This window comes from Rhizobium sp. SL86 (assembly GCF_026672545.1).
In the GTDB taxonomy this organism is placed as follows: domain Bacteria; phylum Pseudomonadota; class Alphaproteobacteria; order Rhizobiales; family Rhizobiaceae; genus Neorhizobium.
Genome location: NZ_JAPPRJ010000002.1, coordinates 173,015 through 229,600 on the forward strand (window position 1 = coordinate 173,015; position 56,586 = coordinate 229,600).

The 56,586-nt window shown below is 61.4% G+C and carries 54 protein-coding genes (2 of these 54 only partly in view); 22 read left to right on the top strand and 32 right to left on the bottom strand.

Features of this window, described 5'->3' with window-relative positions:
- The 5 genes from phnN to OU993_RS13060 form a co-directional block, all read left to right on the top strand.
- A protein-coding gene (gene phnN / locus OU993_RS13040; protein ID WP_268158023.1) for a phosphonate metabolism protein/1,5-bisphosphokinase (PRPP-forming) PhnN crosses the window boundary here: on the top strand, positions 1-381 show its 3' portion. It extends 222 nt beyond the left edge of the window; 381 of the gene's 603 nt are visible here — the last part of the coding sequence; its start codon lies beyond the left edge, outside the window; its stop codon occupies positions 379-381.
- Between the two features lie 361 nt (positions 382-742).
- The gene (gene repA / locus OU993_RS13045; RefSeq protein WP_268158025.1) at positions 743-1,930 is read left to right on the top strand and encodes a plasmid partitioning protein RepA; all 1,188 of its coding nucleotides are present in this window, start codon (positions 743-745) and stop codon (positions 1,928-1,930) included.
- A gap of 26 nt (positions 1,931-1,956) precedes the next feature.
- Positions 1,957-2,967 (top strand): plasmid partitioning protein RepB, encoded by a 1,011-nt coding sequence (repB, locus tag OU993_RS13050; protein ID WP_268158027.1) that lies wholly within the window; start codon positions 1,957-1,959, stop codon positions 2,965-2,967.
- Positions 2,968-3,192: 225 nt separating this feature from the next.
- A complete protein-coding gene (gene repC, locus OU993_RS13055) occupies positions 3,193-4,461 on the top strand; it encodes a plasmid replication protein RepC (RefSeq protein WP_268158029.1) in 1,269 nt (422 codons plus the stop codon).
- A gap of 418 nt (positions 4,462-4,879) precedes the next feature.
- Positions 4,880-6,007: an RHE_PE00001 family protein gene (locus tag OU993_RS13060; RefSeq protein WP_268158031.1), complete on the top strand. Its 1,128-nt coding sequence runs from the start codon at positions 4,880-4,882 to the stop codon at positions 6,005-6,007.
- On the opposite strand, the gene OU993_RS13065 is transcribed toward OU993_RS13060, so the two are convergent.
- Entirely contained in the window at positions 6,004-6,450 is a 447-nt protein-coding gene (locus OU993_RS13065; protein ID WP_268158033.1) for an Lrp/AsnC family transcriptional regulator, read from the bottom strand. The genes OU993_RS13060 and OU993_RS13065 overlap by 4 nt on opposite strands.
- A gap of 126 nt (positions 6,451-6,576) precedes the next feature.
- Between OU993_RS13065 and OU993_RS13070 the strand changes: the two genes are divergently transcribed.
- On the top strand, positions 6,577-7,626 hold the full coding sequence (locus OU993_RS13070; RefSeq protein WP_268158036.1) for an ornithine cyclodeaminase: 1,050 nt from the start codon (positions 6,577-6,579) through the stop codon (positions 7,624-7,626).
- A 38-nt stretch (positions 7,627-7,664) separates the two neighbouring features.
- On the opposite strand, the gene OU993_RS13075 is transcribed toward OU993_RS13070, so the two are convergent.
- The 6 genes from OU993_RS13075 to pcaD form a co-directional block, all read right to left on the bottom strand.
- Positions 7,665-8,735: a glycoside hydrolase family 25 protein gene (locus tag OU993_RS13075; RefSeq protein WP_268158038.1), complete on the bottom strand. Its 1,071-nt coding sequence runs from the start codon at positions 8,733-8,735 to the stop codon at positions 7,665-7,667.
- Positions 8,736-8,919: 184 nt separating this feature from the next.
- Positions 8,920-9,981 carry a 3-carboxy-cis,cis-muconate cycloisomerase gene (locus OU993_RS13080; protein WP_268158040.1) on the bottom strand — a complete coding sequence of 354 codons (1,062 nt, stop codon included), beginning with the start codon at positions 9,979-9,981 and terminating at the stop codon, positions 8,920-8,922.
- A gap of 6 nt (positions 9,982-9,987) precedes the next feature.
- A complete protein-coding gene (gene pcaG / locus OU993_RS13085) occupies positions 9,988-10,602 on the bottom strand; it encodes a protocatechuate 3,4-dioxygenase subunit alpha (RefSeq protein ID WP_268158042.1) in 615 nt (204 codons plus the stop codon).
- A 2-nt stretch (positions 10,603-10,604) separates the two neighbouring features.
- Complete coding sequence (gene pcaH / locus OU993_RS13090; protein ID WP_326493841.1) at positions 10,605-11,345, bottom strand: protocatechuate 3,4-dioxygenase subunit beta; 741 nt, start codon at positions 11,343-11,345, stop codon at positions 10,605-10,607.
- The gene (pcaC, locus tag OU993_RS13095) at positions 11,342-11,761 is read right to left on the bottom strand and encodes a 4-carboxymuconolactone decarboxylase (RefSeq protein WP_268158044.1); all 420 of its coding nucleotides are present in this window, start codon (positions 11,759-11,761) and stop codon (positions 11,342-11,344) included. Before pcaC ends, pcaH begins: the two co-directional genes overlap by 4 nt.
- A gap of 2 nt (positions 11,762-11,763) precedes the next feature.
- Entirely contained in the window at positions 11,764-12,561 is a 798-nt protein-coding gene (gene pcaD, locus OU993_RS13100; protein ID WP_268158046.1) for a 3-oxoadipate enol-lactonase, read from the bottom strand.
- Positions 12,562-12,653: 92 nt separating this feature from the next.
- On the opposite strand from pcaD, the gene pcaQ reads away from it, so the two are divergent.
- The gene (gene pcaQ, locus OU993_RS13105; protein ID WP_268158048.1) at positions 12,654-13,577 is read left to right on the top strand and encodes a pca operon transcription factor PcaQ; all 924 of its coding nucleotides are present in this window, start codon (positions 12,654-12,656) and stop codon (positions 13,575-13,577) included.
- 9 nt (positions 13,578-13,586) lie between these two features.
- Here the strand turns inward: pcaQ and OU993_RS13110 are convergent, their stop codons facing one another.
- The 3 genes from OU993_RS13110 to pobA form a co-directional block, all read right to left on the bottom strand.
- On the bottom strand, positions 13,587-14,786 hold the full coding sequence (locus OU993_RS13110) for an MFS transporter (RefSeq protein ID WP_268158049.1): 1,200 nt from the start codon (positions 14,784-14,786) through the stop codon (positions 13,587-13,589).
- A 5-nt stretch (positions 14,787-14,791) separates the two neighbouring features.
- Positions 14,792-15,841, bottom strand: a complete 1,050-nt coding sequence (locus OU993_RS13115; RefSeq protein WP_268158051.1) for an NAD(P)-dependent alcohol dehydrogenase — start codon at positions 15,839-15,841, stop codon at positions 14,792-14,794.
- Between the two features lie 148 nt (positions 15,842-15,989).
- Positions 15,990-17,159: a 4-hydroxybenzoate 3-monooxygenase gene (gene pobA, locus OU993_RS13120; protein WP_268158053.1), complete on the bottom strand. Its 1,170-nt coding sequence runs from the start codon at positions 17,157-17,159 to the stop codon at positions 15,990-15,992.
- A gap of 120 nt (positions 17,160-17,279) precedes the next feature.
- Here pobA and OU993_RS13125 point away from each other — a divergent pair, with 120 nt between their 5' ends.
- Positions 17,280-18,182: a helix-turn-helix domain-containing protein gene (locus OU993_RS13125; RefSeq protein ID WP_268158055.1), complete on the top strand. Its 903-nt coding sequence runs from the start codon at positions 17,280-17,282 to the stop codon at positions 18,180-18,182.
- A gap of 24 nt (positions 18,183-18,206) precedes the next feature.
- The gene (locus OU993_RS13130; protein ID WP_268158057.1) at positions 18,207-18,545 is read left to right on the top strand and encodes a hypothetical protein; all 339 of its coding nucleotides are present in this window, start codon (positions 18,207-18,209) and stop codon (positions 18,543-18,545) included.
- 13 nt (positions 18,546-18,558) lie between these two features.
- Here the strand turns inward: OU993_RS13130 and OU993_RS13135 are convergent, their stop codons facing one another.
- The 10 genes from OU993_RS13135 to OU993_RS13180 are packed head-to-tail and all read right to left on the bottom strand — an operon-like array spanning position 18,559 to position 29,250.
- A complete protein-coding gene (locus OU993_RS13135; protein WP_268158058.1) occupies positions 18,559-18,981 on the bottom strand; it encodes a hypothetical protein in 423 nt (140 codons plus the stop codon).
- 25 nt (positions 18,982-19,006) lie between these two features.
- The gene (locus OU993_RS13140; protein WP_268158060.1) at positions 19,007-19,849 is read right to left on the bottom strand and encodes a TIGR02587 family membrane protein; all 843 of its coding nucleotides are present in this window, start codon (positions 19,847-19,849) and stop codon (positions 19,007-19,009) included.
- Positions 19,850-19,863: 14 nt separating this feature from the next.
- Complete coding sequence (locus tag OU993_RS13145; RefSeq protein ID WP_268158061.1) at positions 19,864-20,616, bottom strand: TIGR04290 family methyltransferase; 753 nt, start codon at positions 20,614-20,616, stop codon at positions 19,864-19,866.
- Positions 20,617-20,619: 3 nt separating this feature from the next.
- A complete protein-coding gene (locus OU993_RS13150; RefSeq protein WP_268158063.1) occupies positions 20,620-21,663 on the bottom strand; it encodes a UDP-glucuronic acid decarboxylase family protein in 1,044 nt (347 codons plus the stop codon).
- A 17-nt stretch (positions 21,664-21,680) separates the two neighbouring features.
- Positions 21,681-22,802 carry a CgeB family protein gene (locus tag OU993_RS13155; RefSeq protein ID WP_268158065.1) on the bottom strand — a complete coding sequence of 374 codons (1,122 nt, stop codon included), beginning with the start codon at positions 22,800-22,802 and terminating at the stop codon, positions 21,681-21,683.
- Positions 22,799-23,887: a CgeB family protein gene (locus OU993_RS13160; protein WP_268158067.1), complete on the bottom strand. Its 1,089-nt coding sequence runs from the start codon at positions 23,885-23,887 to the stop codon at positions 22,799-22,801. Before OU993_RS13160 ends, OU993_RS13155 begins: the two co-directional genes overlap by 4 nt.
- Complete coding sequence (locus OU993_RS13165) at positions 23,884-25,011, bottom strand: CgeB family protein (protein ID WP_268158068.1); 1,128 nt, start codon at positions 25,009-25,011, stop codon at positions 23,884-23,886. The genes OU993_RS13160 and OU993_RS13165 overlap by 4 nt, the downstream gene beginning before the upstream one ends.
- 2 nt (positions 25,012-25,013) lie before the next feature.
- On the bottom strand, positions 25,014-26,117 hold the full coding sequence (locus OU993_RS13170) for a glycosyltransferase family 4 protein (protein ID WP_268158070.1): 1,104 nt from the start codon (positions 26,115-26,117) through the stop codon (positions 25,014-25,016).
- Entirely contained in the window at positions 26,114-28,144 is a 2,031-nt protein-coding gene (locus OU993_RS13175) for an NAD-dependent epimerase/dehydratase family protein (protein ID WP_268158072.1), read from the bottom strand. The genes OU993_RS13170 and OU993_RS13175 overlap by 4 nt, the downstream gene beginning before the upstream one ends.
- Positions 28,141-29,250 (bottom strand): NAD-dependent epimerase/dehydratase family protein, encoded by a 1,110-nt coding sequence (locus OU993_RS13180; protein WP_268158074.1) that lies wholly within the window; start codon positions 29,248-29,250, stop codon positions 28,141-28,143. The genes OU993_RS13175 and OU993_RS13180 overlap by 4 nt, the downstream gene beginning before the upstream one ends.
- Positions 29,251-29,514: 264 nt before the next feature.
- On the opposite strand from OU993_RS13180, the gene OU993_RS13185 reads away from it, so the two are divergent.
- From OU993_RS13185 to OU993_RS13200, 4 genes are all read left to right on the top strand, one after another.
- Positions 29,515-30,501 (top strand): MDR/zinc-dependent alcohol dehydrogenase-like family protein, encoded by a 987-nt coding sequence (locus tag OU993_RS13185; protein WP_268158076.1) that lies wholly within the window; start codon positions 29,515-29,517, stop codon positions 30,499-30,501.
- On the top strand, positions 30,498-31,532 hold the full coding sequence (locus OU993_RS13190) for a Gfo/Idh/MocA family protein (RefSeq protein WP_268158077.1): 1,035 nt from the start codon (positions 30,498-30,500) through the stop codon (positions 31,530-31,532). The genes OU993_RS13185 and OU993_RS13190 overlap by 4 nt, the downstream gene beginning before the upstream one ends.
- Before the next feature lie 135 nt (positions 31,533-31,667).
- Positions 31,668-32,180 carry a DUF1003 domain-containing protein gene (locus OU993_RS13195; RefSeq protein WP_268158078.1) on the top strand — a complete coding sequence of 171 codons (513 nt, stop codon included), beginning with the start codon at positions 31,668-31,670 and terminating at the stop codon, positions 32,178-32,180.
- Between the two features lie 129 nt (positions 32,181-32,309).
- A complete protein-coding gene (locus OU993_RS13200; RefSeq protein ID WP_268158080.1) occupies positions 32,310-32,468 on the top strand; it encodes a YqaE/Pmp3 family membrane protein in 159 nt (52 codons plus the stop codon).
- A 52-nt stretch (positions 32,469-32,520) separates the two neighbouring features.
- Here the strand turns inward: OU993_RS13200 and rhaI are convergent, their stop codons facing one another.
- Both rhaI and OU993_RS13210 read right to left on the bottom strand, forming a co-directional pair.
- Positions 32,521-33,813, bottom strand: coding sequence for an L-rhamnose catabolism isomerase (gene rhaI, locus OU993_RS13205; RefSeq protein WP_268158081.1), 1,293 nt, complete (start codon positions 33,811-33,813; stop codon positions 32,521-32,523).
- 177 nt (positions 33,814-33,990) lie between these two features.
- Positions 33,991-36,087 carry a bifunctional rhamnulose-1-phosphate aldolase/short-chain dehydrogenase gene (locus OU993_RS13210; RefSeq protein WP_268158083.1) on the bottom strand — a complete coding sequence of 699 codons (2,097 nt, stop codon included), beginning with the start codon at positions 36,085-36,087 and terminating at the stop codon, positions 33,991-33,993.
- 200 nt (positions 36,088-36,287) lie between these two features.
- Between OU993_RS13210 and OU993_RS13215 the strand changes: the two genes are divergently transcribed.
- The 7 genes from OU993_RS13215 (at position 36,288) to OU993_RS13245 (ending at position 43,641) form a co-directional block, all read left to right on the top strand.
- Entirely contained in the window at positions 36,288-37,100 is an 813-nt protein-coding gene (locus tag OU993_RS13215; protein ID WP_268158085.1) for a DeoR/GlpR family DNA-binding transcription regulator, read from the top strand.
- Positions 37,101-37,154: 54 nt separating this feature from the next.
- On the top strand, positions 37,155-38,159 hold the full coding sequence (gene rhaS / locus OU993_RS13220) for a rhamnose ABC transporter substrate-binding protein (protein WP_442792958.1): 1,005 nt from the start codon (positions 37,155-37,157) through the stop codon (positions 38,157-38,159).
- A gap of 256 nt (positions 38,160-38,415) precedes the next feature.
- Positions 38,416-39,948: a sugar ABC transporter ATP-binding protein gene (locus OU993_RS13225; RefSeq protein WP_268158086.1), complete on the top strand. Its 1,533-nt coding sequence runs from the start codon at positions 38,416-38,418 to the stop codon at positions 39,946-39,948.
- A gap of 9 nt (positions 39,949-39,957) precedes the next feature.
- Complete coding sequence (locus OU993_RS13230) at positions 39,958-40,947, top strand: ABC transporter permease (protein ID WP_268158089.1); 990 nt, start codon at positions 39,958-39,960, stop codon at positions 40,945-40,947.
- Positions 40,944-41,948, top strand: coding sequence for an ABC transporter permease (locus OU993_RS13235; protein ID WP_268158090.1), 1,005 nt, complete (start codon positions 40,944-40,946; stop codon positions 41,946-41,948). Before OU993_RS13230 ends, OU993_RS13235 begins: the two co-directional genes overlap by 4 nt.
- On the top strand, positions 41,945-42,265 hold the full coding sequence (rhaM, locus tag OU993_RS13240; protein ID WP_268158092.1) for an L-rhamnose mutarotase: 321 nt from the start codon (positions 41,945-41,947) through the stop codon (positions 42,263-42,265). The genes OU993_RS13235 and rhaM overlap by 4 nt, the downstream gene beginning before the upstream one ends.
- Positions 42,262-43,641, top strand: coding sequence for an FGGY-family carbohydrate kinase (locus tag OU993_RS13245; protein ID WP_268158093.1), 1,380 nt, complete (start codon positions 42,262-42,264; stop codon positions 43,639-43,641). The genes rhaM and OU993_RS13245 overlap by 4 nt, the downstream gene beginning before the upstream one ends.
- A gap of 5 nt (positions 43,642-43,646) precedes the next feature.
- Here the strand turns inward: OU993_RS13245 and OU993_RS13250 are convergent, their stop codons facing one another.
- The 8 genes from OU993_RS13250 to bglB form a co-directional block, all read right to left on the bottom strand.
- Positions 43,647-44,726: a Gfo/Idh/MocA family protein gene (locus OU993_RS13250; RefSeq protein ID WP_268158095.1), complete on the bottom strand. Its 1,080-nt coding sequence runs from the start codon at positions 44,724-44,726 to the stop codon at positions 43,647-43,649.
- The gene (locus OU993_RS13255; RefSeq protein ID WP_268158097.1) at positions 44,719-45,744 is read right to left on the bottom strand and encodes a Gfo/Idh/MocA family protein; all 1,026 of its coding nucleotides are present in this window, start codon (positions 45,742-45,744) and stop codon (positions 44,719-44,721) included. Before OU993_RS13255 ends, OU993_RS13250 begins: the two co-directional genes overlap by 8 nt.
- A gap of 10 nt (positions 45,745-45,754) precedes the next feature.
- A complete protein-coding gene (locus tag OU993_RS13260) occupies positions 45,755-47,005 on the bottom strand; it encodes a Gfo/Idh/MocA family protein (RefSeq protein WP_268158099.1) in 1,251 nt (416 codons plus the stop codon).
- Positions 47,006-47,040: 35 nt separating this feature from the next.
- Positions 47,041-48,135 (bottom strand): ABC transporter ATP-binding protein, encoded by a 1,095-nt coding sequence (locus OU993_RS13265; protein ID WP_268158101.1) that lies wholly within the window; start codon positions 48,133-48,135, stop codon positions 47,041-47,043.
- 13 nt (positions 48,136-48,148) lie between these two features.
- Positions 48,149-49,009 carry a carbohydrate ABC transporter permease gene (locus tag OU993_RS13270; protein WP_442792959.1) on the bottom strand — a complete coding sequence of 287 codons (861 nt, stop codon included), beginning with the start codon at positions 49,007-49,009 and terminating at the stop codon, positions 48,149-48,151.
- A gap of 95 nt (positions 49,010-49,104) precedes the next feature.
- Positions 49,105-49,998, bottom strand: coding sequence for a carbohydrate ABC transporter permease (locus OU993_RS13275; protein WP_268159656.1), 894 nt, complete (start codon positions 49,996-49,998; stop codon positions 49,105-49,107).
- Positions 49,999-50,075: 77 nt separating this feature from the next.
- The gene (locus OU993_RS13280) at positions 50,076-51,359 is read right to left on the bottom strand and encodes an ABC transporter substrate-binding protein (protein WP_268158103.1); all 1,284 of its coding nucleotides are present in this window, start codon (positions 51,357-51,359) and stop codon (positions 50,076-50,078) included.
- Between the two features lie 120 nt (positions 51,360-51,479).
- A complete protein-coding gene (gene bglB, locus OU993_RS13285) occupies positions 51,480-52,598 on the bottom strand; it encodes a beta-galactosidase BglB (RefSeq protein WP_268158106.1) in 1,119 nt (372 codons plus the stop codon).
- Between the two features lie 210 nt (positions 52,599-52,808).
- Here bglB and kdgR point away from each other — a divergent pair, with 210 nt between their 5' ends.
- Positions 52,809-53,624, top strand: a complete 816-nt coding sequence (gene kdgR, locus OU993_RS13290) for a DNA-binding transcriptional regulator KdgR (RefSeq protein ID WP_268158108.1) — start codon at positions 52,809-52,811, stop codon at positions 53,622-53,624.
- Between the two features lie 25 nt (positions 53,625-53,649).
- Here the strand turns inward: kdgR and OU993_RS13295 are convergent, their stop codons facing one another.
- A complete protein-coding gene (locus OU993_RS13295) occupies positions 53,650-54,180 on the bottom strand; it encodes an MgtC/SapB family protein (RefSeq protein WP_268158110.1) in 531 nt (176 codons plus the stop codon).
- A 145-nt stretch (positions 54,181-54,325) separates the two neighbouring features.
- A complete protein-coding gene (locus OU993_RS13300) occupies positions 54,326-55,327 on the bottom strand; it encodes a PRC-barrel domain-containing protein (RefSeq protein ID WP_268158112.1) in 1,002 nt (333 codons plus the stop codon).
- Between the two features lie 537 nt (positions 55,328-55,864).
- On the opposite strand from OU993_RS13300, the gene OU993_RS13305 reads away from it, so the two are divergent.
- Positions 55,865-56,586: the 5' portion of a membrane-bound PQQ-dependent dehydrogenase, glucose/quinate/shikimate family gene (locus tag OU993_RS13305; protein ID WP_268158114.1), read on the top strand. It continues 1,690 nt past the right edge of the window; the window shows 722 of its 2,412 coding nt (coding positions 1-722); it begins with the start codon at positions 55,865-55,867; its stop codon lies beyond the right edge, outside the window.

Below are 56,586 nucleotides of genomic sequence, written 5' to 3' on the forward strand. Positions count from 1 at the left end.
GCCGCGGGCAGCTTTTGTGTCGACTGGCAGGCCCATGGATTACACTACGGCATCCCGTCTGCTGTCTGCGACGTGCTTCGAGGCGGCGGCCTTGCCATTGCCAATGGATCCCGCTCCGCGCTGCCGCATTTTTCCGCGGCCTTCCCGAACCTTCTTGTCGTTAATATCGTCGCCAAACCCGAGGTGCTGGCCGAGCGCCTGAAGACCCGCGGGCGGGAAAGTGAGAACGACATCGCAGCCCGATTGCGCCGGAGCGAGGAATTCACCATTCCGCCGGGCTACCGGTGTGTGACCATCGATAACAGCGGAGATCTGAAGGACGCGGGAGAGGCATTTTTATCGGTGCTGACGGCTATGTCCCTTGAGACCAGCACCAACTGAAACACAGATCTCGTCTGCGCAGCCTGGCGAGAATCGGCGCCCCACGGAGACGCTCGATTCGGGCATGAGGCTGTCGATTGTGTCTGTCGGCGCGGATTCTGCAGCACGCGGCTCCGCCAGTCTGCACGATTCACATGCCGTTCCAGTGTCTTCTTGATCTTCTTTTGCGCGCGCAAGGCTCTGAAAAGGAAGCATAAAGCCGTAAAAGTGGGCAAGGGCGCGCGCCTGTCGTTAACCATGGGTTAACCAACAAGCGTTTGACGGAACAACGGAATCGGGTAATTTTGCGCCGACGGTAATTTGACAATCCTCTTCGAAAAACCGTCGCGAAAGAAACCCGATGAACGTGCGGTCAAATCCGATGAGCGAATCTTCCGCTGCCAAGATTGGCAGGCAATCACAGTTGCTGTCTGCCCAGCTTCAGTCTCTGCGCGAGCGGCTCTACGAACCGGACGCGCGAAAGACACTGAAGACCTTTACATCGCGCGAGGCCGCCGGGCTTCTCGGCATTGCCGAGTCCACTTTACGGCAAATGTCGCTTGATGGCGAAGGCGTCATTCCGGACCGGCAGGACAACGGCCGGCGCATTTATACGCTCGACCAGATCAACGAGATCCGCCACCATCTGGCGAAGAAACGTCCGGCCGAAGCGCTGGATTTTCTGCCGCGTCGCCGTGAAGGCGATAAGCTCCAGGTGATCGCGGTCGCAAACTTCAAGGGCGGTTCCGCCAAGACCACCACCACCATTCATCTCGCGCATTATCTCGCGATTTCAGGCTTGCGCGTGCTCGCGCTCGATCTCGATCCGCAGGCTTCTCTGTCGGCCATGTTCGGCTACCAGCCTGAGTTTGACGTGGACGAGAACGAGACGGTTTATGCGGCAATCCGCTATGATGATCGGCGGCGTCCCATTCGCGAGGTGATCCGGCAGACCTATTTCGCCGGCATCGACCTCATTCCCGCCAATCTGGAATTGATGGAATACGAACATGAGACCCCGCAGGCGATAGCCGAGGGTCATGGCCGCGGCGACGAGATCTTCTTCCGGCGCCTCGCTTCCGTCATTAATGAAGTCGAAGCGGATTACGACGTCGTTCTGATCGATGCTCCGCCGCAGCTTGGTTATCTCACGCTCGGTGCCCTTTGCGCGGCGACAGGGCTACTGATCACCATACATCCGGCGATGATCGACGTTGCCAGCATGAACCAGTTCCTCGCCATGATGAGCGATCTGATGCATGTGATCGAGGAACGCGGCGGTGTTCTCCAACACGACTTCATCCGATACGTGATCACCCGTCACAACCCGAATGACGGGCCCCAAGTCAACGTGGTCACCCTTCTGCGCTCTTTGTTCAAGGATGACGTGCTCGCACCGGCCGTGGTCGAAACGACCGCCATTGCAAGCGCCGGCCTGGAGAAAAAAAGCCTTTATGAAATGAGCCGCGGCAGCGTCGGGCGCGATACGCTCAACCGGGCGCTGGAATCGGTCGACGCCGTCAACAATGACATTCTTCAACTGATGAAACAGTGCTGGGGTCGCAAATGACCAATCCTCGCGACAGAAATCAACGGATGAGAAGCCTGTTTGCCAACGTCAATCCGGACGATCTGGCAAAACAAGCAACGCCGCTTCCGAGCGACCTCGAAAAACGTCGGGTCGGTTCCGTGGCGGTCAAATCCATGGACCGCGCCTTCGTCTCCATTGAAGAGGAGAACAGGCGCCTCCACGAACAATTGATGGGCGCAGAAGCGATCATCGAACTCGACCCGGACAAGATCGAGCCATCCTTCGTGCGCGATCGCCTGGAGATCGAGGAAAACGAGACATTTGCCGCCTTCGTCGACGGCATTCGTGAGAACGGCCAAAGGCTGCCCATTCTCGTGCGTCCCCTCGCCCACCGTCCCGGCCACTATCAGGTCGCTTACGGCCATCGCCGTCTGCGCGCCTGCCAGATCCTCCGGCGTCCCGTCAAGGCGCTTGTCCGCGAGTTGACGGATGAAGAACTCGTCATCTCGCAAGGGATAGAGAACGCCGAACGGCTGAACCTGAGCTTTATCGAGCAGGCCTTCTTCGCCCTCACCCTGAAGGATCAGGGTTATTCCCGCGAGACGATTTCGGAAGCCCTGGGACGTAAGGAAAAGAAGGGCATTGCCTATATTTCCCATCTGACGAATGTCGCTTCGGCCGTGCCGGAGGATCTCGTGCGCGCGATCGGCCCGGCTCCGGCTGTCGGTCGCCCCAAATGGGAAAAGCTTGGACTTCTGATCGCCGATCGGCGGCTGAGTAAAAATCAGCAGGACCGCATCAACGGGGTGAAATCGGGTTCGGCCTGGCAGAACGCCAATAGCGACCAGCGCTTCGATCTCGTTCTGAAGGTGCTTCAGACGCCGGATGCACCGAAGACCGAGGCAACGGAAGTCGCCCTTGGACACGGTGCGGTGGCAACCGTTCAGTTTTCGGCCAGAGCCACGAAGCTCACCATTCCCGAATCCGCCATTCCCGGTTTGTCCGAATGGCTTGTTGCGCGTCTACCGGAACTCGCGGCGGAATTCCGTCGCCAGCGACATGAGGCAGATCCATGAGCTAACACATCCATGAAAAAGGGCCTGCCGACGGCAATCGACAGACCCTGATCCATTGTCAACGGAACGAACCGTCAACGTCATTTGTAGCAATCTGATTCTAGGACGGTCGGGGTTCACAATCAAGTCTCTGATTCTTCAGAGAGCGTTTTTTTGTGCCCATCTGCTGGCTTCCCGATAGATATTTCATTGGGGAACGTGGTCTTTCGACTGCGTCGATGTCCTATGACTTCTCGAACCACGGTGTCGTCCTTCCGACGCATCACACCGGCAATTGTCGCGAGTGCCCGGCTGGCGCTCAGTGATGAACTGCCGGATACCACAAAGGCGGAAGTCGCTCTTCTTCTGAAGAAGGCTGCACCTTCACTCGGCATCCATGGCACAGCTTATCACGTCATGGACATTCTGCTCGGTCTTTCCCGTATGGAAGACTGGTCCGGCGAAGGCCGCCCCGTCGTTGCGATCTCGAATGCCAAGCTCGCGGAATATACGCAGCGGTCGGAACGCACGGTCATGCGCTGCATCCGCAAGCTCGTCGAAGTCGGTATTGCCGCCTATCGCGACAGCGCCTCCGGTCGTCGTTTCGTCCAGCGCGATCGTGACGGCATGATCACCGTCGGCTACGGTATCGACTTCACGCCGGCGCGTGCGCGTCTTTCGGAGCTCAAGATGCGTGTGCAACAGTATCAGGAGCGCCTGGCTGCAGAACTCGCCGCCCGTCGCGAGATCTCTCGTCTGTCTCGCGCAGTGGCCGATCTGGCACTCGCTTTTCCGACCTATGCCGATGAATGGCAGAGTGAACTTGATACCGCGAGTGAGACCATCGATCTTCTTCAAAGGGCCGCCGAACTGCGCATTGTTTATGCCGCAGCCGTGGAAAGGGTCCAGCCGACTTTATCCGGCACAATGGCAGGCGAGGGTGACATCCGTGTCATCCCTTATACTGATACAAATCATAAAATCATTTTCGAGAGTAACGCGTGCCCCGAGAACCTACCGGCAGAGGAAATGCGGCTTGATGAACAGACGGAAGCTTTTGTTGCGACCGAAACGATCGATGTGAGAAGCATGACCGAAACAAGCAATGCCGAGGAAAACAAGCGCTCAGGCCTCGAAGTTCAGACCGACGTGCTTTCTGCAGTTCCGATTGATCTCATTCACAGGGCCTGCCGCGAGGTGCAGTCGCTGACGGGTACAACGCTTGCCTCCTGGTCTGAATTGCGGCGCCAAGAGGGACTTTTGTGCCGGATGGTCGGACTTTCCGACAAGGTGTTCGAGCGCGGTCGACAGAGGGTCGGACCGCATGCCGCTGCAGCGATCCTTGCGACCGTCGTCGAAAAATCAGCGCGCGATCCGGATGATATTCTGAAACCGGAAGCCTATTTCCTGGCCATGCTGGACCGGGCGGTGGAAGGTAAACTCAATCTCGATCGAAGCCTCTATGGTCTGGCATCGCATTCCAGGCCGGAGCGAGGGCAGCCGTTACAACTGTAACTCCCTCGGCAGTGAAGCGATCGATTCTGCTCTGACCATTCACAGGCGGAGCGCTCCATGAGCGGAGTTACAGTTGTAACTCCGGACCAAGCAGCCTGCGCATTTGCATGGTCGATCGAGTGGAGAACACATAGGAACGCCAGGAGATACATGACGTATGGATCGCGGCTAAGCATTTTGGAGCCTCAAGAAAAGCCTGGTTTTAGGCCGGAAAATCGCATTAGACGATGACGTCGCCCTTCACCTATGCTATATAGAGTAGTGCGGATGGCCGATGATGTTGAACAGTCAAGGAAGCACTTCTCCTGACGATTCATCCGCCAAACCGCTCTCCCAATGCATCAAAATGAACCCTACCATGTGGCGGACACTAACGCCTTGCTAGTGTCCGGATCGTGAATCAGCTAGTGATTCACCAATGACTTACGATCTCGCCCATCTTCCCCTGCAGACCCTCCTTTCACCGCTCTCGCGCGCGCAGGGAGCGATTATCCGGCTTGATGAAAGGCTGGCGAGTTCTCCGGTCGGTGAGGGTTTTCTCCACAGAAGCCACTTCACCGATGCCTGTGCATCGCTTTGGGTGGATGGTGATCTCGCGCATCTCGAAGACCTTGTCCTGCACGATGCCGGGCACGACATTCGAGCCCCGACCCATGAACTCACCATTGCTCGGGAAGTGCTCCGCACGCGTCGGCGCATCACCGCGCATCCACCGGACTGGGCCCTGACGCCCGCGGGGTTGCGTTCCCTCAAAGGCAGCGAGCGAAGCAGTGACGAGCCGCAGCTCGAGACCAAAGGCTTCTCCGAGGCTCCCATTGCCGACGACCACGCACCAATGCACGAGACCGACGATGTCTCGGCGGATGATCCGCTCACCAAAGAACTTGCGGCCATGGATGCGCTTCTGGCCCATACCGAAGCGGTGATGAAAGAGGCGCGGACCCTGGGGCGCACGCCGGATGAGGAGAAGGCTCCTCTCGTTTATGATCCTGAATGGGACGAAGAGGAGCGGATTGCGGAATGGCAGGCGGTCCTGCACCACACGGAAGACTATCCGCCCGTTCTCCAGGCGATCCTGCTGCTGGATGCCTGGAACGAAATCGGCGTTCTGCAGCACGCGCCGTGGATGGGTCGTCTGTTGTTCGGCGCGCTTTTGCGTCGATGCGGCGTCACGACCGGCGGGCACCTCACAACACTCAATCTCGGGCTGAAGGCCGTTGCGGTCGAACGGCGACGGCATCGTCAGCGCGACGTCCGCCTGATGGCGATGTTGCAGGGGCTGATCCTTGCCGGTGAGCAGGGGCTCAAGGAGCATGATCGTCTGCTATTGGCACGCAGGCTCATGGAACGGCGCCTCATCGGCCGGCGCACGACGTCACGCCTGCCGGAACTCATCGAACTTGTGATGTCGCGTCCACTCGTCTCGACGGGCATGATTGCCGACACGTTGAAGGTGACGCCCCGGGCGGCTCTCCGCATCGTGGAGGAACTGGGCCTGCGCGAATTGACGGGCAGGGGACGTTACCGGGCCTGGGGCGTTCTCTAGACGCTGCTCAGCAGAAGGCTGGTTTCGCTGTTCGAGACGCCTTCGATCATGCGGATGTCGCGCAAGACCCGGTCGAACTCTCCAAGACTGTCGGTGCGGATATGAGCCACCAGATCCCAGTTGCCGTTGGTGGTGTGCAGCGTATGGATTTCCGGCATGCCCCGTAGCTTGCGGATGATGCGATCGGTCGATTTGCCGACCACCTCGATCATCATGATGGCGTTGACGCCGTCTTCGTCCAGGTCTGCCCGGACCCGAACGGTGAAGCCGACCAGGATGCCGGTTTCCATCAAACGGTCGAGGCGGTTCTGGATCGTGCCGCGGGCAACCCCCAGAACGTCGGAGAGCTTCGACAGCGAGGCGCGGCCATCGATGCGCAGATGGGCAATGATGCGTCTGTCGAGGTCATCCGGTCGATAGAGGCTGGTTTCGATCACTGTCATTTCGTCAATCCGTCCAATGCGGCTGTACATTCTGCCCAAGTTCCCGGTGGAAACAACACAGAATCGCGCCTTCATACCATTCGGTCGGGACGCTAGGCTGACGGTTTCAGACAAGAGGAGATCACCGTGCTGCACCCCCCGTCGCAAAAAGCGCTCGTTCCGTTTGTCAGCGTCGAGAACATGATGCGGCTTGTCCACCACATCGGGCTGGAGCAGATGCTACGGGAGCTGGCTGATGAGATCGAGGCGGACTTCCGGCGTTGGGACAGTTTTGACAAGACGCCGAGGGTCGGGTCGCATTCCCGCGATGGCGTGATCGAGCTGATGCCGACGTCCGATGGCGAGGTTTATAGTTTCAAATACGTCAACGGTCATCCGAAGAACATGGCGAAGGGATTGCAGACCGTCACGGCCTTTGGGCTGCTTGCCGATGTCGCAACCGGTTATCCGGTACTCCTGACTGAAATGACGCTTCTGACGGCGCTTCGCACCGCCGCGACCTCGGCGATGGCTGCACGGCATCTGGCGCCGAAGGGCGCGCGAACCATGGCGATCATCGGCAACGGTGCGCAGTCGGAATTCCAGGCGCTCGCCATGAAGGCGGTGCTCGGAATCGATCATGTGCGGCTTTACGATATCGACAGCCGGGCGACGGATAAAGCCTGTCGAAACCTGACCGGGTTCGGCCTCAAGGTGACCCCCTGCCGGTCCGCCGAAAGCGCGATCGAAGGCTCGCAGATCATCACCACTTCAACCGCCGACAAACAGTACGCGACAATCCTGACGGACAACATGATCGGCGCGGGCGTGCATATCAACGCCATCGGCGGCGATTGCCCCGGCAAGACGGAACTGCATCCGGGTATCCTGGAGCGAGCCGACACCTTTGTCGAATATCCGCCGCAGACCTGGATCGAGGGCGAGATCCAGCAGATGCCGAAGACCTATCCGATCACGGAACTCTGGCAGGTGGTGACCGGTGTCGTCGGGGGACGCCGGGACGACCGCCAGATCACGCTGTTCGACAGCGTCGGTTTTGCGATCGAGGATTTTTCAGCCCTGCGCTACGTAAGGGCGCGGATCGCCGGCACGGATCTGTTTCAATGGCTCGACATCATCGCCGATCCGGACGATTCCCGCGACCTGTTCGGCATGCTGATGCGGGCGAAACCCTGAGCCGCAGGATTAAAGAGTTCAGTCAGATCGACTTAGGCTCAACGGCTGGCAATCCGCGAGGGGCTCTGTTCCGACCAGCGGTGCCACTGCTCCTCATTGCCTGAAAAGACGTTGAGGTCGATCTTTTCGTCGACGCCCTGCGACAGGCCGGACCCGGAATATTGCCAGAAGATCCAGCGGCGACCCGGATAGACCTTGGACGGGTGGGCTGCCACGGAACGCAGCCAGAAGGGATAATCGAGGAAGGCGTTCTGCAGATTGTCCTTGTAGAAGTCCGGGGCGGTATAGATCACCGGCCGCTTGCCGTAATGCTTTTCGAGGATGTCCATGAAGACCTGCATCTTCTCGCGGATCTTGTCCGGCGAGAGGCGGCGCTTGCAGTCGGAGAGGTGATTGTATTCGACATCGATGACCGGCGGCAGGGCATCCGGATCATTCGGCACGTTGCGGATGAACCAGGCCGCCTGTTCGCTTGCCACCCGGCACCAGTAGAAGAAATGATAGGCGCCGCGCTTGACGCCGGCTTCCTTGGCGCGCCGCCAGTTGGTCTGGAACATCGGATCGAGATGATCGCCGCCATCGGTCGCCTTGATATAGGCAAAGTTGGCGCCCTGCGTGCGCAGCTTCGGCCAGTCGATCTCACCCTGCCAGCGGGAGACATCGACGCCGTGCACCGGGTGGTGCTGCGGCGTGATGCGGCCGAAATTGATCGGCTTGGCGTCGCGGAAACGCTGGCTGAACACGCGGCCGCGCTTGATGTTCGGATTGAAGTTTTCCGGCTGGCTCGGCATCATCATCGCGACCGGCCGGGCGCTGGGAAGCGGCATACCGTTCTGCGTGGTGTTCGTCTCGAAGGCCTGCGGATGCGGAGCGGAGCCCGCCCAGGCAAGCTCGTGTGCCTGCGGCGTTGGAACAGTCTCTTGTGCCTGTTGGGCTACCTGCGGCTGCGGCGTGACCTGTGCGATGGCGGCCGGCGGTGTGATCGGCGAAACGGCGTTGGTGATCTCCTGGGACGGAGCGATGTTCAGGGCTTCTTCCGGGCCGCTCGATCGGCAACCCGCCATGACAAGGCAGCCAAGGACGATGGGGAGGAGAAGTTTGTTACGCATGAACACCGGTACTCAGTCAGCGGGACTTGGATGGCGAACGGCCACCTTGCGACATTGCTAACAGAGCATTACCGGAAAAATCTAAATGCAAACTTTACCGCGACCGGGCATGACTGATCTTTTTAGCAGAATCTGAAATTTCCGCGCGCCCGGCAAATACGCGAGGAGGGGGAGCTCTTCGCCCTTATTCCGGGTCGCGCCCGATGGACTGGATCTTCGACAGAAGATCGCGCGAAAGCCGCAGCGATGCACCGGTGGCAATGGTGATGGAGGGGAGCAGCATCCATTCGAGCGTCCAGGCGGCGCCGGAGCGCTCCTGTTCATGCACCAGGGACTGATGTATGCCGGAGACCTGAACCGCATTGAAGCGGGCGAGCGACACAAGCGCTTCGGCAACCACCGGGTTCTGCTTGTGCGCCATCGCGGATGAACCGCCGCCGCCGGACAGAGTGATCTCGCCGCCCATCTGGGCGAGCAGCGCGACATCCTGGCCGATCTTGCCAAGGGAACCGCTGATCATCGAGAGGCAGTCAGCCACCTCGACGATCCGGTCGCGCTGGCTGTGCCATTGAGTGGCATCCGCAAGCCCCAGATGGGCCGCTAGCCGGGCGCGAACGGCCGCGCCCTTTTCAGGCAGTTTGTCGAGGTTCCCGGCCGCACCGCCGAACTGCACGGGTAATCCCTGTTGCATGAGCGCCGTCAGTCGCGCGTGATCACGCACGAGCGGGCTCGACCAGGAGGAAAGCCGGTCTGCGACGGTGATCGGGATCGCCGCCTGCATCCGGGTATGGCCCATCAGGCGGCGAGGGCCGAAATTCTGCTGCAGCCGGACGAACTCGCCTTGCAGATCGGCCAGCCGTGCCAGGAACAGGGCAACGACGCCCTTCAGCCGCAACATCAGGCTTGTGTCGATCACGTCTTGGCTGGTCGCACCAAAATGCACATGTTTTGCGTCATCACCACCAACGGCAGCGCGCAGCTGTTTCACCAGTTCCGCAGCCACGATGCCGTCCTTGGCAACGCCTTGCCTCAGGCCGGTCATATCCGGCCTGAAGTTTTGGCAGACGTCCGCGATACGGGTTGCCGCCGCGGACGGAATGACACCTTCTTCGGCTTCGGCGAGCGCAAGCGCCCGCTCGAAGGACAGCATGGCACGAATATCCGCCTGCGCGGCAAACAGGGCTGCCGTTTCCTCGTCGCCGAGGAGGCCGGACAGGTAGGGATGTTCGAAGGCGGATATGGTCATGCCAGCTCAGATATCGAAAAAGACGGTTTCGTTTTCACCCTGAAGGTAGATATCGAAGGTCACGACATCACCTTCCCGCTTGCCGATCAGGGTGGGCACGCGGACGCGATGCTCTATGCGGGCAAGCACCGGATCTTCTGCATTGGCCTCCTCTTCGTCGGAGAAGTACATGCGGGTCTGCAGGCCGATATTGATGCCGCGCGCGACGATCCAGAGCGTCACATGCGGTGCCATCCAGCGGCCGGCATGCGGCACACGACCCGGCTTGATCGTCTCGAAGACGTATTCGCCGGTCGTCATGTCCGCCGGGCAACGGCCCCAGCCGAAGAAGTTCGGATCGGCCTTGCCGCGGGTTTCCGACGGGCTGTTGTAAAAGCCGTCGGCATCCGCCTGCCAGATCTCCACCATGGCATCCCTCAGCGGGGTGCCGGATCCGTCGATCACCCGGCCCTTGATCGTGATGCGCTCGCCGCGCGTCTTCTCATTGTAGAGAGGGCCGGAGCCGAGGTCGGTCTCGTAGACGCCATGGATGCCGGTGAAGTTCGGCGTGCAGCCGATATGGACGTAAGGGCCCGCAGTTTGAGAGGGCGATTCCTTCAGGTAGTTCAGCGGTTGAACCATGATCAGTTGCCCTCCTTGCGGTTCTCGAACATCGTTGAGCGGCGGCCGCGCAGGACGATATCGAACTTGTAGGCGCGCATGTCCATCGGGATTGTGTTGCTCATGTCGAGCGGTGCGATCAGCCGCTTGATCGTTTCGTCGTCCGGGATCGTCTTGACGATGGGACAAATCCAGATGAGCGGATCGCCCTCGAAATACATCTGGGTGATCAGGCGCTGGGCGAAGCCATGGCCGAAGATCGAGAAATGGATATGCGCCGGGCGCCAGTCATTGACGCCGTTCGGCCAGGGATAGGGGCCAGGCTTGATCGTGCGGAACCAGTAATAGCCGTTCTCGTCCGTCACGCAACGACCGAAGCCGCCGAAGTTCGGATCGAGCGGTGCCAGATAGGTTTCCTTCTTGTGGCGGTAGCGTCCGCCGGCATTGGCCTGCCAGAATTCAACAAGCGCACCGTCAACGCCATGACCCCGTTCGTCCAGCACCCGGCCGTGGACGAGGATACGCTGGCCGATCGCCATCTCGCCGGGCTTGGCATAATTGACGATGAGGTCGTTATCGAACTCGTTGATCATGTTGTGGCCGAAAACCGGGCCGGTGATTTCGCTCTTGGTCCCTTCCAGCGAGATCAGGGCGCGCTGGGGCGAGCGCAGCACCGAGGTCTTGTAGCCGGGTGTATAGGCTGGCGGATGCATGACCCGATCACGGGCAAAGAAGCCGCCTGTCTCAGGCAGTGTGTTCTTCATTTCGTGTCCTCCTCAGTGGCCGCAGATGTTTCCATCCCGGCATAGACTGATTTTGCGATCTTGAAGGCATGGTTGGCTGCCGGAACTCCGGCATAGATGGCGACGTGAAGAAGGGCTTCGCAGATGTCGTCCTTCGTCGCGCCGGTATTCGCCGTGGCACGAATATGCATCGCCACTTCCTCGTCCTGGCCGAGGGCGGCAAGAAGGGCGATGGTCACGATCGACCGCTCGCGCTTCGAAAAATGAGGTCTGGACCAGACGGTGCCCCAGGCGCCTTCGGTAATCAGCTCCTGGAAAGGGCGGTCGAAGGGGCTTTCGTTGGCAACTGCCCGGTTGACATGGGCGTCGCCCAAAACCGAACGGCGGGTCACCATACCCTGGCGATAACGTTCCGAGGTCACGGGCTGATCGGCCATGGTCATTCTCCGGGCAGGTTGTCGATGAAAGTGCGAAGATGGGTGAGAAACAACGTCGGGGTCTCGACGCAGGGAATGTGGGCGGCACCCTCGATCACCTGGAACCGGCTGCCGGGAATAAGATCGGCCAGCGATTTCACAAGCTCCGGAGGCGTCGAACCGTCCTGATCTCCAACGAGGCAGAGGGAGGGCACACTGAGCGTTTCAGCGACATGCGTGAAATCCGCATCGCGAATGGCGGCGCATGTTCCGGCATAACCGAGTTTCGGCTGGCGCACGAGCATCGTGCAGTAGCCGCGGTAATCGGCATTGTCGTTGGTGCGGTAGGGCGGCGTGAACCAGCGCGACATGATCGGCTCGAGAATGCTCTCAATGCCGCCCTCCATCACGGCGTCGATGCGCGCCTTCCAGAATTCGGGGGTGCCGATCTTGTGGGCGGTATCGGCAAAAACGATGGCGCGCACCAGGTCCGGGCGATACTCGAAGAGGCTGAGCGCGATCAGGCCACCAACGGAGAGACCACAGATGATGGCCTTTTTCAGCCCGTAATGATCGATGAGACCGGCAAGATCGCAGGAAAAATCTTCGATACTGTAGGGTGGGGTGCCGAGGTCCGAAAGGCCGTGGCCGCGCTTGTCGAAGGTCAGGACCGTGTAGTCGTTGGCCAAATCGGCAACCACCTGATCCCAGATCCGGCGGTCGGTGCCGAGCGAATTGATGAGGACGACAGCGGGCTTGCCGGAGCCTTGACCATAGATGTCATGGCTCAGCACCACATCGCCAATGTGTGCAAATCTCATGATGAACTCCTCCGCTACAGTTATTGCATCTCGAAAATGGTTAGGTAAAATGACATTTATAGCGTGTTGCATTAACTGAGGGGTTATGAATCTTGATCGGCTCCCGCGTAAAGTATCGGCACCTGCAGACCTTTGTTGAGGTGGCGAGGCAGGGGAGCGTGGTCAAGGCCGCCGACCATCTGAATATCAGCCAGCCGGCGGTGACAAAGACGATCCGCGAGCTGGAGGAGGTGCTGGGCGTTGTGCTGTTCGAGCGGGAAGGGCGCGGAATCCGCATTACCCGCCCCGGCGAGGTGTTCCTGCGCCATGCCGCTGCCTCGCTGACGGCGTTGCGTCAGGGTATCGATTCCGTCTCGCAGGAACTGCTGGACAATGTGCCGCCGGTCAGGATCGGCGCGCTGCCGACGGTCTCGACGCGCATCATGCCGCGCGCGATGGCGCTTTTTCTGGAGGAACAGACCCGCAGCCGCATCAAGATCGTCACGGGTGAAAATTCGGTGCTGCTCGAACAGCTGCGGATGGGAGAGCTCGATCTCGTCGTCGGGCGGCTTGCGGCGCCGGAAAAGATGACCGGTTTTTCCTTCGAACATCTCTATTCGGAAAAAGTGCTGTTTGTGGTGCGCGCCGGCCATCCGCTGCTGGCCGGCGGCTCGGTGTTCAACGGCCTTGGCGACTATCCGGTGCTCATGCCGACGCGCGGTTCGATCATTCGTCCCTTTGTCGAACAGTTTCTGATCGCCAATGGCGTGGCGGCCCTGCCAACACAAGTGGAAACGGTCTCCGATGCCTTCGGACGCGCCTTTGTCCGATCGAGCGACGCGATCTGGATCATCTCCAGCGGCGTCGTTGCCGGTGACATTGCCGATGGTGTGCTGGCGGCGCTTCCGATCGATACCAGCGAAACCAAGGGCCCGGTTGGGCTGACGTTGCGCACCGATGCCCCGCCGTCGCTTCCCTTGTCGATCCTGATGCAGACGATCCGGCAGGCGGCATCAGAAACCATGATAGCCGGCTAATGGATTGTCTCAACGCTTGCGCTGTTCGAGGGCAAACAGCGCAAGGCCGAAGAGGCCGAGGCCAGCGCCCGATGCGGCCGTGCCGCTCCAGCCGCCCAGATGGTAGATCACGGTGCCGAGCGTCGATCCGATAGCGCCACCGATAAAGGCAGAGGTCATGTAGATCGCGTTGAGCCGACCGCGCTTTTCCGGCGCAATCGCAAAGATGATCCGCTGGCTGACGATCTGATTTGCCTGCACCGCGGCGTCGATGAGCACCGCGCAAAGGGCCGCGAGAACCAGTGCACCGGCCATGACCGCGTAACCGCTGACGGCAAAGAAGACGGCGATCCCGACCATGGCGATGGCGGAAAGTAGCGTTCCAAGACCGCGATCTGCCAGACGACCGACCACCGGTGCCGCCAAGGCGCCGCCGGCCCCTGCCAGGGCAAACAGACCGATCTGGTGCTGATTCAGCCCGAAATGCTCTGACAGTGCAAAGGGAATGGCCGTCCAGAACAGGTTGAAGGCGCAGAAGATGATCGCCTGGTAGGCGGAACGCCAGCGCAGCACGGGCGTATCGCGGATCAGATCCTTCATAGACGACAGGATCTGCGGATAGGTCATCGTCGTCTGGGGCATCTGCCGCGGCAGCATCACGGCGAGTGACAGGCCGATCACCGCCATCAATCCTGCCGAAAACAGGAACACCGCGCGCCAGCCAAAACTTGCTGCGACAAACAGGGACACCGGCCTTGCCAGCATGATGCCGGTCAGGACGGCGCCCATGACATTGCCGACCACCCGGCCGCGGCGATTGAGCGGCACGAGATGGGCGATCAGCGGGATCAGTACCTGCGCGCCGGTCGAACAGACGCCGATCAGGAAAGAGGCGATGAAGAAGGGAATGACCGCCGTTGCGGACGCCATGCCGATCAGGCCAAGCAGGGTGATCGTCAGCGTGACGAGCACCAGCCGCTTGTTTTCCACCCGATCCGCGAGGGAAACCAGGAAGAACAGGCCGATGCCGTAACCGATCTGCGTTGTGCTGGTCAGCGCACCGGCGAAATCGGCATCGATTCCGAGTTCCGCCGCAATCTCCGCGACCAGAGGCTGGGCGTAGTAGATGTTGGCGACGAGGGCTCCCGCCGCCAACGCAATCGTGGTGATCAAGGCCGCGGAGGGACCTGCGGGGGAGCCATCGGTCACCCCTGGACGTTGATCGGTCATGCGGTTCAGGCCTTCGGCAAAGTCTTCATGTCGATCACGAAGCGATAACGCACATCGCTCTTGATCACGCGCTCATAGGCCGTGTTGATGTCCTTGATGTCGATGACCTCGATTTCGGCGGTGATGTTGTGCTTGCCGCAGAAGTCGAGCATCTCCTGGGTTTCCTTGATCGAACCGATCATCGAACCCGCCAGGCTGCGGCGACCAGGGATCAGCGCAAACGCGTGGACGGGTACCGGGTTTTCCGGTGCGCCGACCAGAACCATGGTGCCATCCACCTTCAGCAGGCCGAGATAGGCGTTCCAGTCGATGCCGGTGCTGACGGTGCAGATGATCAGGTCGAAGGTGCCGGCCAGCGTCTTGAAGGTTTCGGCGTCGGAAGTCGCGAAATAGTCCTTGGCGCCGAACTTGAGGCCGTCGTCCTTTTTGGACAGGCTCTGGCTGAGAACGGTGACATCCGCGCCCATGGCAGAACCGATCTGCACGCCCATGTGCCCAAGACCGCCCATGCCGACGATCGCGACCTTCTTGCCGGGCCCGGCCTTCCAGTGCGCAAGCGGCGAATAGAGCGTGATGCCGGCGCACAGAAGCGGCGCTGCCTTGTCGAGCGGCAGATTGTCCGGGATCGACAGGACATAACCTTCCTTGACGACGATCGAGTCCGAGTAGCCGCCATAGGTCGGCGTCTGGCCATCGGCCTCCACGTCGTTATAGGTCTGAACCAGACCCGGCATATACTGTTCGTTGTCGACATCGCGTGTCTGGCAATGGACGCAGGAATCGACGAAGCAGCCGACGCCGACGCGATCGCCGACCTTGAATTTCGAAACAGCCGAGCCGACGGCCGTCACGGCGCCGGCAATCTCATGGCCCGGAACCATCGGGAACCGCGAATTGCCCCACTCGTTGCGGGCCTGGTGAATGTCGGAGTGGCAGACGCCGCAATATTCGATGGCGATGACGACGTCGTCATCGCGCGGCTCACGGCGCTCGAAGGTAAAGAACTCAAGCGGTTTCGACGCATCCGTCGCCGCATAGCCTCGTGCAATAGCCATGGTGATGACCTTCCGATCGTTTGAAGAAAATGGGGTGCTGCTCCGCGAAGGGGAGCAGCACTGTCCATAACGCATGGCGCATCGGATCGGTTTGTTCGATCCGCCGGATTTCTTGCACGATCCTCCGGCGGTCCATCGTCGGCCGAGATCAGTAGGGCAGGCCGACGTAGTTTTCCGCCATGGCGGTGGAGGCTGCCGTCGAATGGGTCAGGTAGTCCAGCTCCGCCTCCTGGATCTTCTGGCCGAAATCGCCCGTATCCGGGAAACGGTGCATCAGCGTCGTCATCGACCAGGAGAAGCGCACCGACTTCCAGACGCGCTTCAGTGCACGCTCGGAATAGGCGTCGATGCCAGCCTCGGACTTTTCCGCATAATGCTCGCGCAGACCTTCGAAAAGGTAGAAGACATCGCTCGCCGCCAGATTAAGGCCCTTGGCCCCCGTCGGCGGCACGATATGGGCGGCATCGCCGACCAGGAACAGTTTGCCGAAGCGCATCGGCTCCGTGACGAAGGATCGAAGCGGCGCGATGGATTTCTCGAAGGATGGGCCAACCACCATGGCCTCCGCGTGATGCTGCGGCAGGCGGCGGCGAAGCTCGTCGAAGAAGCGCTCGTCCGACCAGTCCTCGACCTTGTCCTCCAGCGAGCACTGCACATAATAACGGCTGCGGGTTTCCGAGCGCATCGAGCAGAGCGCGAAGCCGCGCGGATGGTTGGCATAGATCAGCTCGTGGCTGACGGGCGGAATGTCCGCAAGCACGCCAAGCCAGCCGAAGGGGTAGATCTTCTCGAAAGTCTGGATGGATTTTTCCGGCACGGATTTGCGGCTCACCCCATGGAAACCGTCGCAGCCGGCGATGAAATCGCAGTCGATGCGGTGCGTCACGCCATCCTTCTCGTAGGTGACGTAAGGCTGAGCGCCGTCGAAATCATGCGGGGTGACATTGCCGGCCTCGTAGACTGTCCGGGCACCGGAGGCCTCGCGGGCGTCCATCAGGTCGCTCGTCACTTCCGTCTGACCATAGACCATGACACGCTTGCCGGTGAGTGCGAAGAGGTCGATGCGGTGGTCGCGACCGTCGAAGGCAAGCGAATAGCCGTCATGCGGCAGGCCTTCCGCATGCATCCGGGCACCGGCGCCGGCCTCGTCGAGCAGGCCGACGGTTCCCCATTCGAGAACGCCGGCGCGAACGCGGCCAAGGATGTAATCCTTCGACACACGGTCGAGGATGATGTTGTCGATGCCGGCTTTCGTCAGCAACTGGCCGAGCAGGAGACCGGAGGGGCCGGAGCCGATGATCAAAACTTGTGTGCGCATGAGATCCTCCCAGGAATTGCACTTTGTCAGGAAACTCGCTGATCCGTGCCACCGGAACAATGGACTTTTCCATCTAGATCTAGGACAAATCGAACATGAGGGATTGAGGGGGAGAGTCGCTTGAACGTTCCGACATATAACCTTTACGGTGAAGAAAGCGGACTTCAGCGGGAATTTTGGGTGCATTGCGAAACCATTGCGGCGCGCAGCAGTGGTTATCGTTGGGAAATCGGCCTTCACCGGCATGAGAGCTTTCTGCAATTCCTGTACATTCGCGACGGCTCCGGCGATGCACTGCTTCCCGCCGGTACGGTGATCCTGAAGCCACCTTGCGTCATCGTCATCCCGCCCGGCCCGGTTCATGGTTTCCGCTTCTCGCCGGATATCGACGGATTTGTCATCACGCTCGTTCCGGAGCGGCTGGGGGCGGGGCGGAGGCTGTCCGGCGAGGCCCCCTGGTTTGCCGATCCGATTGTCGTGTCCCTCGCAAACATGGGCGGTGCCGCCGGTTATCTGGAGCAGACCTTCCTGCGGATTGCCGAGGAATATGAGGGTGAGCGGCCGGCGCGCGAGGAGATGCTGGAGACGCATATCGCAACCGTCATCCTGATGCTGGGGCGGGAGATCACGCCCGGCCCGGGCGCGCAACTGCCGGACCTGCATCTGAAGCGCGTTCGCAAGCTGAAGGACCTGATCGCGAGACATCACCGGGAACAGCTGACCGTGGAGGCTTATGCCCGCCTGCTGGGGCTTTCGGCCACACATCTCAACCGCAGCACACGCCACGTCACCGGCATGAGCACGCATGATCTCATCATGGAACGCTCGATCGACGAGGCCCGCCGCGCGCTCGTCTTCACCGAGTACAGCATCCAGCACATTGCGGAGAACTTGGGATTTTCAGACGCCGCCTATTTTTCCCGCTGCTTTCGCAAGCGGACCGGCATGACGCCGCGCAGTTACCGGGAGGGCGAGAGGGCCAAGTTGCGGAACAAAGAGGGCGAGGCATCGGTTAACGGGTGACAATCCTTCAACCGGAGTATCCCGATGAGCGAACACCTGCAGGAAGCCGCAAGCCATGGAAAGCTGGAAGTGGCGGGCGGACAGTCGGATGTCGGCTACAAGCTGGTTGCCATACGCGAACATGATGATGCGATCCGCATCAAGATCAGTGTCATGGCGCCGCGCGACTGGCTGCTGGCCCAGGGCTTTACCCATGACGGAACGCTGATCCGCCAGGGCGGCGAGCGGCTTCCCGTCACCTTCGATGGCGAGCTGGACGTCAGCGACAATATTTCGGTCACGCTCGGCGCAAGTGACGTCATCTGCCCGTCGATCGATGTGGCACGTCAGAAGTTCCCGGAGCTTGGCCGTGTCCCCGGATGAGAGCGCGGCAGGTTCAGGGTTCGGAATAACCCGTGGGTCGAATATCCAGACGTCCGGCGCTCGGATCCGCCCGGAACAGCAGACCGCCCTTGGTGACGGATTCGGCCGGCGCATAATCGAAGGTCGTTTCCGAAATTTCCTCAAAGCCTTCCGCTGAGGTGAGTGTGCCCGCCACCCGCACGGCGGCTGCCGTTGCCGGCGCCCGGTTCTGGAGCTCGATCCGAACGACGTAATGTTCGCCTTTCCGAATGGTCTCGCCGACACGGACGGAAAGCTCCGGCGTGTCGGCGCTTTTTATTAGTGCCTCGCGACCGATCCAGCCGGCCAACGCCAGGACAAGAAGAACCGAGACAAAACCCGTCGCCCATTCGATCCAGTGCGGTTTTTCCGCCTCGATATGGCGTTTCGGGTCGCGGTTGCGGTTTGTCGTGGTCAACTCGAGATCCTCCGGCGCCAGCTCATCACAAGATCAGTCGGGCGGAGGCGGCACCCAGCGCTCCTGGCGCGTTCAGCACCACCATCGACATCATCACCTGCGTCCAGGCGGTGTCGTCGAGCCGCCCAAAGGTCCACAGCACGTAGAGGCTGATCAGGCAGGCGACGATGTAACCCGGAAAGGTAAAGCGGATAAGCGCATGCCAGCGCGGTGTGTGTTCGTTCAACTGATGCGTGCCGCGGAAAGAGACCGCATAGACGAAACCGTGCATGATGATGAGCGATGCGGCGATGGCAGCGAGAGCGTGCCAGGCGGACATCTTGAACGAAATCAGGATGATCTCCTCCGTTGGAGCAACATTGAGGCAGAGGAACAGCGCGCCGATTGCCATCATGAACAGTTCGCCGGCATAACCGGTGTTCAATTGCCCGCCTTTCTCCTCATCCTCCTCCTCTTCGTCGGGTTGACCGAGTTGGCTGCGGCCGAGCATCGCCCCGATGCTGGCAGGCACGGATTGCAGGGCGATCTTGCCCACCCATTCGCGCACAGGCATGTCGAGCGTCAGGACACCGAAAAGCACCAACACAAGCCCGGAGGTGACGATGGCCAGCGCGTAGGCGATCATGGCGTCGCGCATGGCCTGTCGCCAGCTGAACGTATTTTCGAAGCCGATGCGCCGCGCCAGCACCACCAGAAGCGGAATGTTGACGAGAAGCAGTAGGAACAGCCGTTCGCGCGGCATATAGAAACCGATGAACCACAGCTCCATGGTCATCAGCATCGGGATGCCGAAGATCAGCGCGCCGCCGGCGCCGCGCAGCAGTCCGAGGGAAAACTGGCGGTGGTCTTCCCCTGCACCATCCGTCATCATCGCCTCCCGCATCAGCTGCAGGGGGCGGGGTCGACGGCATAATGCCGGGCGCCGCGTTTCACAAGGTACACCTCCCGTTCGGGATGCGCGGTGATTTCAAAGCCGGAGGATCGCAGCATAGCTTCCATGGCCGCGGTGTTAGGGATGAACCAGTTCGTCGGATCGGAGGCGTAACGCTCCTCGACAAAGAAGAGCTTTGGGTAGTCCGGCCGGTCGAACATCGCCCATTCGGAGAAGTCATAATTCTCGGCAAGCTTCGGAATACGCTCGTCGCCGCGCTGAAGGCATTGGAACAGCATCTCCTCGCCCACCGCATGCTCCCACAGCAGATCGAGCGCCAGAAGCGGATGGCGCAGGTGGTAGAGCACGCCCATGAACAGCACGAGATCGAAACGCTCCTTCAGTTTAGGCACGTCATAGACGGACATCTGGCGGAACTCGATGTCGTGGCCGCTCTGCTCGGCGGCAAAGCGCGCCTGGGCGAGGTAGTGGGGATCGGTATCGATCCCCACGACGCGACCGGCATTGCGACGTTTCATTTCCAGCGTGTAGAAACCGGCATTGCAGCCGACATCCAGTACGCTGCGTCCTTCAAGGTCCCTTGGAATGACATGCTGGAACCCTTTCCACTTGAAAGCGGGATAATCGCCCAGAAAATGGTCCGGCGCGGTTTCCACCCCGCCGATGCGCATGTTCTGGAACCAGGGTCCAAGTTCGCTGATCCGTCGGCGAAGTTCGGCCGGCGGCATTCTGGATGCATCCATGCGTCACGCTCCCATTGGCATATGGCTGGTCTGCGGCTCCTTGGCCAGTGCCGGCGCGGGGCGCTTGCTCTGCCTCTCGTCCGGCATGATGGACATGAAATAATCGATCGTCTGGCGCAGCCCTTCGGCAAGCGGCACGCGCGGCTCCCAGCCGAGCAGTTCCTTTGCCCTTGCTATATCGGGTTTGCGGCGTTGCGGGTCGTCCTTCGGCAGCGGGTGGTAGACGATACGTGAGGCGGTCGGCACCATGGCCAACACCATTTCGGCCAGCTGATTGATGGTGAATTCGCCGGGATTGCCAATATTGACCGGGTGGCCCGGATTGGGATCGACCTCCATCAGACGGATCAGGCCGGCAACAAGATCACTGACGAAACAGAAGGAACGGGTCTGCTCGCCGGTGCCGTAAAGGGTCAGCGGCTCTCCGCAGAGGGCCTGCACGATGAGGTTGGAGACAATACGCCCGTCATCGGGCGCCATGCGCGGGCCATAGGTGTTGAAGATACGCACCACCCGGGCATCAACGCGCGACGTTCTGAGCATGTCAAAGCACAAGGCTTCGGCTGCGCGCTTCCCCTCGTCGTAACAGGCGCGCGGACCCGTGCAGTTGACATTGCCGCGGTAATCCTCGCGCTGCGGGTGCTGTTCCGGGTCGCCATAGACCTCGCTGGTGGACGCCTGCAGGAAAGCGGCGGCGTGGCGTTCCGCGAGAAACAGCAGATTGCCGGTGCCAAGCACGCAGGTCATCATCGTATGTACCGGATCGGCCTGGTATTGCGGCGGCGAGGCGGCGCAGGCGAGATTGTAGATCTCGTCCACCGGTTCATCGATCTCGTGCAGTTCGCAGATGTCGGCTTCGATCATGCGGAACCGCGGATGGTTCTGCAGCGGCAGCACATTGGCCCTGGAGCCGGTGAGATAGGAATCGACGCACAGGACACGGTGCCCGCGTGACAATAACGCGTCGCACAGATGCGAGCCGACGAAACCGGCACCGCCGGCAACGAGGATGGTCTTCTTTTTTGCGCGATCGGTTCTTTGCAGCATCGGTAAATCCTCTCTCCTCATGCCGAAACTCGCTGACGCAGCCGTCCGGCCGCAGCGTTGCCGTGCGCTGCCAGGCTCTGCAGATCGCTGACCAACTGCCTGGCGCGCGCCTCCCCCGTGTGGCTTTCCAGAATGCGGCTGCGGGCCGCATCGGCGATGGCTAGACGCCGGCCTTCGTTGAGACCCGTCAGCGCCGCGATGACGTCCTCCGTATCCCGTGCGATCAGAATGGCCTCGCCATCTGGCAGGAGATCGGAAAGACCCGGCCATTCGTCACTGATGATCGGGCTGCCACAGGCGGCCGCCTCGAACAACCGCACGCTGGGAGACCACCCGGCGGCGATCATGTCCGCACGCGTGACATTCAGCGTGAAGCGCTGGCGACTGTAGAAGGAGGCGTGTTCGGTCGGCGGCAGGTGATCGATCCGTTCCACATTGTCCGGCCAGTCGATGGTGTCGGGATATTGCGGGCCAGCGACGACGAAACGCATCTCCGGCAGGCGCCGGGCCGGTTCGATCAGGAACCGCTCGAGCGTTGGCTGCCGGTCGGGGCTGTAGGTGCCGAGATAGCCGAGATCCCAGACGGGTGCCTCGCCGGTTGGTTTGTAGCGGTCGGCATCGACGGCGCAATAGAGCGGGAACGCCCGTGGCACACCATAGGTCTCTTCCAGACGCGTGAGGATCGGGCCGCCGGTAAAGGAGAAATAGGCGTCGAAGCCGGCGATCTGGCCGCCTTCGAGAAACTCCTCCTCACCGCGGGCCAGCGCCGCAAGCGTTACAGGTGTATCGATGTCGTAGAAGCAGAAACGGCTGGGGTTCAAAGCCGCAACCGCATCGATCACCCTTGCTCCGTCCGGCACGTAGGACCCGATGATCATGGCATCCGCATAGCGGATGGCATCGCCATAGATGCCGGCCAGGTCGTCGACCCGGTCATAATAGGAAAGCGTGCAGAAGTCCGGATCGGCCAGGTCGCGGTTTTCCGCGTACCAGGGCACATCCCGCTCCAGGAAAAGGACCTCGTGCCCCTCCGCAAAAAGTCCGCGGATGAGTGCTCGATAGGTCGTGGCATGACCATTGCCCCAGGAAGAGGACAGAGACAGGCCAATGATCACGATGTTGAGTGGATTGTTCGTCATTCTGCGGCCTCGAGGCTTTCGAAGTGGCGTTTGAAGATGCGGTCTGCATCCTCGGCGCGCTGGGTGTAGGTGTGCTCGGATGTCACCCGGGCAAGCGCCCGGCGGCCGATCTCGGCGGCGCGCTCCTGTGTCAGTCCGGCCATGATCTCCACAACGTCCTGCCCGTCGCGGGCAACGAGGATTTCTTCCTCCGGCTTCAGGAAATGATCGATCCCTTCCCAATGGTCGGTGATCAGGCAGGCGCCGGCACCGGCGGCTTCGAAGACGCGCGTTGCGGGCGAAAAGCCGTTCGAGGCCATGCTCTCGCGCGAAATGTTGAGGACCGCCTTCGGCGTGACGTTGAAGGCATTATGATCCCGCGTCGGTACATGGCCGATGCTGCGTACATTGTCGGACATCGGCTTGCCCTGCCAGCCGGAACCGCCAAGCAGGAAGCGCTGGTCCGGCACGCGGGATGCGGGCGCCAGGAAGAAATGTTCGACACGCGCCTCGCGGTCGGGCAACCGGTTGCCGAGGAAACCCAGATCCGCGGCAAAGCGGGGATCTGCCGGAACCGGAAAATGCGTCTCAGGATCAAGCGCGTTGTAGATCGGCGCACAGTCCTTGGCGCCAAGCGCCCGGTAGGCGGAGACGACGGGGGCCCCGCCGCCATAGGTCAGCACCATGTCGAGCGTGTTCAGCGCGCGCCGCAGAGGATGGCCGGGGGCGCGGCGGATCTCTGCAAGAGTTGCCGGTGCATCGACATCCCAGAAGATCCGCATGGCGCCCGGGCGGGCGTGGCGCAGCACCTCCGTCAGAAGCAGGTCGTCCTCAAAACCGACGCCGCTTGCCTTGACGACGATGTCGGCCTCTGCCGCCTCGCGTGTCACCGTCCGCAGCGCCTCCGCGGTGCCGTCATAGACGACGACCTTTGCCCAATCGGGCGGGTCCATGTCGCGATTTTTCTGCCGGTCATAAACGTCCGGTTCATAGAAGGTGATGTCATAACCCTTTTCCGCCAGCGCTCGCAGCAAGCCGCGGTAATAGGTGGCGGCACCGTTCCAATAGGCGGAGACAAGGCTGGATCCATAAAAGGCGATCTTCATTCGGCGGCCTCCGGAAAGGTGATCTGGTGTTTGACAAGGGCCGTGCCGTGCTGGCTGAGGATGGAGAGCAGCTCGTCCACCCGGTGCCGGCAGGTGTGCCGCGCCATGATGGTTTCGAGCCCAGCGCCGGTCAGCGCGTTGGCAAAGTCCGTATCGGCGAGCACGGAACGCATGGCCTCCTTCATCTCGCTGCCGTTGCGGACGAAAAGAAAATCCTCTCCCGGCCGGAAGAGATGTTCGGCGTCTTCCCAGGGCGCGGAAATCAGCGGGATGCCACAGGCGAGCGCCTCGAACATGCGGATGGTCGGAATGCCGGGCAGGGTCTCGACGTAAGGGCGGCGCGGCACATGCACCGTCAGGCGATGGCGCGCGAAGGCAGAGGGTGCATCCGCATTGGCAATCCAGCCTGCGTAATCGATACCGGCCTCCTTCAACTGGTTGAGGGCGGGTTGCGGGTAACGGACGCCCCTAACGGTCGTCTGCAGCTGAAGTTCCTTCACCGGCTCGATCAGGAATTCCGCAAGTTCGGCGGAACGCTCGCCATCTCCCCAGTTGCCGATCCAGATAAGATCGCGCTCCTTCTCGACCTCCGGCATGGGGCGGAAGATCGTGTCGTCGGCGGCCTCGTGCCAGGTAAACACCTGAGAACCCCAGCCGGCCTTCAGGTAACGCTGCCGCAGCGTTTCGCCAAAGGCGAGGATCAGGTCGTAGTCCTTGAGGATGAGGCCGGCGATGTCCTCTTCGCTGGAGACTGCCCGGTGGTGTGTGTCGTGAAAGACGAGGGTGAAGCCTGCGCGGCGGCGGATTTCTCCGATGCGCTCCACCAGAGCCGGATCGGTCCATTCGTGGACGATCACGACATCCGCATCGGACAGCGTCCGTTCATGATCGAAGTCCACCCCATAGGAGAGGGAGGAGAGGTCGGGAAAGGTCCGTCGGAAGGCGTCAAGCGGCGCCTCTCCCTGGTCCTTCACGAGGTTCTGCCGCGACCAGGCCCCTTCCGGTTCCAGGGCAATCGCCTCATGGCCGCGACGGATCAGGTCGCGCATCACGCCGCGCAGAAAATGGGCGTTGCCGTGGTTCCAGTCGGAGACCAGGGAATGGGTATAGAACACGAACTTCATGATTACTCCGCTGCGTGAAGCGACCGGCGGGCAAGCGTTCGCGCGTAGATACGCACCATCTCGTTCACCTGCCGTTCGAGGGTAAAAGTCCGGGAGATCTCCTGGGCACGGGCCGATAGCGCATGCCGCAGGCCCTGGTCCTGACTCAGCCGGTTGATCGCATCCGCAATCGCCAGCGGGTCATGCGGATCGACAAACAGCGCGGCGTCCTGCCAGAGTTCGCGGTAGGTCTTGATGTCGGACAGCACCAGCGCGGCACCGAGGCGGGCAGCCTCCAGTGCGGCGAGACCGAAGGGTTCATAGATCGACGGCGAGACGAAGATCGCCGCCTTGACCAGGTGGTTCATGGTCTCGCTGTGGCTGAGCTCGCCCTTGGCCTTCGCCGCGAGAAGCGCGACCTGCTGTCCGCTCGGGCCGCGTGTCGGCCCGGCCATGACAATCGGCCAATGGGTCCGTTCCGCCGCCTCGTCGAGGGTCCGGCCATTCTTGCCATCATCCCACCAGCGCCCGGCGGCAAAGACGAAGGCTTCCTTGCGCGGCGTCTCGGGCGGCAGCCGGGTGGCATTGTAGACGACGGAAAGTTGCGGCACGGCGCCATAGGCTTCGGTGACCATATCGCCATGCGAGCGGCTGGGAACGACCACGGCATCGCAGCGTCTCAGACCATCGGCGTTCACGTGCTCCTGCCAGGCCCAGGGTTGCGGCACCGCGTGGCCGCGCACCGCGCAAAACCAGGTGACGACACAGGAATGCGACACCGTCACCACTGGCGCATCAACCGCAAGACCCACCGCCTGGGACGGAAGGTTGAGGTGCAGCAGATCCACCCCCTCCCGTTCAGCAAGAGCTGCAATCTGGGGACCGACCTCCGTCAGGTCCCGTTCACCCTTCGCCATCCAGTCGAGCGGCGCCGAACGCCAGACGAGTTTGCCTATCGCCTCGGCCTCCCGGCGCTTGGCCTCGTCCGGCTCGGGCCCGAATCCTGCAAACACCGTGTCGATGCCAACGGCAGAGAGGCCGCGTGCAAGATCCATGGCGTAACGCCAGACGCCACCCACGGCATCGACCGTCATCAGGATTCGTCGCGGTGCAGGCAAACGCGTCATGCGGTCACCCTCAGCCTGTCGCGTATCGGCGCGCGCCCGTCAAAACGGTGTTCCGTCAGCCAGTCGGCGAGATGGGAAAGCCCGCTCTTCCAGCGGATGCGCGGCTGCCAGCCAAGCTGGTCTTCCAGCTTGCGGGTATCCGCCACGAAAAAGAACTGGTCTCCCGCCCGCCAGTCGCCGAAGTCGATCTCCAGCGGGCGCCCGGTCAGCCGTTCGATTTCGCGCAGCACCAAAAGGATGCTGACCGAATTCTGCGGTCCTCCGCCGAGATTGAAGACCTCGCCGCGCACGCGAGAGATGCCGGCATGCACGGCGCGATAAGCCGCCACCGCATCATCCACATGCAGGATGTCGCGCACCTGTTTGCCGTCGCCGTAGATGGAGATCGGCTGACCGGACAAGGCGCGGATGAGGAAATGCGCCACCCAGCCCTGGTCCTCGGTGCCGAACTGGCGCGGGCCGTAAATGCAGCTCATGCGCAGCACGGCGGTCGGAATATCGAAGGATTTGGCGTAATCCAGCACATACTGGTCGGCCACGCCCTTGGAGCAGCCATAGGGTGTGCAGAAATCGAGCGGCCGGTTTTCACCGATGCCGAAATCGCGCACCGCCTGGTCCGCCGGCACGTAGCGATCGTCCATCGGGAGCATCTCCAGGTCTTCCAAGGCGCCATAGACCTTGTTGGTGCTGGCAAAGATCACCGGCGCCTTGCGGCCCGCCTTCCGGACGGATTCCAGCACGTTGATCGTGCCGCGCGCATTGGCCTCGAAATCATCGAGCGGGGAAACGAGGCTTGTCGTCACGGCTGTCTGGGCTGCCAGATGGAAGATCGCCTTGGCATCGGTGAAGGCCGCCTCGATGCCGCGCAGATCCCGCACATCGGCCAGCACCGGGTGCACGCGGCGGCCGTGGCGTTCCGTTAGCCAGGCAAGGTTCTGGTCGACGCCGGGTCGCCCGAGATTATCGAGGACGATGACATCCTCGCCCTCGGCAAGAAAACTTTCGGCAAGGTTCGAGCCGATGAAACCGCTGCCGCCGGTAATGACAATCGGGGCCGCACCGGTCGCGACATGCGGGGTGGCGAGCCGCGTCACGTCGCGCAGCCGCTCGATGCCGCCTTCCATCAACAGTCGGGCGAGCAGCTTCGGCTGGTTTTCGTGGGTGACGGCGCCCAGATGGTAATGGCGCGGATCAAACCACAGGCCTTCCTGCACCGCCACATCCGGCGGCACGTCGGCGAAGGAGTACCAGTAGAGGCGGTCGGCTGGCACCTGCAGCGCTTTCATGAAACGGCGCGCCTGCTCCATCTCGTCATTGCGCCAGGTGGAATAGCCGGTTTCGGTGATCCAGATTTCGGCCTCTGCATTGTGACGGTCGAGGATCTGGCGCATTTCGCCGAGATGCATGTCCCAGCCGCCCCAGCTCCCCTCCTCGCTGTCCCAGGTGCCGGGAAAGCCGTGGAAACCGACGGCATCGACGACGCCGAGCACGCCGCGTTCGCCCATCAGGTTCAGCCACATCGGGTCGAAGGGGCAGGGCCCGCCCAGCACCGGCTTCCAGCCGCGCTGTTTCGCCCAGTAGGCGGCCCCGCCGACCATCTCGCAGAACAGCTGGAAATCGGCATCCTCGCGCCAGTCCCAGTCGAGCAGATTGTTCGGTTCGTTCCATAATTCGACATGGCGGAAGTGCCGGCCATAACGGGTTAGCACGTGATCGACGAAATCGGCATAATCCTTCAGCACCTGCGGCGCGCCGTTCGAGCGTCCCGTTCGCGACATGGAGGGCGGCGTGTAGTGGATGCAGGGCAGGAGGTCGATTTCGGCTCCCAGCTTCGGGATCAGCCAGTCGAACCAGGCTTCACCACCCGGCGCCAGATATTCCGCCCAGGAGAGATGTGTACGCAGGGAATTCGCGCCGCTTTTCAGGATATCCGGGAGCAGACGTTCGGTGCGCTCGTATTCGCCGGGGCGGAACCATTCCACGAAACCGAAGGACCGCCCGGCTGGGGACGTGGCGGATGGATTCATGATACCAGCCCCCGTTCTTCCAGCTGGCGTTTCATCTCGGCGCCGCGATCGATCGCGCCGGTGGTCCTTACCCAGGCGGCCAGCTCGACCAGCGTGGTCTCCAGCCGGTGTTCCGGTTCAAAGCCTAAAAGCTCGCGTGCCTTGGAAATGTCGGAGAAGCAGTTGCGAATATCGCCGGAGCGGGCCTTGTGCAGGATCTCCGGCTGCAACTGCGGCGCATCCATCGCCTCTGCCAGAAGGCTTGCGACCTCGGCGACCGAATAGGACTGGCCGCTGCCCACATTGATGACATGACCGCTGACGCGGGGCTTTTCGAGCGCCAGCCGGAAGGCGCGCGCCACATCGCGCACATGCACGAAATCGCGCCGCTGACGCCCGTCCTCGAAGATCATCGGCGACTGGCCATTGGCAATGCGGGAGGCGAAATTGGCGAGCACCCCGGTATAGGGGTTCGACAGCGCCTGTCCCGGGCCGAAGACGTTGAAGAGGCGAAGTGCCACGGCATCGACGCCATAGGCCTCGCCATAGATCAGGACGGCGCGTTCCTGCATGTATTTCGTCAGCGCATAGATAGAGGCGAGATCGACGGGCTTTTCCTCATCGGTCGGTGTGGGCGTCAGCGTTTCGCCATTCGGCCCCTTGGCTTCCCATTCGCCGGATTTGATCTGCGCGGCCCTGCGCCGCACCTGGCCGAAGCGGTGGCCGTGCTCATCGGTATAGAGACCTTCGCCGTAGACGCTCATCGATGATGCGACGACGATACGCTTGACCGGCAGGCCGATCATCGATTCCAGCAGGACCGCAGTGCCGAGATCATTGCCGCCGACATAGCGGGCGATCTCGTACATCGACTGACCGACACCGACTTCCGCCGCCAGATGGAGCACGGATTCGACTCCCTGCAGCGCGTCCTGTACGATCGATTTGTCGCAGACATCGCCCTGGATGAACTCGACCCCGGTCGGAATCGTCGGGCCTGCATCGCCATGCACCTGATCGATCAGGGCATCGAGAATGCGGACCTGGTAACCGCTGGAGAGAAGTTCTTGCGTGACATAGCGGCCGATAAATCCGCAACCGCCTGTAATGAGTACCTTCTGTGACACGGGTTCTGCCCTGAACGTTAGAGGGATGATGATGAAGCGTTCGGGCGGCGAACAAGCAGCAGCAGCAATAGTTCCCGAAGGAATTTTGCCTGACTGCCGAAAGGGCTAGCGCCCGCCCCCCGCCAACATCTGGTTCAATGACATCAACAGTGTCATCTTCTTCAGGAACTCTGCTGCCTCTAGCCTGTTAGCCATTCCGTGAACCTGCGCGCCGTGACCCAAGGCATGGCTGCGCGACCGGTAAATGGAGACGAAGAGACAGGGATGGACACGCTTTCTCAGACAACAGCAACAATGCGGGCCGCGGTCGTGGTCGGTGCCGGTGAGATCGAGGTCCGGACAGTGCCACGTCCCGAACCGGCGCAAGGGCAGGTGCGGGTACGGCTGGAAGGCTGCGGCGTCTGCGCCTCCAATCTCACCCCCTGGTCTGGCCCCGACTGGATGCAGTTCCCGACCGAGCCGGGCGGCCTTGGCCATGAGGGCTGGGGCCTCATCGATGCCCTCGGTGAGGGCGTGACGGGTCTGGACGTCGGCGATCGTGTGGCGGCGCTGAGCTACCATGCCTATGCCGGCTACGACATTGCGGAGGCCTCCGCCGTGGTGAAGCTGCCGGAGGCTTTGAAGGGGCAACCATTCCCCGGCGAGCCGCTCGGTTGCGCAATGAACATTTTCCGCCGCGCGGAAATCAGCGCCGGCCAGACGGTCGCCATCATCGGCATCGGCTTTCTCGGCGCGCTCCTGACGCAACTTGCCGTGAAGGCGGGCGCCCGGGTCATCGCCATTTCGCGGCGCCCCTTCTCGCTCAATATCGCCCGGCGGATGGGAGCCGAAGAGCTCATTGAAATGAACGATCACTGGCAGATCATCGAGCAGGTGAAAGCGCTGACTGATGGTCGGTTCTGCGATCGGGTGATCGAGGCCGTCGGCAAGCCGTGGCCGCTCGACCTTGCGGCGGAACTGACGCGCGAGCGCGGCCGGTTGATCGTCGCCGGTTATCACCAGGACGGGCCGCGGCAGATCAATATGCAGCTATGGAACTGGCGCGGCATCGACGTGATCAACGCCCATGAACGCGATCCCGACATCTACATGGAGGGAATCCGCGCGGCGGTGGCCGCCGTCGCCGAAGGCCATCTCGACCCGTCTAGCCTCTACACGCACGTCTTTCCCCTGGAACAGCTGGATGACGCGCTCAATGCAACACGGGACCGGCCCGACGGTTTCCTCAAGGCCATGGTGACCTGCCGATGAACCAGATGGTGACGACCAACGACCTTTCTCAAGCCACCCGTCCATTGCGTCTCGGTTTTCTCGGTGTTGGCTGGATCGGTCGGCATCGGATGAAGGCAGTGCTGGACACTGGTGTGGCACAGGCTGTTGCGATTGCCGACCCGAATCCGGACATGCTGGCGGCCGCGCTGGAGATCGCGCCGGAGGCGCGTCCGGTCGAGGGGCTGGACGCCCTTTTGCGTGAAGAGCTCGATGGCGTGGTGATCGCCACGCCGAGTGCCCAGCATGCGGAGGAATCGATCCGGGTTCTGTCGAGCGGCCGCGCCGTGTTCTGCCAGAAGCCGCTGGGGCGTACCGAACAGGAGGTGCAGGCGGTGGTCGACGCCGCGCGTAAAGTAGATCGCCTGCTATCGATCGATTTGTCCTACCGTTTCACCGAGGGCATGCGCCAGATCCGCGACCTGATCCGGTCTGGCTCGCTCGGAACCGTGTTTGCCGCCGATCTCGTCTTTCACAACGCCTATGGACCGGACAAGCCCTGGTTCTACGACAAGGCGCTGTCGGGTGGCGGCTGCGTGATCGATCTCGGCGTGCATCTCGTGGATGCGGCGTTGTGGTCGCTCGGCTTTCCGGCAGTCTCCAACGTGGCGAGCCGGCTGATGAGCGGCGGCCGTCCGATTTCCGGCGACAGCGACCGCATCGAGGACTATGCGATTGCGACCATCGACCTGGAAAATGGCGCCAACATCCGGCTCGCCTGCTCCTGGCGCCTGCCGGCCGGACAGGAAGCGGTGATCTCAGCCGCCTTTTATGGCACCGAGGGCGGGGCCCGGCTGTCTAACATCAACGGCTCCTTCTACGATTTCAAAGCGGAGTGGCTGAAAGGCACGAAGCGTGAGCGCCTGGTGGGACCGCCAGACGATTGGGGCGGGCGCGCCGCGGCGGACTGGGCACGCAGGCTGTCGGAAGGCGCCGGTTATGACCCCGAGGCGGACCGGCTGGTGGATGTCGCGCGCATTCTCGACCGGATTTATGGTCGGCATCGGACATAACAGGTTCTGGCGGAACCGCAGAGCGGGGAGATGGTTTGGCTAGAAAAGAACAGAGTCCGACCCTTGACCAGACCAAGATCTTCCCAAGCTGAACCCGCCCATTCACACCGCCCGCGACCTGCGGGCGGTGACGCGATGACCCGTACGCTCGACCGCAATATCGACGTCTTGGTCGAGCGCACGAAACACAATCTCGCCAAGTCCGGCCGGCAGGAGCGCGCAGCGGATGCCATTACCCGCTTTGCCGGCAGTATGGTCTTTGTCTACCTGCATCTCGCCTTCTTCGGGGCTTGGATTGCCATCAACACGGGGATTTTGCCGATCCTGCGGCCCTTCGATCCTTCTCTCGTGGTGCTGGCAATGATCGCCTCCGTGGAAGCGATCTTCCTGTCCACCTTCGTGCTCATCAGCCAGAACCGGATGTCGGCGGCCGACGACAAGCGGGCGGACCTCAATCTGCAGATCTCGCTTCTGCACGAACATGAGACGACGCGGCTGATCGCACTCGTCTCGGAGCTCGCGCGCAAGCTCGATGTCAGCACGGACGTGGACCGGGAGATCGAGGAGTTAAAGCGCGATGTTCAGCCTGAGCGGGTGATGGAGCGTATCGAGGAGCGCGGGGAAAGCCTGTCACAAACGGATGCATGACATCCGCGGCGGCTCATCCGTGGTCTTGTATTGCCACAATTGCGTCTCCACCTCGTCGATCCATTGAACCAAGTCGGGTTCGCCGCGTTGTTGCGGCAACATTGGTTCATTGCTGAAGAGAGGTATGTCGTGGACGTTATCCGCATTCTGTTTGCCATCCTGCTGCCGCCGGTTGGCGTGTTTCTCCAGGTCGGCATCGGCCTGCATTTCTGGCTGAACATCCTGCTGACGCTGTTCGGATACATCCCCGGCATCATCCACGCGATCTGGGTGATCGCGAAGAAATAACCTGCCGGCAAGGTCCCCGGCCGTGGCGATCACGGTCGGGGGACCTGTGCGATCACACGATACCGCCGGAGCCGCCCTTGACGGCCGGCCGCTCCGCCGCGACCCGGGCCCGGTAACCGCTGGCGCGATAGGTCGCAACCGGATCAATCGCCCCGCCGTCCCTTCGGCGCGCTTCCGCCAGAATGGTCTCCACATCGGTGCGATAGGCGCGCTTAAGTGTCTCGGTTGCCATCAGGGCATCGTTGTCGTTCTGGAAACCTTCCAGCGCCGCGCGATCCACCAAAAGCGCCTGGGCATAGGCGCGGCGGATTTCGTTGGCAGACGAGATCAGGCTCTCGATCGGGTCCGTCACATTGTGGCTCTGGTCGATCATGTGGGCTGGATGAAAACCCTTCACGCCGCGATGTTCGGCATCCACCAATTCGTTGAAGACGAGGAAGAGGCGGTACGGCTCGACCGAGCCCGCATCCAGATCGTCGTCACCGTATTTGGAATCATTGAAATGGAAGCCGCCGAGCTTGCCGAACTGGATCAGGCGGGCGACAATCATCTCGATATTCGTGTTCGGTGCATGGTGGCCGAGATCGACGAGGCAGAAGGCCTTTTCGCCGAGCGTCTGCGCGATCAGGTAGTTCGTGCCCCAGTCCTGCACCACCGTCGAATAAAAGGCCGGCTCGTACATCTTGTGTTCGGAGAACAGCCGCCAGTCATCCGGCAGCGCCTTATAGATGTCGCGCATCGAGTCCAGATAGCGCTCGAACTGGCGGGTGAAATTCGTCTGGCCGGGGAAGTTCGAGCCGTCGCCGATCCACACTGTCAGCGCCTTGGAACCAATCGCATTGCCGATCTCGATACATTCGAGATTATGCTCCACGGCCTGGGCACGGGTTGCGGCTTCGACATGGGACAGAGAGCCATATTTGTAGGAATGCGCCTGATCGGCGGTGTCGGAAAAGGTGTTGGAATTCATGGCATCGAAGCCGAGGCCGAGCGCATCGCCCTTTGCCTTCAGCTCTTTCGGGTCCGCCTTGTCCCACGGAATGTGCAGCGAGACCGTCGGTGTTGCCCGCGTCAGCTGTTGGATGACGCTGCAATCCTCCAGTTTGTCGAAGATGTGCCGTGGTTCGCCGAGCCCTGGAAACCGGGCAAAGCGGGTACCGCCGGTGCCGACACCCCAGGAGGGCACGGCGACGAAAAAGTCCGCGACCTTCTGCGTGATCGTATCGATGTCGATATTGCTGCGGGCGAGTTTTTCCCCGAGCGCTGCATAATCCGCCTGGTGGGCGGCTGCGCGCTTGTCGTTGTCGGCGGCGATCACATCGCCTGAAATTTTCAGATCTGTCATTGGTTCCTCCCGAGGATGCAGCCCCTCATCCGGCTGCCGCCACCTTCTCCCCGCAAACGGGGAGAAGGGATATGCCGCACGGTGTCCGGCGCATTCAAGCGTTGCGTGGGTAGTCCCCTCTCCCCGCACGCGGGGAGAGGGTTAGGGTGAGGGGCAGGATGGCCCGCGCTTCGAATGTTACCGCGTAAAGCTCTGCGCGTTGCCGGCGTCCACGTTGATGATGTTGCCCGTCGATTTGGCCGAAAGATCCGACGCCAGGAAGTAGATGGCTTCCGCGATATCCTCCGGGAAGACGTTGAGCTTCAGCATCGAACGCTTGCGGTAATGTTCTTCCAGATCGGTCACCTCGATCTTCGAAGAGGCTGCGCGCTGTTCGCGCCACTCGCCGTTCCAGATCTTTGAGCCGCGCAACACCGCATCCGGGTTGACGGTGTTGACGCGAATGCCGGCCTCTGCGCCTTCCAATGCCAGGCACCGGGCCAGATGGATTTCCGCGGCCTTGGCCGTGCAATAGGCGGATGCGTTGGGAGACGAAGCAAGACCGTTCTTTGAGGCTACGAACACAATGTTGCCACCGAGGTTCTGGCGGCGGAACAGCCGGAAGGCTTCGCGCGATACGAGGAAGTAACCGGTGGCGAGAATGCTGATATTCTTGTCCCACATGGCAAGCGTCGTTTCTTCCACCGGGGCGGAGGAGGCAATGCCCGCATTGGAAACAAGAATGTCCACGCCGCCGAATTCGACGCAGGCTGCGGCAAAAGCGGAGGCAACGGCCTCTTCCTTCGTCACATCCAGTTGCACGGAGCGCACGGCATCGGCGCTGTAACGCTTGGCAAAATCAGCCTTCGCCGTTTCAAGCGCTTCGGCATCGATATCGGCGAGCACCACGCAGGCGCCCTCCGCCATCAGCCGCTCGGCGGTCGCCCGGCCAATGCCGCCGGCACCACCGGTGACGAAGGCCACGCGGCCGGCCAGGCTCTTCGGTTTCGGCATGCGCTGCAGCTTTGCCTCTTCCAGCAACCAGTATTCGATATCGAAAGCTTCCTGTTCGGGAAGGCCCTGATACTCGGAGACGGTGGAGGCGCCGCGCATCACGTTGATGGCGTTGACGTAGAACTCACCGGCAATACGCGCCGTTGCCTTGTCCTTGGCAAAGGACAGCATGCCGACGCCCGGCACCAGGAAGATGACCGGGTTCGGGTCACGCATCTTCGGCGAGTTGTCGTGTTTGCAGGTCTCGTAATAGCGGGTGTAATCGGCGCGGTAATCCTCCAGTGCCTGATCGAGACCGGCAATCGCGGCATCCACATCCGGATTGGACGGATCGAAATCGAGAATCAGCGGCCGGATCTTGGTGCGCAGGAAATGGTCCGGGCAGGAGGTGCCAAGCGCGCCGAGCGGTTTCAGCTTGTTCGAATTGACGAATTCGAGCACGGCATCCTGATCATCGAAATCGCCGAGCTTGCGCTCAATCTTGCCGATGCGGCCACGGATTTCCGGCATCAGCTTCGCAGCAATCGCGCGACGCTGCTCGGCGGGCAGGCTGTCGGTCACCGCGCCACCGAAGATCACCTTGCCCTCGGTTTCTTTGGCAAACCACGCGATCGCCTTGTTGATGATGGCAAGCGTCAGTTCATAGCAATCCTTTGCGTCATCGGCCCAGGTGAACAGGCCGTGGCTTTCCAACACGACACCCTTGGCCGTGGGGTTCGCTTTGACGAAGGCTTCGAGATCGAGGCCAAGCTGGAAGCCGGGGCGGCGCCAGGGCAGCCAGCCGATGTCGGAGCCGAAGATCTGCTGCGTCAGTTCCCGGGAGTTCCTCGAGGCGGCAATCGCGATGATCGCATCCGGGTGCATGTGATCGACATGCGTGAAGGGTACGAAGCCGTGTAGCGGCGTGTCGATGGAAGCGGCGCGCGGGTTCAGGTTGAAGGTGCAGTGAGGCAGGAAACCGACCATGCGGTCTTCATCGTGCACGCCCTGGTAAATGCCCTTCAGCGCTTCAAGCTTTTCCTGGTACAGCGTCGCAAAGCCATCGAGCTTGATCGTGCCGACATCGCCGCCGGATCCCTTGACCCAGAGAACCTGGACCTTTTCTCCGGTCAGAGGATCGGTCTCCATGACTTTGGCCGATGTGTTGCCGCCACCGTAATTGGTGATGCGCTTGTCGGCGCCGAGCAGGTTCGAGCGGTACAGCAGCTTGCCGGGCTCATCGAGCGTGGCCGCATGCGAATCGTCCCAACGGTTTTCGAGAAGGCGGGTTTGGCCCGACATGAAGAAGTCCTCCCAAGTCATTCGTGTTCGCCCGGCGGGCAAACGATCTCCTTTGGATGGAGGATATCACGCAGAGGATGGGTGAATGTCAATCACAAACGATCATAATCTTTCATTGTGCGATGCAATATAATCTTTTTTGATCGTTTCTGATTGACATCCTGAAGGTAGTCCGAATAAATCGAAACAAGGAGGACCCCATGCACGAACGCGAACGCCATCGCATCATCCTAAGCGCCATACAGGAAAAGCCTGTGGTGACGGTGCAGGATATTGCCGAGCTGACCGAGGCTTCCGAGGCTACGATCCGCCGCGATATCGCAGCCTTGCATGTGCAAGGAAAACTGCGGCGTGTGCGGGGAGGGGCGGAAGCCGTGCATCCGCCGCAGCAGGGTCATCTCGCGGCGCGTCCGTTTCGCGTGTCCGAATCCGTCAACATCGACAAAAAACGCGCAATTGCGCGCGCCGCCATCGAACTCTGCGATGAAGGTGATTCCGTCATCATCAATGGCGGCACCACCACCTTCCAGATGGTGCATTTCATGTCGGCGCGCCGGCTGCAGGTCATGACCAACTCGTTTGCGATCGCTGAACATCTGGTGAAGCATTCCAAATGTACGGTTTCGGTGCCTGGTGGTTCGATCTATCGTGACCAGAGCCTGATCCTGTCGCCCTTCGACAATGACGGGATCCGCAATTTCTATGCGCGGCGCATGTTCATTGGCGCTCAGGGCATTTCCGCACATGGTGTGATGGAGCCCGATGCACTGGTGATCCAGAGCGAGCAGCGCCTGATGCGCCAGGCAGACGAATTGATCGTGATGGTCGATTCCAGCAAGTTTTCCCGCCGCTCCAGCATGATCCTTTGCCCGCTCGACAACGTCTCGACCATCATCACCGATGACGGCGTGCCGGAGGAGGCAGTTGCCATGCTGGAAGGTGCGGGCGTGAAAGTTCTGACGGTCAAGCCGATGGCGTCGACCGGTAAGGAGGATGCTTTTTCGGTCGCGTAAGAGGTGCGTGTCCGGAAAAGGGGAGATCAACGGTCTGTTTGGGAGGAATGACAGATGACACTGACAAGACGGCATTTTGGTGCTGCAGCGCTTGCGCTTGCCGCATCGGTATCCATGGCTGGCATGGCATCCGCGGCCGATATGAAGATCGCGCTGGTGGTGAAGTCGCTGGGCAACGGCTTCTTCGAAGCGGCCAACAAGGGCGCCGAAGAAGCGGCCAAGGAACTCGGCGGTGTACAGATCATCTACACCGGCCCGACGACCACAACGGCCGAAGGCCAGATCGAAGTCATCAACTCGCTGATCGCGCAAGGCGTCGATGCCATCGCGATCTCCGCCAATGACCCGGATGCGGTCGTTCCGGCGCTGAAGAAGGCCGCTCAGCGCGGCATCAAGGTCATCTCCTGGGATTCGGGCGTGGCTCCTGCCGGGCGCATCATGCACCTGAATCCGTCGTCCAACGAGCTGATCGGCAAGATGTGCCTGACACTCGCAAAAAACCATCTGCCGGACGGCAAGGGTGACTTCGCTATCCTGTCTGCCACCACCACCTCCACGAACCAGAATACCTGGATTGCGGAAATGAAGAAGCAGCTGAAGGATTTCCCCGGCCTCAACCTCGCCACCACCGTTTATGGTGACGATCTGGCCGACAAGAGCTACCGCGAAGCGCAAGGTCTTCTGAAGTCGCAGCCGAACGTCAAGGTCATCGTTGCCCCGACGACGGTTGGCGTTCTCGCCGCCTCACAGGCGGTCAAGGATGCCGGCAAGATCGGTCAGGTCTATGTGACGGGCCTTGGTCTTCCCTCCGAAATGGCGGGCGCGATCAAGTCCGGTGCCACGAAGGAATTCGCCATCTGGAACCCGATCGACCTCGGTTATTCGGCAACACAGATCGCCTATCATCTGGTCAAGGGTGATACGACGGGCAAGCCCGGCACCGAAGTGAAGGCCGGCCGCATGGGTTCGATCAAGATCGGCGAGAATGGCGAAGCCGCGATGGCAGACCCCTTCGTCTACAATTCGTCGAACATCGATCAGTTCTCGAAGATTTTCTAAGGGTCTAGCAGAAGCCGCGCTGGCGGGCTGTCAATCGCGCCCACTGTATTGCCGGGTTTGCACGTACACCATCGTAGGTACAGACCGGCTTTCGACGACGCGATTTCCAGCTTCGCCAGCCCGGCGCCTCTGTCTTGCACTGTCCTGACGTCCTGATGTGCCCACCTGAGGCGACAGGCAGTGCCAGACCTTCCTTCTCCCCCCTGCGGGGAGGGGGAGGCCTGCTTGTGACAAGGGCGCGAAGGTGAAATCAACAATGAATGCTGTCGCACCAATGACCAACACCGCATCGCTGGCCGTCGAGACTCCGATCCTGGAAATGCGCGGCATCAGCCAGATCTTTCCGGGCGTCAAGGCGCTGGATCAGGTGTCCATCAGCCTTTATCCGGGACAGGTGACGGCGCTGATTGGCGAAAACGGCGCGGGCAAATCCACGCTGGTGAAAATTCTCACCGGCATCTATCGCCCGAGCGAGGGCGAGATCCTGCTCGACGGTCAGCCGGTGCAGTTTTCGAGCGCCCAGGCCGCCATCGATGCGGGTGTGACGGCCATTCATCAGGAAACCGTGCTGTTCGATGAACTGACGGTCGGTGAAAACATCTTTCTCGGTCATGCACCGCGCACCCGCTTCGGCACGATCGACTGGCGGACCATCAACGCGCGTTCCCGCGATCTGCTGCGCCAGCTGGAAAGCGAGATTGACCCGACGATCCGGCTCAAGGACCTGTCGATTGCCCAGCGGCATCTGGTGGCGATTGCCCGCGCGCTTTCGGTGGAAGCGCGCATCGTTATCATGGACGAGCCGACGGCGGCGCTCTCGCGCAAGGAAATCGACGATCTGTTCCGCATCGTCGAAGGCCTGAAGCGGCAGGGAAAGGCGATCCTGTTCATCAGCCACAAGTTCGACGAACTCTATGAAATTGCCGAAAACTTCGCCGTCTTTCGGGATGGTAAGGCCGTCGGCCACGGCTCTCTGAAGGAAACGCCTCAGGCGGAGATCGTCCGCCTGATGGTCGGCCGCGACGTACATGATGTGTTTCCGAAGATCACGGTGGAGATCGGCGACACGGTCCTTTCGGTCGAGGGATACAGCCATCCCACCGAATTCCGCGACATCTCCTTTGAATTAAAGCGCGGCGAAATCCTCGGTGTTTACGGCCTGATCGGCGCCGGGCGTTCGGAACTCTGCCAGTCTCTGTTCGGCATAACCCGCCCCTCCGCCGGCCGTTTGACGCTGGACGGCAAGCCGGTCGAGATCCGTTCGCCGCGCGATGCGATTGCCGCTGGCGTCGTTTACGTGCCGGAAGAGCGCGGCCGCCACGGGTTGGCGCTTCCCATGCCGATCTACCAGAACATGTCGCTGCCATCGCTCGCAAAAACCTCGCGCTCCGGTTTCCTGAAGGCGTCCAACGAGCTGAAGCTCGCGCGGCAATATGCCGAACGGCTGGATCTGCGCGCCGCGGCCCTGTCCGTGCCGGTCGGCACCTTGTCCGGCGGCAATCAGCAGAAGGTGGTGATCGGCAAGTGGCTCGCCACCCAGCCAAAGGTGATCATTCTCGATGAGCCGACCAAAGGCATCGATATCGGCTCGAAAGCCGCCGTACACGCCTTCATTTCCGAACTTGCCTCCCAGGGCCTCTCCATCATCATGGTCTCGTCCGAACTGCCGGAAGTGCTCGGCATGTCGGACCGGATCATGGTGATGCGCGAGGGGTTGATGGCGGGGTTTTACGACCGGTCTGCGGCCACGGCGGAAGCGCTGGTGCGCGCCGCGACCGGCAATGCGTGAGTGCACTTCATGACGAAACTCTTGAAAAGCCGCGAACTGCTTCTCTCCGGCATCATCCTCCTGATGATCGCAGGTTTTGCCACGCGCGCCGACGGTTTTGCCGAACCCGGCAATCTCGTCAACATCTTCAACGACACCTCGATCCTCATCATTCTGGCGCTGGCCCAGATGACGGTGATCCTGACGAAATCCATTGACCTGTCTGTTGCGGCCAATCTTGCCTTCACCGGCATGGCGGTCGCCATGACCAATGCCGCCTATCCGGACCTGCCGCTCCTGGTCCTGATCGTCATGGCACTCGGCATCGGGGCCCTTCTTGGGGCCATCAACGGTTTTCTTGTCTGGATCCTGCAGATCCCGCCGATCGTCGTGACACTCGGTACGCTTACCATCTATAGGGGCATGGCTTTCGTTCTGTCCGGTGGTGGCTGGGTGAACGCACACCAGATGACGCCGACCTTCCTCAACGTGCCGCGAACGGTTGTTCTCGGCCTGCCCATTCTTTCCTGGGTCGCCATCCTCGTCGTGCTCGGCATGATCTTCCTGTTGACGCGCAGCTCTTTCGGCCGTTCGGCCTATGCCGCCGGCGGAAATCCGGTTGCCGCCATCTATGCCGGGATCGATATCGGCCGCACGCGCTTCTTCGCCTTCGTGCTGTCCGGTGCCATGGCCGGGCTCTGCAGTTATCTCTGGGTGTCGCGTTACGCCGTCGCTTATGTCGATATCGCCGCCGGCTTTGAGCTCGACAGCGTCGCGGCCTGCGTCATCGGCGGGATTTCGATTGCCGGCGGCATCGGTTCGGTCATCGGTGCCGTGCTGGGCTCACTGTTTCTCGGCGTCATCAAGAACGCCCTGCCGGTGATCGGCATCTCGCCCTTTGCCCAGATGGCGATCTCCGGCATCGTTATCATCCTCGCCGTCGTCTTTAATGCCCGCGCCGAGGCGAAGAAGGGCCGCATCATCCTGCGTGACCGGGCAACCGCCGAGGTGACAGCATGAGCAACACAAACACCCCCCGCCGCGCCATCCCGGATCGCCTGGGCACGCCTGTCAGCCGCATTCTTGCCAGCTGGGAAGTGCTGTTGTTTGGCGTGGCAGTGCTGATCTTTATCGCCAACTCCTTTGCCTCGCCGTATTTCCTCGATGCCTGGAATCTGTCGGACGCCACCTTCAACTTCACCGAAAAGGCGATGATCGCCTTTGCCATGGCACTTCTGATCATCGCCGGCGAGATCGATCTGTCGGTCGCCGCCATCATCGCGCTCGCCTCCACGGCCATGGGGGCCGCGGCGCAGGCGGGTATCGATACGGCCGGGCTGGTGGCGATTGGCATCGGCGTCGGCCTTGCCTGCGGTGCGTTTAACGGCGCGCTCGTCTCGGTGCTGACATTGCCGTCGATCGTCGTCACCATCGGCACGATGAGCCTGTTTCGCGGCATTTCCTATATCGTGCTGGGGGACAAGGCTTATGGGTCTTACCCGGAAAGTTTCGCCTATTTCGGCCAGGGCTATCTTTTCTGGGTCTTTTCTTTCGAGTTCGGCCTTTTTCTGGTCTGTGCTGCCCTGTTCGCGGTGCTGCTGCACGGAACGAATTTCGGCCGGCAGGTCTACGTGATCGGCAACAACGAGTTTGCCGCACGCTTTTCCGGCGTGCCGGTGGAGCGGGTAAAGTTCATCCTTTTCCTGTTGACCGGGCTGATGAGCGGCATCGCGGCCGTCTGCCTCACATCGCGGCTTGGTTCCACGCGACCCTCCATCGCCCAGGGCTGGGAATTGGAAGTGGTCACCATGGTGGTATTGGGTGGCGTCTCGATCCTCGGCGGGGCGGGCACCATTGCCGGCGTCGTCATTGCCGCCTTCGTCATGGGCCTCGTCACCTTCGGGCTGGGGCTCTTGAACGTGCCTGGCATCGTCATGTCGATCTTTATCGGCCTTCTGCTCATCGTCACCATCGCGCTGCCCATTCTGGCGCGCCGCATCAAGCAGGCGAACAAATCATGAGCCTCGAAAAATACGCCTTCAAGATGAAGCTTTACCCGGGCATGGAAGCGGAATACCGCAAGCGGCACGACGAGATCTGGCCGGATCTGGTGGAGCTGCTCGCTGAGGCCGGTGTCAGCGACTATTCGATCCATCTCGACCCGGAGACAAACATCCTGTTTGGCGTCTTAACCCGCCCGAAGGATCACGGCATGGCAAGCCTGCCGGACCACCCGGTGATGAAGCGCTGGTGGGCGCATATGGCCGATATCATGGAAACCAATCCGGACAATTCTCCGGTTGCCGTCGATCTCGTGCCGGTGTTCCATCTGCCATGAAGAAGCCTGAACGTATCGCCGTTCTCGACATCGGCAAAACCAATGCCAAGGTTCTGGTGCTGGATTGTGCCACGGGTGAAGAGCTGGACGTCCGCCGTCGCCCGAACACGGTGATCGCTGGCCCGCCCTATCCGCACTACAACATTGAAGGGCTGTGGGACTTTCTGTGCGCCGCCCTGCGCGAGTTGAATACCGCGCCCGGCTTCGATGCCATTTCCATCACCACCCACGGTGCCTCCGGGGTTCTCTTGGATGAGGCGGGCGGACTGGCGCTGCCGGTGCTGGATTACGAATACGAATACCCGGAAGAGATCCGGTCCGCCTATGCCGTGTTGCGCCCGCCCTTTGCCGAAACCTTCTCGCCCGCTTTGTCCGGCGGCCTCAATCTCGGCGCGCAGATTCATTTTCAGAAGGCGGCGTATCCGGCTGCATTCGTGCGGGTGCAAACCATCCTCACCTATCCGCAATACTGGGCCTATCGGCTGACGGGTGTCGCGGCCAACGAGGCCACCTCGCTCGGCTGCCATACGGATCTTTGGCAACCGGGTGAGGGGACGTTCTCGTCGCTGGTGGATCGGTTGGGCATCCGCGACCGGATGGCTCCGGTCCGTTCAGCCTTCGATGTATTGGGGCCGGTCTTGCCGGGGCTGGCGTCTGAGTTGGGCCTCACAAAACCAGTGCCGGTTTATTGCGGCATTCACGATTCCAACGCCTCGCTCCTGCCTCACCTTGTGGGCCGCGAGGCTCCGTTTGCGGTGGTTTCGTCTGGAACCTGGGCCATACATTTCGCCGTGGGTGGCGATCTGCAGCATCTCGATCCCGCCCGTGACACGCTCGCCAATGTCGATGCCTATGGCCGCGCAGTGCCGTCCTCCCGTTTCATGGGCGGGCGCGAATTCGAACTGCTGACCGCGCAACTCGGGGTCCTGGATCAGGATAAAGCCGAGGCCGCACTGCCTGCCGTGCTCGATCGCCACATCATGCTCACGCCGAACATGGCTGCCGGCTCGGGACCTTATCCTGGCCTGAAGGCGCAGTGGGTCGGCGCGGAGACGGCGACCGACGCGGAACAATGGGCGGCCGCTTGCCTCTATCTGGCGCTGATGACTGAAACCTGCCTTGCTCTGATCGGTGCAAAGGGACCGGTTCTCGTTGAGGGACCTTTCGCGGCGAACAGGGTCTATCTGGATTGCCTGCAGGCCCTGCTCGGCCGGCCCGTCCGTGCGGTCAGTGGCTCGACCGGCACGAGCCAAGGCGCCGGTCTTCTGGCCGGGGTCACCCTCGCAAGCCCGTCCCGCGACGTCTCCGGTTATCCGGCTAAACAGGCGATTGACGCCTATGCCGCCCGGTGGCGCGCGGTTGTAACGCTGCCCTGAGGCGGTCAGGCCGCTGCAATCGGCTTCCACCCTTCGTAAAGTGCATCATCCTGTCCGAGCGGCAGACGGATGATACGGCCCGTGCGGGCGGACGCATAACAGGCGGTGATCAGTTCGGCGGAATGACGCGCCTCGTCCAGCGACGGCAGATAAAGGTCCGGTCTGCCGGACAGGGCGGCATGCACGTCGGCGAAGAAGCCCGGAAAACGCGGCGCAACCGGCGGCGTCGCTGCCACCACCGCATCGATCTCCGCCTGGCGGGCAGGGTCCGTCGCGGTGAAACGCCAGCGGGCGGAGCAGACTTCATAGGGTTCGTCGCTGGAGGCGATAGTGGCTTTTTCGAAACAGGCGCGAAAACGCGAGAGATTGCCGGCCGAACCCAGCGTCAGCGAGGAGGTAACGAGTGCGCCTTCCGCGGTTCGCATGCTGATGGCCGCGCAATCCTCCGTCTCGATGGCATTGACGCGGGTATCGAGGAAGGCCGCGACCTCCATCACCTCGCCGACCAGATGGGTCGCCAGATTGTGCAGGTGGCTCGCATGGCTGACGATGACACCGCCGAGTTCGCCCGCCCAGGTGCCGCGCCAGGGTTCGGCATAATAGTCGGCGCCCCGCTGCCAGTGTGTCTCGATCGAGAGCACCAGCGGCCTGCCGAGAAGGCCAGCCCGTTTTAAGGCGTCGGCGGCCCGATAGCTCGTGCCGTATCGATACTGGAAAATGGGAAATACCCGCAGGCTGCTCGCCCGTGCGGTCGCGATGATCTCGTCCACGTCCGCCAGCGAACCGGCGAGCGGTTTCTCACAAATCACATGTTTGCCGGCCTTCAGCGCCGCCAGCGTGACCGGCGCATGCAGCCTCGGCGGCAGGCAGATGTCGATGAGCGGAATGCTCGGATCGGCAAAGATATTCTGAATATCGGTCACCACCCGGGCGCCCGGCGCAAGTTCGGCCGCGGTTGCTGCGCGCTCTGCGTTGAGATCGCAGATGGCTGCCACCTCGAAGGCCTCCGGCAACTGGTTGTAGCCGATGACATGCGCACGGCCGATGCCGGCCCCGATCACGGCGACCCGGATGCGCTCAGCCATTCTGCTGCGCCTTCTCGGCAATCGCCTGGGCTGTCAATGCGAGTTCGGTGGCGAGGAAGGCATGCGCCTGTGTCATCGCGGTCTCCGCGCGGGTTTCGATGTCCGCAGCCAGGCGGCTGAAGAACGGTGTGCCTTCTCCGCTTGCCTGGAAACGCTGCACGCCGGCCTTGTCGACCAGAAAAACGTGGTCCTTGCCGTCTTCACCGGCAATGTCGATGTATTTGCGCAATTCGATGTAACCCTCCGTGCCGAGGATGGTCATCCGGCCATCACCCCAGGTCGGCAGGCCGTCCGGCGTCAGCCAGTCGACCCGGGCGTAACCCCGCCCGCCATTTCCCTCCAGCAGCACCTCGCCGAAATCCTGGAAATCCGGCCGGCCCGGATTGGCGACGTTGCCGATGCTGGCGGAGACGATCCTCGCTTCGGTCGAGCCAGTAAAATGCAGGAACTGGTCGAACTGGTGTGCGCAGATATCGGTCAGGATGCCACCGGTCTTTGCGCGGTCCCAGAACCAAGTGGGCCGGAGAGGCGCGTTCAGCCGATGGGGTCCGAGCCCGACGGTCTGCACCACTGTGCCGATCCGTCCCTCCGCGATCAGCCGGTCGGCCAGCGTCGCGCTCTCGACCGAGACCCGTTCGGAAAAGGAGACGAGCCAGCGCCGTCTTGTCTCGTGCGCGCAGGCGCGCAGGTCCTCCAACTGTCGATGCGTCGTGCAGCCGGGCTTATCGACAAGCACATCCTTGCCATGACGCATGGCCTTCAGCGCGACATCTGCCCGCTCGCTGTTGATGGCAGCCGTCAAGATCAGCTGGATGCTCTCGTCTTCCAGCAGCTCCGCCTCTTCCAGCATCGGCGTTTCGGGGAAGGCTTCGCCGAAATCCTGCAGCATCTTCAGCGGCGTGGCAGAACTTGTCGTCCACCCAACAAGCTCCGCCCCCGCCTCCACCATGCCGCGGGCCATGCCGAGGATATGGTTGTGATCGATGCCGATGATGCCGAAGCGCAAGTGAAAGGCCATGTCGTCCTCGCTAGATGCGGATGCCGCGGGCTTTCAGCATCGACGGGATATCGACGACCGAGCCCGTCTCGATCGAGGCATTGGCGGCGATCCCGGTCAGAATGGACCATGCACCTGCCACATGATCGGATGCCCTGTTGTAGCGATCGGGCTCCATCGTGTCAGGCGCAAAGATATAGCCCAGCATCACCGGATCGGCGCCGCCGTGATGCCCTTTGGCTTTGGGCACGTCGAGCAGGCGGGGAGGCTCACCGGCCAGATGCAGTTCGGTGGTCACGGCATCCTCATCGGCATGTGCCCGTTCGCCGCCAAAAACGCCGTGCACCTCGACATGGCGATGGGTGATATCCCCCTTCGTGCCCTGGAACTTGATCTCCAGTCCTTCCCATGGAGAATAGGCGGTCAGGGTATAGTTTGCTGTCGCACCGGACGCGTAGCGGATGTGCGCCTGCATCGTATCCTCGATGCCGATCTCCTCGTCGAAGACGCAGAGATCACGGAAATAGCCATCCTCGTGCTCCGCTTCGAGGTAAAGTTGGCGCAGCGCCGCGTCCTTCGACATGTCCAGTTCGAAATCGCACTTTGCGGCCACGGGACAGTCCGCACAGCGGGCGCCGCGATCGGCAAGACCGAGCGCCAGTGCGGTTTCCGGGCGATAGAAGGCGCGCCGTCCGGAAGCGAAAACCTGCGTCGGTTGCGAGCCGAGCCACCAGTTCAGCAGGTCGAAATGGTGGGTGGACTTGTGCACCAGCAGGCCGCCCGAATTTTCCTTCTGGCGGTGCCAACGACGGAAATAGTCGGCGCCATGCACCCGGTCGAGATGCCAGCGGAAATCCACCGCCGTGACGGTGCCGATCGTGCCTGAGGCGATCAGCTCGCGGATCTGCGTGCGCGCCGGAGAATAGCGGTAGTTGAAGGTCACTTTGACCTGGCGGCCCGTGCGCGCCTGCGCATCGATGATCATCTTCAGCCGCGAAAGATCGATTGTCAGCGGTTTTTCGCAGATGACGTCGCAGCCCGCCTCGAAGGCGCGCACGATGTAATCGGCATGCAGGAAGTCGGGCGTGGCGACAACCACGGTATCCGGCTTCTGATCGGCAATCAGCCGGTCGAAGTCATCCGCAAGATAGGTCGCAACCCCATTGGTGCCGGGCTTGGAGGCAGCCTTGGCGCTTTCGCTCAAGCGGTGCGGATTGACATCGCACAGCGCCACGATCTCGTGGCGATCAGCATAATCATCGAGCACGGAATCGCGAAACATCTTGTGCCGCGAGCCGCATCCTACAATCGCAATTTTCACTGGAGTCTGCTTTCATTCTGGATGGGTTCGACGCGTTGTCCGGCTGCGTCGAAATAATGGAGATCGGATCGATCGAATCCGATGGAGATGGTCTCGCCGGATCGATAGCTTGTCTTGCCGTTGTCGCTGACCAGCAGCACCTGGCCGGAGGACAGCGCGATGTGGAGGAGGCTCTCATTGCCGAGATATTCCACCAGCCGGATGGTTCCTTGTGTCATCACCTCGCCAGCGCCAATATGGACCGCGCCCGGGCGAACGCAAAGCGTCAGGCCGTCGTCTGCACTCGGCAGAGTGGGCAACGAAAAGGCGGGCAGGCCCGGCACGGTGGCGACGGCCTCGCCGCTTGCGCGATCCACTTTCGCCTGCAGCATGTTGATCTTCGGCGAACCGATGAAACCGGCAACGAACAGGTTCTGCGGCCGGGTGTAGAGTTCCTGCGGCGTTCCCACCTGTTCGATCTTTCCGGCGCGCAGCACGACGATGCGGCTCGCCATGGTCATCGCTTCCACCTGGTCATGCGTCACATAGATCATGGTGGTGCCGAGGCGGGCATACAAGGACGCAAGCTCTGCGCGCATCTGCACCCGCAGTTCTGCATCGAGGTTCGAGAGCGGTTCGTCGAAGAGGAACAGCTGCGGTTCGCGCACGATGGCGCGGCCGATCGCGACGCGCTGTTTCTGGCCGCCCGACAGCTGCCGCGGTTTACGGTCCATGAGTTTCTCGATCTGCAGGATACGGGCGGCCTCCGCCACCCGCCGCTCCATTTCCGCCTTCGGCATCTTGAAGTTCTGCAGGCCGAAAGCGAGGTTTTTCGCCACCGTCATATGCGGATAAAGCGCATAGGACTGGAAGACCATCGACAGTTCGCGCTTGGAAGCGGGCAGGTCGTTGACGATCCTGTTGCCGATCGCAACCGTGCCATCGGTGATGTCCTCCAGCCCGGCGATCATCCGCAAAAGCGTTGATTTTCCGCAACCGGACGGGCCGACGAGGACAAGAAACTCGCCATCGTGGATGTCGAGGTTCAGGCCCTTTATGATCGAAAGTGCGCCGTAGCGTTTGCCAACGTTTCTGAGCGTCAAGCCAGCCATGTGAAACAGATCCTTACTTCATTCCGGAGGTGGCGATGCCACGCACGATCAGTTTCTGGAACAGGACGAAGAAGATGACGACCGGCACCAGGGAGAGGACGGACATTGCGAACATCTGGCCATAGGCGGACTGGCCTTCCTGGTCGAGGAAGAGGCGAAGCGCGAGCGGCACGGTGTAGTTCTTGATGTCGTTGAGGTAGATGAGCGGAGCGAGGAAATCTTCCCAGGTCCAGATCAGCGAAAAGATCGCCGCTGTGCCCATCGCCGGCAGCGAAAGCGGCAGGATGATCGCCCAGTAGATCTTGAAAGGCGAGCAGCCATCGATCATCGCCGCCTCGTCGAGTTCGCGCGGCAATTGCCGGAAGAACTGTACCATCAGGAAGATGAAGAAGGCTTCCGACGCCAGGAAACGCGGTACGACGAGCGGCAGATAGGTATCCACCCAGCCGAGCTTCAGGAACTGCACATATTGGGGAATGAGCACGACGTGATAAGGGATCATCAGCGTCATCATCATCAGCGCAAAAAAGAAACTGCGACCGGTAAACTGCAGTCTTGAAAAGGCATAGGCCGCGAAGGAGCAGGAGATCAGGTTGCCGATGACCGACAGCACCGTCACGATCGCCGAGTTGATATAGAAGGTGGTGAAGGACATCGGCAGGGCCGTCCAGCCCTTCGTATAGTTTTCGACCTGGAAACTCGAAGGCCAGAGTGTCAGGCTGCCGAAGATCTCGTTTTCCGGCTTGAAGGACGAAGCGAGCAGCCAGAACAGCGGGTAGAGCATCACGACGGACACGCCGATGAGGAAGACGTGCTTCAGGATTCGGCCGTTGCGTTCCCGCCTGTCCCGCTGGAGGGCGCAGGATGTGAGCATGTCGCGCTGCCTCTTCCATTTCTGCGTCGAGCGCCGCACCGATCGCCATCGCAGGCGCGCCGCTCAGCTCGACTGCGCTCGCCTGCGGGGAAAACTCAATCGCGCTCGTTTTCATAATGCACCCAGTATTTCGAGGTCAGGAAGGCGATCGCGGTGAAGGCGCCGATGATGAGGAGCAGCACCCAGGCAAGTGCCGAGGCATAACCCATGCGGAAGAACTTGAAGGCCTCGTTGAACAGATAGACGGTGAAGAAGAGCAGGCTGTCGGCCGGTGCGCCGGTTCCGTTCGAGATGATGAAGGCGCTGGAGAAGGTCTTGAAGGACTCGATCGTCTGCAGCACGAGGTTGAAGAAGATGACCGGCGCCAGAAGCGGCAGCGTGATGCGGGTGAACTGCCGCCATTTCGGCGTGCCATCGATCTCTGCCGCCTCATAAAGGTCGCGCGGAATGCCGCGCAGGCCGGCGAGAAAGATCAGCATCGGCGAGCCGAACTGCCACATGGCGAGGATCACCAGCGTATAGAGCGAGGTATCCGGATTGGTGATCCAGGCGAGACCCTCAATGCCGAAGACGGCGAGTACCTGGTTGACCACGCCATTCTGCTCGAACAACTGCCGCCAGAGGATGGCAATCGCAATCGAGGCGCCAAGCAGGGAGGGCAGGTAAAAGATCGCCCGGTAGAGGCCGATGGTGCGCAGTCCCTTGTCGAGCAGCATGGCCACGCTGAGCGCCATGATCAGCCGTGCCGGCACAGCGAGCGCCACATAGGTGAAAGTCACCTCCAGCGCCTTCCAGAAGCGGCGGTCGCGGGTGAACATGTATTCGTAATTGGCAAATCCCACCCAGCGGGGATCGCTCACCATGTCGTATTTGGTGAAGGAGAGATAGAGCGACGCCAGGATCGGCCCGAGCGCCAGAAGGAAGAAGCCCAGCAACCAGGGGGAAAGAAAGATGTAACCCGGCGCATTGCGCGCGATAAAGCGTTTGATCAACGGTCGGACCTTCCGGTGGCGAAGATGTCCGGGCCGCTTCGCGCGGCCCGGTTGGCATTTAATGTTGGCTTGGTTCAGCGGGCGCGTTCGACGATGGCCTGGGCATCATCGACGAACTGCGTTGCCGCATCCTTCGCCTTGGCGCGACCGAGCACGACATCGGTTCCGATGCGCATGAAGGCATCGCGCACTTCGCCGGCACCCTTCGGCGCGGGAAGCGGCAGGTCGCCGACCTTGGTCTGGATCGCGTCGAAATAGGCGACGGAGAGCTTTTCCACGTCGTTCAAGCCCGGCTGTAGGGCCGCGCGCACCTTCGGCGAGGCCGGGATGCCGCGTTCCAGGCCGAGGATCTTGGTGATCTCGGGATCTGTCACCCAGGCATTCATGTAGGCCATGGCCGCGTCGGTATCCTTTGCATCGCGCGAGAGCGACATGAACATCGACGGCTTGATGAACTGACCGGGTTTTCCGCCCTTCTTGTGCGGCACCATGGCGGCGCCGATCTTGTCCTTGGCCGCCGCCTGAATGCCGACGAGCTGGTTCGACCAGAAATGCGACATGGCGGTATCGCCGACCGCAACACCGGACTCGACGATCGGAATGTCGAGGATGACGGTCTTTTCCTTCGGGCGCACGACGTCCTTTTTGCGCAGATCCTCCCAGAATTGCCAATAGCTTGCCACGTCATCGACGGTTGCGGCGACATTGCCGTCCTTGTCGTAGAATTCATGGCCGTTCTGGCGCGTCCAGGACTCGAAGACCTCGATCATCAGCGACAGGTCGTCGGACCCCTTCACCTTGCCGCCGGTCTTCTGGGTGATCTGCTCGCTCGCCTTGGCAAAATCGTCCCAGGTCCAGTTGATCAGGTCGGCGTCGATACCGGCTTCCTTGAAGACGCGCGTGTTGTGGACGATCACCTGGCTGTTGGAGCCGATATTCAGCGCATAGAGCTTGCCATCCACCATGCCGCCGGAGATCGGACCCTTGTCGAAATCCTGGATCATCAGGCTCTTGCCGACATATTCGTCGAGCGGCTTCAGGGCGCCGCGGCGCACATATTCGAACAGATAACGGTAGTCCATCTGCACGAGGTCCGCCATGTTGCGGCCCGCGGTCTGGGTTGCCATCTTCGTCCAGTAGTCGCCCCAGCCGATCGTTTCGCCGGACACCTTGATCGTCGGATTGGCCTTCTGGAACACGTCGATCACGGCAAAGGTGCGCTTGTCACGCTCCGGATTGCCCCACCAGTAATGGCGGATGGTCTTCGCCTGCGCATAGGCCGGAAGGCCGGTCAGTGCCGAGGCGGCGAAGCCTGCGGCAGCTGTGCCAAGAAGGCCACGTCGGGTCAACTTCGTCATGTCTTTTCCTCCTCCAAAGGTTGCCGGAAAAGGCGGTTCCTTCGCCCTTCCGAATGCGTCTGTCGGGTCCCCCACTCCTCCTGGACGACCCTCCTGCATCGTTTGGATCTGCCATGCGCCTCAGATGTGGCTGCGCAGCAGTTCCGTCAGGCAGAGCATGGCCATCGCCTGCCCATAGGGCATCGAGGTCAGCTTGATCTGCCGGTAGAAATCGAGATCTTGGCCCATGGCCGTGCCGAAGGAGACCTGCGTCAGTTCTCCCTCCGGCGAGATTTTCTCGACCACGCCGCGCATCGCCCGTTCTGCGGTCTCGCGATATTCCGGACCGAGATAACGTTTGCGCACGCTTTTCATCAGGCCATAAGCGAACCCCGCCGTCGCCGAGGCTTCGAGATAACTGTCCGGGTCGTCGATCAGCGTATGCCAAAGGCCGGAGGCATGCTGGTGCTGCTTGAGACTCGTCGCCTGGCGGTTCAGCAACGAAAGGAGATGTCGGCGCAGGAAATCCCCTTCCTTCAGGTCCAGAAGTTCGATGAATTCGGGGATCGCGATGGTGATCCAGCTGTTTCCTCTGGCCCAGCGGGCGCGGGCGAAATTGTGGTTGCCGTCAAAGGTCCAGCCGTGGAACCAGAGACCCGTCTCCGTATCAAGAAGATACTGGGCGTGCACCAGAAACTGGTACTTCGCCTCCTCGACATAATCCGGCCGGTTCAGAACAAGGCCGATCTTGGCGAGCGGCAGCACGCTCATCATCAGCGTGTCGTCCCACATCTGCTGGTCGTTGACGCTGTTATAGACGATGTGCTGCAGGCCGCCTTCCCGGGTGCGCGGCATCTCGTGCATCACCCATTCGGCCCAGGTGTCGAGATAGGGCAGGAAACGCGCCTCGCGGGTCATCTCGTAAAGATGCGCGAGCGTCAGGAAAGGGGCGACCGTGTTGATGTTCTTCGTCGGCGTGCCTTCGGCAAGCCGCGCGTCGAACCAGTCGGTGATGGTCTTCAGCGCCGCCTCGCTGCCGGTCAGCTGCCAGTATTTCAGCAGGCCGTAGAGGGCAATTCCATGCGTCCATTCCCAGCCGGCCCAGCCCTTGGTGTCGATCACGCGGCCGTCTTCAAGCCGCAGCAGGAACTCGCCCGTCTTGTCCTCGATGTTGACGAGATTGTCGGTCAGCCGTTCGATCAGGTCGCAGACATCCGCGCGCTGGATGAAGTGCTGTTTCTGCCTCAGCAGCGGATGCATGCTCCGATCCCCTCCCATTGAAATATTTTCGGAACAACGTTTCGAAAATCAAGAAATCACACTCCGAATGGCTTTTCAATGGCAAATTTTGCGCTAGGCTTACACCACCAGATCAGGCGAACCGGCCGCGTCTTCGTGACAAGGAGCGGTCGCTTGAAACGTCAGAGACAAAATTCCAGAAGTCCGTTTCGAAAAATGTAGAACGCATCCATGGCCGACACCCAAGTCAAGACAGATAACGTTGCGGCGGTTCTCAAGGTCTTCGCCGTCCTGGAGGCCCTGGTCGAGGAGAAGCGTGTCAGCCTCGCGGATCTTGCCCATCGGGCCATGACCTCCAAGACCACGGCCCATCGCCTGCTGCAGACGATGATGGAGCTCGGTTATGTCGAACAGGATGCCGATACGGAGAAATACGGGCTGACGCTCAAGCTGTTCAGCCTCGGCGCCCGCTCGCTCAACGAGCAGGCCGATCTGTTGCGGGTGGCCGACCAGGCGATGGGAAAGCTGTCGCGGGCAACCGGCGAATCCGTCAATCTCGGGATTCTGGACGAGCGCGACGAGAAGGTCGTCTACATCCACAAATATGATTCCGCCTTCAGCCTATCGATGAAATCGACGCTCGGCCTGCGCAATCCGTTGCACAGCACCTCTCTCGGCAAAGCGCTTCTCGCCTGGCGCGACGAGGACGAGATCCGCGACCGCATGGCACGCATGGACTTCGTCAAGCGCGCCCCGCGCACGCTGACCAATGCGGAGACGCTGATGGCGGATCTGAAACTGGCCCGCAGTCGCGGCTTTGCCGAGGAAATCGAGGAAAGCGAAGCAGGCGTGCGCTGCATGGCAACCCCGATCTTCAACCATCTCGGCAAACCCGTTGCCGCCATCTCGATTTCGTTTCCGCTCTTCCGCTTCGACGAGGCCCGCCGGCAGGACTATATCGATCTTCTGACGACGGCGGGGCTCACGACCTCCACCGCACTCGGTTATCACCCGGTGCCGGACGTCGTCTCATCTACCGGCAGATAACAAGGGCTCCAGCAACCGACGTCGTTCAGCGGTCGCGGCGCGACGTCTCATCCGCTCGCGTGTCTTCGGGTCTTGTTGGGGGCCGAAGGTTCATCCGCACTTCGACCTTGCGCAGCAGCCACAACACCACCATGGCCATCGTCGTGGTCAGCACGGCGAGCTGCCAGAACCCAAGGCCGGCAACCAGACCGGTTGCGCCGGCCAGCCACATGCCGGCACCGGTGGTCAATCCGCGAACTTCACCGCGGGCAAACACGATCGTTCCGGCGGCGAGAAAGGCAACGCCCGATGTCAGCGCCTCGATGAGACGCAGAGGATCGATGCGTGTCTGTTCGGACTCGAAGGTCTGCAGATGGGTCATTTCGATCGCGGCGAGTGCGAAGACGGCTGCAGACAAACAGATCAGGATATGGGTGCGAAAGCCGGCCGCCCGTTCGTGCCATTCCCGTTCGAAACCGATCACCGCACCGCAGAGCAGCGCAACGAACAGGCGAAGCGCCATGACGCTGGTGCCGAGATAGCTGTCGTGACTGAGTTCGTTGGCAAGCGCTTCCATGCGCGCTCAAACCCGCCTGTCGGCCTCTTGTTCCAACCCCCGCTACGGGGTGCGGTAGATCCATCGTGCCGGGGAAGCCTTGTTGGTTCTTGTCGGGAAGGCCCCTGATCCGTTACCGGCGGGGCCTTTCCTGTCTTCGGCGTGATCAGCTGTCGTTCAACCGGTCGTAATCGAAGGGCGCAAGCGTCACGGCCTCATCGCGGTTGTACGGCAGGTCGTAATAGCGGTTGCCCGGAGCCCAGCCGTAGCTGTAGCCGTAATACGGATAGGCGAAACGTCCGCGGGTGCCGTAACCCGCATCGCGCTCCACCACGGCCGCCTTGACCCGTCCCTCTTCAAAGATCAGGTCGCTGACATAACCATAACCCTGATAAGCGGCGGCGCGCTCACGCATGGCAGGTGTCATCGTGTTCTGCGTGGATGTGTTCTGCGTGGACCGGTTGGCGGTTGCGTCTTGTGCTCCCTGAGCCGCAGACGTCTGCCGGTTTTGCCCGGCGGCATTGTTCTGCCCTGCCGTCTGCGATGCCGCGGCCTGACCCGTCTGGCTCGTCTGATCCGTCTGGCCGCTGGCCTGACCCGCCTGGTCGCCGGTGCCGCGAATGCGGGCAATGTCGCCGATCAGTTCCGATGCGCGCCATGCACGCGGGCCAAGTTCCCGGTCATCGAGATTGGAGACGACCCCTTCGGACAGTTGCTGGCCGGTTGGCATCGACAGAACGCTGAATTCGTCGGCATTGTCTTCCGTCACCGGAAGAGCAACGGTGCCGTCCTGGCGGAAGGTGACCTGGTTCCACGGAACGCTGACATGGGTATCGCCAATGTCCCAGACGCCTCCGACTTCTGCAACCAGCGCCAGCAGTTCGCCATTGGAGCCGATGATGAGGTCTTCGACATCGCCGATCTCGTCGCCATTCCGGCTAAACACCTGACGATCAAACAGGGCCTCGGCACTCCAGCTGTTCTCGTAGAGGGAATCGGTATCCCAGTCGCTGAGCGCGATGACCTCGCCGACCCTCACCTGCGAGGCGTCGGTATTGGCAGTGGAACGGGCGCTGTTCTGCGCGTTTGCTGGCGTTGCGGCCTGTTGGGCAAGGGCACTGCCCGTTGTGACCAGGATCAACGCCAAGGCGGTTTCCAACGTCTTCATCGATGTCTCCTTTGAGTGGTGTGTGTCTGCTGGTTTGCTGCAAAAGGCAGCACGCGAAAGATCGGCTGACATCGGGCCAGGGCCGTTCTCGTGCATCGATGTCACGGCTGTTGCCGCTCCCGTTGTTGCGGCTTCGCCCACCGGCTTTCGCATCCCGTCGCCTTGCAAGCGCAGCCCCGTCCAGGGCCCGCAGAGCCGTCGCGCTCGCCGCCATTGTGGTGGACGGCGGCCATGATCACGCCGCCTTTCGCATGAGCCGCTAACCTCTTTTGCGCGCCAGAGTTCCCCGAAAAATCCCAGGAAAGATCCCCTGCGTGCCGGAGTCCGCGTTCGCTGCCGCTGATGCACCGGTGACTGACCTCACCGGAACCTCCAGCGCCGGTGAAGGATCGGCGTGACGCCGGGCATCGTGATTGCGGACCGTCCGCCGTCAGGAAGGGATCCGCCGCACCGGCCGCATTTCGCGGCATCTTGGGGTTGTCAGGCGGACCGTCCGCCCCAAGTCGGGAGAACGGATCCAACGAAGGAGGCAAGGAGATGCGGAGTTCCCATCAAAGTGCAATCGGAGTGTGGCTGACGCGGGCTCTCGCAGTCCTTCTGTTGGTGATTGGTCTCATCCTTGCCATCGGCGGCGCCTATCTGTTGTGGCTGGGGGGCTCTGCCTATTATGGCCTGGCCGGGATCGGACTTGTCGTTTCCGGCTATCTGATTGCCCGTTTGCGTGTGAGCGGCGCGTTTGTCTATCTCGCAACCTTCCTGCTGACGGTGGCCTGGGCGTTCTGGGAGGTCGGGCTGAGCGGTTGGGCGCTCGTGCCGCGCATCATTCCGCCGGCAGTCCTGATGGTGCTCGTCTTTCTGGTGATGCCGGTCCTTTCTCCGCGTCGCCTGGGTTTTGGCATGGCCTCCGCTGCGGCGGTCCTCGTCGTCGTGATCGTGGCTGCCGGAGGTTCCTTCCTGTCGGTCAGAAATGAACCGGTCGTGATGGGTCAAATCCCCGAGGCAGGCCAGTTCGACATGCGTGATCCGTCCTTGCGGGCCACGGGCGCCGACTGGCCGGCCTATGGTGGAACCTACAGTGCTCGCCGTTATTCGCCGCTCGACCAGATCAACCGCGACAATGTCGGCAATCTGGAACGTGTCTGGGTGGCCCATACCCGCGACCTGCCGGACAACCTCCAGGACAACAAATACGGCAATGAAAACACGCCGCTGAAGATCGGCAACAGCCTCTATGTGTGCTCGGCGAAGAACATCCTGAT

What these genes read in the sequence shown, in the direction of transcription:
- repA (WP_268158025.1), top strand. Translation starts at nt 743, where the DNA reads ATGAGCGAATCTTCCGCTGCCAAGATTGGCAGGCAATCACAGTTGCTG.
- repB (WP_268158027.1), top strand. Translation starts at nt 1,957, where the DNA reads ATGAGAAGCCTGTTTGCCAACGTCAATCCGGACGATCTGGCAAAACAA.
- repC (WP_268158029.1), top strand. Translation starts at nt 3,193, where the DNA reads ATGACTTCTCGAACCACGGTGTCGTCCTTCCGACGCATCACACCGGCA.
- OU993_RS13060 (WP_268158031.1), top strand. Translation starts at nt 4,880, where the DNA reads ATGACTTACGATCTCGCCCATCTTCCCCTGCAGACCCTCCTTTCACCG.
- OU993_RS13065 (WP_268158033.1), bottom strand. Translation starts at nt 6,450, where the DNA reads ATGACAGTGATCGAAACCAGCCTCTATCGACCGGATGACCTCGACAGA.
- OU993_RS13075 (WP_268158038.1), bottom strand. Translation starts at nt 8,735, where the DNA reads ATGCGTAACAAACTTCTCCTCCCCATCGTCCTTGGCTGCCTTGTCATG.
- OU993_RS13080 (WP_268158040.1), bottom strand. Translation starts at nt 9,981, where the DNA reads ATGACCATATCCGCCTTCGAACATCCCTACCTGTCCGGCCTCCTCGGC.
- pcaG (WP_268158042.1), bottom strand. Translation starts at nt 10,602, where the DNA reads ATGGTTCAACCGCTGAACTACCTGAAGGAATCGCCCTCTCAAACTGCG.
- pcaH (WP_326493841.1), bottom strand. Translation starts at nt 11,345, where the DNA reads ATGAAGAACACACTGCCTGAGACAGGCGGCTTCTTTGCCCGTGATCGG.
- pcaC (WP_268158044.1), bottom strand. Translation starts at nt 11,761, where the DNA reads ATGGCCGATCAGCCCGTGACCTCGGAACGTTATCGCCAGGGTATGGTG.
- pcaD (WP_268158046.1), bottom strand. Translation starts at nt 12,561, where the DNA reads ATGAGATTTGCACACATTGGCGATGTGGTGCTGAGCCATGACATCTAT.
- OU993_RS13110 (WP_268158049.1), bottom strand. Translation starts at nt 14,786, where the DNA reads ATGACCGATCAACGTCCAGGGGTGACCGATGGCTCCCCCGCAGGTCCC.
- OU993_RS13115 (WP_268158051.1), bottom strand. Translation starts at nt 15,841, where the DNA reads ATGGCTATTGCACGAGGCTATGCGGCGACGGATGCGTCGAAACCGCTT.
- pobA (WP_268158053.1), bottom strand. Translation starts at nt 17,159, where the DNA reads ATGCGCACACAAGTTTTGATCATCGGCTCCGGCCCCTCCGGTCTCCTG.
- OU993_RS13130 (WP_268158057.1), top strand. Translation starts at nt 18,207, where the DNA reads ATGAGCGAACACCTGCAGGAAGCCGCAAGCCATGGAAAGCTGGAAGTG.
- OU993_RS13140 (WP_268158060.1), bottom strand. Translation starts at nt 19,849, where the DNA reads ATGACGGATGGTGCAGGGGAAGACCACCGCCAGTTTTCCCTCGGACTG.
- OU993_RS13145 (WP_268158061.1), bottom strand. Translation starts at nt 20,616, where the DNA reads ATGGATGCATCCAGAATGCCGCCGGCCGAACTTCGCCGACGGATCAGC.
- OU993_RS13150 (WP_268158063.1), bottom strand. Translation starts at nt 21,663, where the DNA reads ATGCTGCAAAGAACCGATCGCGCAAAAAAGAAGACCATCCTCGTTGCC.
- OU993_RS13155 (WP_268158065.1), bottom strand. Translation starts at nt 22,802, where the DNA reads ATGACGAACAATCCACTCAACATCGTGATCATTGGCCTGTCTCTGTCC.
- OU993_RS13160 (WP_268158067.1), bottom strand. Translation starts at nt 23,887, where the DNA reads ATGAAGATCGCCTTTTATGGATCCAGCCTTGTCTCCGCCTATTGGAAC.
- OU993_RS13165 (WP_268158068.1), bottom strand. Translation starts at nt 25,011, where the DNA reads ATGAAGTTCGTGTTCTATACCCATTCCCTGGTCTCCGACTGGAACCAC.
- OU993_RS13170 (WP_268158070.1), bottom strand. Translation starts at nt 26,117, where the DNA reads ATGACGCGTTTGCCTGCACCGCGACGAATCCTGATGACGGTCGATGCC.
- OU993_RS13175 (WP_268158072.1), bottom strand. Translation starts at nt 28,144, where the DNA reads ATGAATCCATCCGCCACGTCCCCAGCCGGGCGGTCCTTCGGTTTCGTG.
- OU993_RS13185 (WP_268158076.1), top strand. Translation starts at nt 29,515, where the DNA reads ATGGACACGCTTTCTCAGACAACAGCAACAATGCGGGCCGCGGTCGTG.
- OU993_RS13190 (WP_268158077.1), top strand. Translation starts at nt 30,498, where the DNA reads ATGAACCAGATGGTGACGACCAACGACCTTTCTCAAGCCACCCGTCCA.
- OU993_RS13195 (WP_268158078.1), top strand. Translation starts at nt 31,668, where the DNA reads ATGACCCGTACGCTCGACCGCAATATCGACGTCTTGGTCGAGCGCACG.
- rhaI (WP_268158081.1), bottom strand. Translation starts at nt 33,813, where the DNA reads ATGACAGATCTGAAAATTTCAGGCGATGTGATCGCCGCCGACAACGAC.
- OU993_RS13210 (WP_268158083.1), bottom strand. Translation starts at nt 36,087, where the DNA reads ATGTCGGGCCAAACCCGCCTTCTCGAAAACCGTTGGGACGATTCGCAT.
- OU993_RS13215 (WP_268158085.1), top strand. Translation starts at nt 36,288, where the DNA reads ATGCACGAACGCGAACGCCATCGCATCATCCTAAGCGCCATACAGGAA.
- rhaS (WP_442792958.1), top strand. Translation starts at nt 37,155, where the DNA reads ATGACACTGACAAGACGGCATTTTGGTGCTGCAGCGCTTGCGCTTGCC.
- OU993_RS13225 (WP_268158086.1), top strand. Translation starts at nt 38,416, where the DNA reads ATGAATGCTGTCGCACCAATGACCAACACCGCATCGCTGGCCGTCGAG.
- OU993_RS13230 (WP_268158089.1), top strand. Translation starts at nt 39,958, where the DNA reads ATGACGAAACTCTTGAAAAGCCGCGAACTGCTTCTCTCCGGCATCATC.
- OU993_RS13235 (WP_268158090.1), top strand. Translation starts at nt 40,944, where the DNA reads ATGAGCAACACAAACACCCCCCGCCGCGCCATCCCGGATCGCCTGGGC.
- rhaM (WP_268158092.1), top strand. Translation starts at nt 41,945, where the DNA reads ATGAGCCTCGAAAAATACGCCTTCAAGATGAAGCTTTACCCGGGCATG.
- OU993_RS13245 (WP_268158093.1), top strand. Translation starts at nt 42,262, where the DNA reads ATGAAGAAGCCTGAACGTATCGCCGTTCTCGACATCGGCAAAACCAAT.
- OU993_RS13250 (WP_268158095.1), bottom strand. Translation starts at nt 44,726, where the DNA reads ATGGCTGAGCGCATCCGGGTCGCCGTGATCGGGGCCGGCATCGGCCGT.
- OU993_RS13255 (WP_268158097.1), bottom strand. Translation starts at nt 45,744, where the DNA reads ATGGCCTTTCACTTGCGCTTCGGCATCATCGGCATCGATCACAACCAT.
- OU993_RS13260 (WP_268158099.1), bottom strand. Translation starts at nt 47,005, where the DNA reads ATGTTTCGCGATTCCGTGCTCGATGATTATGCTGATCGCCACGAGATC.
- OU993_RS13265 (WP_268158101.1), bottom strand. Translation starts at nt 48,135, where the DNA reads ATGGCTGGCTTGACGCTCAGAAACGTTGGCAAACGCTACGGCGCACTT.
- OU993_RS13270 (WP_442792959.1), bottom strand. Translation starts at nt 49,009, where the DNA reads ATGCTCACATCCTGCGCCCTCCAGCGGGACAGGCGGGAACGCAACGGC.
- OU993_RS13280 (WP_268158103.1), bottom strand. Translation starts at nt 51,359, where the DNA reads ATGACGAAGTTGACCCGACGTGGCCTTCTTGGCACAGCTGCCGCAGGC.
- bglB (WP_268158106.1), bottom strand. Translation starts at nt 52,598, where the DNA reads ATGCATCCGCTGCTGAGGCAGAAACAGCACTTCATCCAGCGCGCGGAT.
- kdgR (WP_268158108.1), top strand. Translation starts at nt 52,809, where the DNA reads ATGGCCGACACCCAAGTCAAGACAGATAACGTTGCGGCGGTTCTCAAG.
- OU993_RS13295 (WP_268158110.1), bottom strand. Translation starts at nt 54,180, where the DNA reads ATGGAAGCGCTTGCCAACGAACTCAGTCACGACAGCTATCTCGGCACC.
- OU993_RS13300 (WP_268158112.1), bottom strand. Translation starts at nt 55,327, where the DNA reads ATGAAGACGTTGGAAACCGCCTTGGCGTTGATCCTGGTCACAACGGGC.